This is a genomic window from Vibrio natriegens NBRC 15636 = ATCC 14048 = DSM 759 (assembly GCF_035621455.1).
GTDB classification, from domain to species: Bacteria; Pseudomonadota; Gammaproteobacteria; order Enterobacterales; family Vibrionaceae; genus Vibrio; species Vibrio natriegens.
On the sequence record NZ_CP141823.1, the window covers coordinates 346028 to 403698 of the forward strand.

45 protein-coding genes (2 of these 45 running past the window's edge) are annotated in these 57671 nt (G+C 46.9%); 12 read left to right on the forward strand and 33 right to left on the reverse strand.

Annotated features, from left to right (window positions below; genetic code table 11):
* From VER99_RS16085 to paaZ, 21 genes are all read right to left on the reverse strand, one after another.
* Positions 1 to 341: the 5' portion of an SDR family oxidoreductase gene (locus VER99_RS16085; protein WP_020333736.1), read on the reverse strand. It extends 412 nt beyond the left edge of the window; only the first 341 of its 753 coding nucleotides appear in the window; its start codon is at positions 339 to 341; its stop codon lies beyond the left edge, outside the window.
* Between the two features lie 70 nt (positions 342 to 411).
* Positions 412 to 1041 carry a type B chloramphenicol O-acetyltransferase gene (gene catB, locus VER99_RS16090; RefSeq protein WP_020333735.1) on the reverse strand — a complete coding sequence of 210 codons (630 nt, stop codon included), beginning with the start codon at positions 1039 to 1041 and terminating at the stop codon, positions 412 to 414.
* A 180-nt stretch (positions 1042 to 1221) separates the two neighbouring features.
* Positions 1222 to 1698, reverse strand: a complete 477-nt coding sequence (locus tag VER99_RS16095; RefSeq protein WP_020333734.1) for a PaaI family thioesterase — start codon at positions 1696 to 1698, stop codon at positions 1222 to 1224.
* 268 nt (positions 1699 to 1966) lie between these two features.
* Positions 1967 to 2473, reverse strand: a complete 507-nt coding sequence (locus VER99_RS16100; RefSeq protein WP_020333733.1) for a cytochrome b/b6 domain-containing protein — start codon at positions 2471 to 2473, stop codon at positions 1967 to 1969.
* Positions 2466 to 2750, reverse strand: coding sequence for a PepSY domain-containing protein (locus VER99_RS16105; RefSeq protein ID WP_014233905.1), 285 nt, complete (start codon positions 2748 to 2750; stop codon positions 2466 to 2468). Before VER99_RS16105 ends, VER99_RS16100 begins: the two co-directional genes overlap by 8 nt.
* A 302-nt stretch (positions 2751 to 3052) precedes the next feature.
* On the reverse strand, positions 3053 to 3817 hold the full coding sequence (madM, locus tag VER99_RS16110) for a malonate transporter subunit MadM (protein ID WP_014233904.1): 765 nt from the start codon (positions 3815 to 3817) through the stop codon (positions 3053 to 3055).
* Positions 3818 to 3828: 11 nt separating this feature from the next.
* Complete coding sequence (gene madL / locus VER99_RS16115; RefSeq protein ID WP_014233903.1) at positions 3829 to 4215, reverse strand: malonate transporter subunit MadL; 387 nt, start codon at positions 4213 to 4215, stop codon at positions 3829 to 3831.
* A 474-nt stretch (positions 4216 to 4689) separates the two neighbouring features.
* On the reverse strand, positions 4690 to 5283 hold the full coding sequence (locus tag VER99_RS16120; RefSeq protein ID WP_020333731.1) for a DapH/DapD/GlmU-related protein: 594 nt from the start codon (positions 5281 to 5283) through the stop codon (positions 4690 to 4692).
* A gap of 26 nt (positions 5284 to 5309) precedes the next feature.
* A complete protein-coding gene (locus tag VER99_RS16125) occupies positions 5310 to 6233 on the reverse strand; it encodes a PaaX family transcriptional regulator (protein WP_024372580.1) in 924 nt (307 codons plus the stop codon).
* Positions 6234 to 6373: 140 nt separating this feature from the next.
* Entirely contained in the window at positions 6374 to 7675 is a 1302-nt protein-coding gene (gene paaK, locus VER99_RS16130; RefSeq protein WP_020334282.1) for a phenylacetate--CoA ligase PaaK, read from the reverse strand.
* A gap of 71 nt (positions 7676 to 7746) precedes the next feature.
* Entirely contained in the window at positions 7747 to 8949 is a 1203-nt protein-coding gene (pcaF, locus tag VER99_RS16135; RefSeq protein ID WP_061778630.1) for a 3-oxoadipyl-CoA thiolase, read from the reverse strand.
* Positions 8950 to 9429, reverse strand: coding sequence for a hydroxyphenylacetyl-CoA thioesterase PaaI (gene paaI, locus VER99_RS16140; protein WP_020334277.1), 480 nt, complete (start codon positions 9427 to 9429; stop codon positions 8950 to 8952).
* Positions 9426 to 10934, reverse strand: coding sequence for a 3-hydroxyacyl-CoA dehydrogenase (locus tag VER99_RS16145; protein ID WP_020334276.1), 1509 nt, complete (start codon positions 10932 to 10934; stop codon positions 9426 to 9428). The genes paaI and VER99_RS16145 overlap by 4 nt, the downstream gene beginning before the upstream one ends.
* 3 nt (positions 10935 to 10937) lie before the next feature.
* Positions 10938 to 11726 (reverse strand): 2-(1,2-epoxy-1,2-dihydrophenyl)acetyl-CoA isomerase PaaG, encoded by a 789-nt coding sequence (gene paaG, locus VER99_RS16150; protein ID WP_020334275.1) that lies wholly within the window; start codon positions 11724 to 11726, stop codon positions 10938 to 10940.
* Positions 11727 to 11729: 3 nt separating this feature from the next.
* The gene (locus VER99_RS16155) at positions 11730 to 12518 is read right to left on the reverse strand and encodes an enoyl-CoA hydratase-related protein (protein ID WP_020334274.1); all 789 of its coding nucleotides are present in this window, start codon (positions 12516 to 12518) and stop codon (positions 11730 to 11732) included.
* 8 nt (positions 12519 to 12526) lie between these two features.
* Positions 12527 to 13582 (reverse strand): 1,2-phenylacetyl-CoA epoxidase subunit PaaE, encoded by a 1056-nt coding sequence (gene paaE / locus VER99_RS16160; RefSeq protein WP_020334272.1) that lies wholly within the window; start codon positions 13580 to 13582, stop codon positions 12527 to 12529.
* A 14-nt stretch (positions 13583 to 13596) separates the two neighbouring features.
* Complete coding sequence (paaD, locus tag VER99_RS16165; protein ID WP_020334270.1) at positions 13597 to 14103, reverse strand: 1,2-phenylacetyl-CoA epoxidase subunit PaaD; 507 nt, start codon at positions 14101 to 14103, stop codon at positions 13597 to 13599.
* Positions 14104 to 14112: 9 nt separating this feature from the next.
* Positions 14113 to 14871 (reverse strand): 1,2-phenylacetyl-CoA epoxidase subunit PaaC, encoded by a 759-nt coding sequence (gene paaC, locus VER99_RS16170; RefSeq protein ID WP_020334269.1) that lies wholly within the window; start codon positions 14869 to 14871, stop codon positions 14113 to 14115.
* A gap of 10 nt (positions 14872 to 14881) precedes the next feature.
* Positions 14882 to 15169, reverse strand: a complete 288-nt coding sequence (gene paaB, locus VER99_RS16175; RefSeq protein WP_020334268.1) for a 1,2-phenylacetyl-CoA epoxidase subunit PaaB — start codon at positions 15167 to 15169, stop codon at positions 14882 to 14884.
* Positions 15170 to 15209: 40 nt separating this feature from the next.
* Complete coding sequence (paaA, locus tag VER99_RS16180) at positions 15210 to 16139, reverse strand: 1,2-phenylacetyl-CoA epoxidase subunit PaaA (protein ID WP_020334267.1); 930 nt, start codon at positions 16137 to 16139, stop codon at positions 15210 to 15212.
* Between the two features lie 192 nt (positions 16140 to 16331).
* A complete protein-coding gene (gene paaZ / locus VER99_RS16185; RefSeq protein WP_020334266.1) occupies positions 16332 to 18383 on the reverse strand; it encodes a phenylacetic acid degradation bifunctional protein PaaZ in 2052 nt (683 codons plus the stop codon).
* 273 nt (positions 18384 to 18656) lie between these two features.
* Here paaZ and VER99_RS16190 point away from each other — a divergent pair, with 273 nt between their 5' ends.
* From VER99_RS16190 to VER99_RS16200, 3 genes are read left to right on the forward strand one after another with little or no spacing between them, the layout of a single operon-like run.
* The gene (locus VER99_RS16190; RefSeq protein ID WP_020334265.1) at positions 18657 to 19691 is read left to right on the forward strand and encodes a TRAP transporter substrate-binding protein; all 1035 of its coding nucleotides are present in this window, start codon (positions 18657 to 18659) and stop codon (positions 19689 to 19691) included.
* A 9-nt stretch (positions 19692 to 19700) separates the two neighbouring features.
* Positions 19701 to 20225 carry a TRAP transporter small permease gene (locus tag VER99_RS16195; protein WP_020334264.1) on the forward strand — a complete coding sequence of 175 codons (525 nt, stop codon included), beginning with the start codon at positions 19701 to 19703 and terminating at the stop codon, positions 20223 to 20225.
* 1 nt (position 20226) lies between these two features.
* On the forward strand, positions 20227 to 21522 hold the full coding sequence (locus VER99_RS16200) for a TRAP transporter large permease (protein WP_020334263.1): 1296 nt from the start codon (positions 20227 to 20229) through the stop codon (positions 21520 to 21522).
* A 104-nt stretch (positions 21523 to 21626) separates the two neighbouring features.
* Here VER99_RS16200 and VER99_RS16205 read toward each other — a convergent pair whose 3' ends face one another.
* From VER99_RS16205 to VER99_RS16230, 6 genes are all read right to left on the reverse strand, one after another.
* Positions 21627 to 34421, reverse strand: coding sequence for a VCBS domain-containing protein (locus VER99_RS16205; RefSeq protein ID WP_020334262.1), 12795 nt, complete (start codon positions 34419 to 34421; stop codon positions 21627 to 21629).
* Between the two features lie 12 nt (positions 34422 to 34433).
* Complete coding sequence (locus VER99_RS16210; RefSeq protein ID WP_020334261.1) at positions 34434 to 35759, reverse strand: HlyD family type I secretion periplasmic adaptor subunit; 1326 nt, start codon at positions 35757 to 35759, stop codon at positions 34434 to 34436.
* Positions 35752 to 36438 (reverse strand): ATP-binding cassette domain-containing protein, encoded by a 687-nt coding sequence (locus tag VER99_RS16215; protein ID WP_020334260.1) that lies wholly within the window; start codon positions 36436 to 36438, stop codon positions 35752 to 35754. The genes VER99_RS16210 and VER99_RS16215 overlap by 8 nt, the downstream gene beginning before the upstream one ends.
* A gap of 24 nt (positions 36439 to 36462) precedes the next feature.
* Positions 36463 to 37845 carry an ABC transporter transmembrane domain-containing protein gene (locus tag VER99_RS16220; protein ID WP_020334259.1) on the reverse strand — a complete coding sequence of 461 codons (1383 nt, stop codon included), beginning with the start codon at positions 37843 to 37845 and terminating at the stop codon, positions 36463 to 36465.
* A complete protein-coding gene (locus tag VER99_RS16225) occupies positions 37845 to 39497 on the reverse strand; it encodes an ABC transporter transmembrane domain-containing protein (RefSeq protein WP_020334258.1) in 1653 nt (550 codons plus the stop codon). The genes VER99_RS16220 and VER99_RS16225 overlap by 1 nt, the downstream gene beginning before the upstream one ends.
* 280 nt (positions 39498 to 39777) lie before the next feature.
* A complete protein-coding gene (locus VER99_RS16230) occupies positions 39778 to 40344 on the reverse strand; it encodes an SOS response-associated peptidase (protein ID WP_020334256.1) in 567 nt (188 codons plus the stop codon).
* Positions 40345 to 40740: 396 nt separating this feature from the next.
* Here VER99_RS16230 and VER99_RS16235 point away from each other — a divergent pair, with 396 nt between their 5' ends.
* The 4 genes from VER99_RS16235 to VER99_RS16250 all read left to right on the forward strand — a co-directional run bounded on the left by VER99_RS16235 (position 40741) and on the right by VER99_RS16250 (position 44669).
* Complete coding sequence (locus tag VER99_RS16235; RefSeq protein WP_020334255.1) at positions 40741 to 41766, forward strand: TRAP transporter substrate-binding protein; 1026 nt, start codon at positions 40741 to 40743, stop codon at positions 41764 to 41766.
* A gap of 36 nt (positions 41767 to 41802) precedes the next feature.
* Positions 41803 to 42393: a TRAP transporter small permease gene (locus VER99_RS16240; RefSeq protein WP_020334254.1), complete on the forward strand. Its 591-nt coding sequence runs from the start codon at positions 41803 to 41805 to the stop codon at positions 42391 to 42393.
* The gene (locus tag VER99_RS16245) at positions 42393 to 43679 is read left to right on the forward strand and encodes a TRAP transporter large permease (protein WP_014233895.1); all 1287 of its coding nucleotides are present in this window, start codon (positions 42393 to 42395) and stop codon (positions 43677 to 43679) included. The genes VER99_RS16240 and VER99_RS16245 overlap by 1 nt, the downstream gene beginning before the upstream one ends.
* A 72-nt stretch (positions 43680 to 43751) precedes the next feature.
* Positions 43752 to 44669, forward strand: a complete 918-nt coding sequence (locus tag VER99_RS16250; protein WP_020334253.1) for an MBL fold metallo-hydrolase — start codon at positions 43752 to 43754, stop codon at positions 44667 to 44669.
* 12 nt (positions 44670 to 44681) lie between these two features.
* Here the strand turns inward: VER99_RS16250 and VER99_RS16255 are convergent, their stop codons facing one another.
* Positions 44682 to 45581: a helix-turn-helix domain-containing protein gene (locus tag VER99_RS16255; protein ID WP_020334251.1), complete on the reverse strand. Its 900-nt coding sequence runs from the start codon at positions 45579 to 45581 to the stop codon at positions 44682 to 44684.
* Positions 45582 to 45716: 135 nt separating this feature from the next.
* On the opposite strand from VER99_RS16255, the gene pobA reads away from it, so the two are divergent.
* From pobA to VER99_RS16270, 3 genes are all read left to right on the forward strand, one after another.
* Positions 45717 to 46937, forward strand: a complete 1221-nt coding sequence (pobA, locus tag VER99_RS16260; RefSeq protein ID WP_020334249.1) for a 4-hydroxybenzoate 3-monooxygenase — start codon at positions 45717 to 45719, stop codon at positions 46935 to 46937.
* 345 nt (positions 46938 to 47282) lie between these two features.
* On the forward strand, positions 47283 to 48398 hold the full coding sequence (locus VER99_RS16265; protein WP_020334248.1) for a helix-turn-helix transcriptional regulator: 1116 nt from the start codon (positions 47283 to 47285) through the stop codon (positions 48396 to 48398).
* Positions 48399 to 48757: 359 nt separating this feature from the next.
* Complete coding sequence (locus VER99_RS16270) at positions 48758 to 50287, forward strand: TolB-like translocation protein (protein WP_020334247.1); 1530 nt, start codon at positions 48758 to 48760, stop codon at positions 50285 to 50287.
* A gap of 295 nt (positions 50288 to 50582) precedes the next feature.
* On the opposite strand, the gene VER99_RS16275 is transcribed toward VER99_RS16270, so the two are convergent.
* On the reverse strand, positions 50583 to 51479 hold the full coding sequence (locus VER99_RS16275; RefSeq protein WP_020334246.1) for a LysR family transcriptional regulator: 897 nt from the start codon (positions 51477 to 51479) through the stop codon (positions 50583 to 50585).
* A 161-nt stretch (positions 51480 to 51640) separates the two neighbouring features.
* Here VER99_RS16275 and VER99_RS16280 point away from each other — a divergent pair, with 161 nt between their 5' ends.
* Positions 51641 to 53734: a TonB-dependent receptor domain-containing protein gene (locus tag VER99_RS16280; protein WP_020334245.1), complete on the forward strand. Its 2094-nt coding sequence runs from the start codon at positions 51641 to 51643 to the stop codon at positions 53732 to 53734.
* A 133-nt stretch (positions 53735 to 53867) separates the two neighbouring features.
* A complete protein-coding gene (locus tag VER99_RS16285) occupies positions 53868 to 54824 on the forward strand; it encodes a siderophore ABC transporter substrate-binding protein (RefSeq protein WP_020334244.1) in 957 nt (318 codons plus the stop codon).
* 226 nt (positions 54825 to 55050) lie between these two features.
* Here the strand turns inward: VER99_RS16285 and VER99_RS16290 are convergent, their stop codons facing one another.
* The 4 genes in view from VER99_RS16290 to VER99_RS16305 are tightly spaced (at most 16 nt apart) and all read right to left on the reverse strand, a layout consistent with a single transcriptional unit that may run on beyond the window.
* Complete coding sequence (locus VER99_RS16290) at positions 55051 to 55890, reverse strand: class III extradiol dioxygenase family protein (RefSeq protein ID WP_014233888.1); 840 nt, start codon at positions 55888 to 55890, stop codon at positions 55051 to 55053.
* 2 nt (positions 55891 to 55892) lie between these two features.
* On the reverse strand, positions 55893 to 56246 hold the full coding sequence (locus VER99_RS16295) for a protocatechuate 4,5-dioxygenase subunit alpha (protein WP_014233887.1): 354 nt from the start codon (positions 56244 to 56246) through the stop codon (positions 55893 to 55895).
* A 1-nt stretch (position 56247) separates the two neighbouring features.
* Positions 56248 to 57126, reverse strand: a complete 879-nt coding sequence (locus VER99_RS16300) for an amidohydrolase family protein (RefSeq protein WP_020334243.1) — start codon at positions 57124 to 57126, stop codon at positions 56248 to 56250.
* A gap of 16 nt (positions 57127 to 57142) precedes the next feature.
* Positions 57143 to 57671 carry the end of a 4-oxalomesaconate tautomerase gene (locus tag VER99_RS16305; protein WP_020334242.1) on the reverse strand. It continues 530 nt past the right edge of the window, so 529 of the gene's 1059 nt are visible here — the last part of the coding sequence; its start codon lies beyond the right edge, outside the window; it ends in the stop codon at positions 57143 to 57145.

Here is a 57671-nt window from a genome sequence, read left to right on the forward strand (position 1 = left end):
TTATTGACGAGTATTGCGTTAATTCTGTCTGCCGTCATATCTTCTAAACGCATCTGTGTCTTTAAGATACCGGCATTGTTCACTAGCACAGAAATTTGGCCTAACTCTTGGTCCACGGTAGAAAACAGTCGGGAAACATCCTCTTCTTGAGATACATCGGCCTGAACAGTAATGCATTTGCCGCCGTTACGGGTGATGGTTTCCGCTAACTGGGCTGCCGATTCTGAATTGGATTTATAGTTGATGCATACCGCATATCCATTATTTGCAAAAAGTTGCGCGGTCGCAGCACCAATACCTCGGCCGCCACCCGTTATGATGGCCACTTTTTGTGTCGTCATGAATCCGTCCTGTTATAAAATGATTTTATTGATCACAGCAGCCAACACTTCCTGACGCAGGGCTACTTTTCTACACGCGTATTTCATCAAGCCAATACTGATGAAGGCCTTCTATATCAGCAGAACATAGCAGTTTGATACAACCTTTTAATTGGCTATCTGACCAGTTCCACCACTCCATTTCTAAAAGCATCGCAATTTGCTCAGAAGAGAAGCGGAATTTGATATGTTTCGCGGGGTTAGACCCAACCACTTCATAAGGTGCAACGTCTTTAGTGACAACCGCTCGGCTGGCAATGATTGCACCGTGGCCAATGCTAACACCAGGCATGATCATGGCTTCTGAGCCTATCCATACGTCATTTCCCACCACCGTATTTCCCGCACGTTGAAAACCATCCACTGACTCGGCAAAATCTTCATTGTCTTGGTAGAAAAATGGAAAGGTACTTATCCAGTCGTTTCGGTGTCCCTGATTACCTGCCATCATAAAGACAGCACCTGAACCAATAGAACAGAAGCTGCCGATGATTAGCTTATCAACGTCATCTCTGTCAGGACTCAAATAACGCACGCAGTCATCAAAACTATGACCATGGTAGTAGCCTGAATAGTAACTATGACGTCCAGCGATAATATTAGGGTTAGTGATTTGATCTGTTAAAGGGATACCAGAAAATGGAGATTCAAAATAGTTCATGTTTTTGATTTGCCTTTAAAATACGTAACACCAGATTAAGGCGCTAGAAACGAATCCATTGTGTCACATCTTTACAAACTACTAAATATTGAGATGTTTACGTAGAACAGTCCAACCAGCGCGAATCCCGTACATACAGAAATGCTACGTTCTATAGATAAACCCTGTAAATTTCTTTAATCATTTCCCAGAAAACCAGCTATTAGGTACTTGAACCGCAACAACTTTGGCAGTGCAGCAGAGAACACCATCAGAAAAAAGTTCGCAGTTCACTGTCATCTTATTTCCGTTGATTTCTTCTACGATCGCCACCAACTCAACACCTTTATCAATGGGTACTGGCTTAAGGTAATTAACTTCTAATTTCCCTGTCGCGTACCATACTGCTTCACCTGAGCCAATTTCTCGTCCCTGTAACTGATAACCTTTGGCAATTGCGGTGCAAATACAATGGCAATCAATTACTGTAGAAATGATCCCACCATTTAGGAACTGTGTAGGACCGGCACAGTGATGAGCAGACGGAATAAATGTACAAGCGGATTTATTTTCCCCCACCCAATGACTCTTAATTTGTAAGCCAGACGCATTCTCTGGTCCACAGCCAAAACAGTGGTTATTTGGTATCTGATCTTGAAACGCTTTTCCCTGCTGCATACTTCCTCCTAGAACCGACTCTTATTTATTATCGAAATACTAACTAATCTTTCAGCCAGCATGTCACTTTAACTAAATTTTAACAAGTTTAGCTTCAAAAATTCAAAGGCTTATCAAAAATCAGGCAGGCTCAAATAAAACGGTGGGATCTAACAACAATCTGGTGAGCTGAGTGGAGTAAGGACGTAATCGACTCTAAGAAGAAAAGTACAGAAAGCAACTGAGGAGTGTTGCTTTCTGTGCCTCACTTTAAGACTGGCTATTTTTCTCACTCGCCAGGAAGCATATTTTGTAAGTAGGGGTGGCCAGTAATTCGCGTCATCAAAACCACAGCGCCAACATGAACGCAAACACACACGAAGGTTAAGTTGACTGCGGCCTCGTGAATTTCTTTAACCCAATCTTCTCCCCAGAACCGGTCTGTTTCCATCAGATACCCCGAGATTCCGATAGCTATCAGCCCTATCCACATGCACCAAATCATTATCGCGCCTGCAGGATTGTGACCATGGTGATCATCAACTCGGGTTTGATACACCTCTTTTAAATGCCCTATCGCTTTAGGAACGGAGGGTAAGAAGGAGGTAAGACGCGCTGGAGGTTTGGCGACACATCCCCATAGTAACCTTAAGACAACGGCTCCAACCGCAGAATACCCAACCCACTGGTGTAAAGTGCTACCGTCCTCGGTAATGAAATAGTTTATCAAGAACAAACTAGCCACAAGCCAGTGGGTGAGTTTAACGACCCGATCCCACTGAGTTTTCTTAGTCATCGACTTCCTCTTTTACTATCGTCATATCAACCGGGTTGTAATAGATTTCAACACGCTTACCACTGGTGTCGTAGCCATATAACTCGTAGCATCCTGTATCGGTTTGTTTAAACTTCTTCACTTTATAACCTTGTGACTCAACCATTTTCTGAGCCGCGTCGAATTGCATCCAGTTATCTGGGCTTTCTTCGGTACATGTTGGGTCAGAAGCATAAGCACCAAAAGAAAGTAGTCCTGCTATTACCATTGTTGAAGCTAAAAATGTTTTACGTTCCATATGATTATTCCTGTTAGTGGTAAGAAAGGTTCAAACTCGCCACCAAGATTAATCGCCATAACTTAAGAACCGCTTAAGAATCATTGCATAGAGGAAAAAATTAGCATTCGATTGAAATGGATAACGCTGGCTGGAGACTCACAGAGGATTAAATTATGGGAGGAAAAGTGGAAGGGAAACAAACGTCATCTACAAGGTAACTGCCCCATACCTTATAGATGAAATCCGTCTTTCACAGATGATGGACAAAACAATGGGTTTATTTTGTTGGTATTAGCGAGCGTTTGAATTGTTGCTAGATATTACGCAACGATACTAACGACAGCGAAGTACAATAGTGACGGACCAAGTAGACAGCCTAAAGCCGTATAAAATGCCGCTGTGATACAACCGTACGGCACCAGCTTTTCATCAGTAGCAGCTAACCCTGCGGCGACACCGCTAGACGTACCAATCAGACCGCCAAACACAATCGCAGAGCGAGGTGAATTTAGGCCGATATATGGCGCGATAAAAGGCGTTAGAATCATCACCAGAATTGATTTTACCAAGCCTGCGGCAATAGAGAGCGCCATCACTTCAGAACTTGCGCCAAGAGCAGCACCTGTCACTGGCCCCACAATGTAAGTCACGGCTCCAGCTCCAATCGTCGTAATACTTACCGCATCGGTATATCCGAACGCCATCGCAATGGCAGCACCAGAAACAAAGGACATTACCACACCCAAAATGAGCGCTGTCACGCCAGACATCCCAGATTTCTTTAGTTCATCCAATTTGACGCCAAAGCCAGTAGCAATAATCGCGAAATCACGAAGCATTGCGCCGCCCAATAAACCAATTCCGGATAAGAGTGGGATATCAACAGCTCCTTTTGTTCCCCCACTTATCGCTCCCGATACATAGGCTAACGTGAGGCCTAACATAATCGCTATCGCTGAGCCGTGAATTCTTCCTTTGGTCCACTTTTCAGATACCCAGAAAGAGAACCACATCATTAAACCAATGACCGCAAAGCCTACGATTAGCTCATATTTATTTGATACAGAGATAAGAGATTCAAACATTAGCGCCCCACTTATGCTTGTTGATTGTCTAGTTGGGACACTGAACTGGTTCCCATTTTAGTAATAACCGGTACTAACGCAAACCCAACAGCAACAGCCGCAACGCCCGCAGTAATCGCCATCGGTCCGCCGGTAATGGCACCAATCACATTTTGCTTAGCCGCCATGGCTACAACGATTGGGATGTAAATCGCGCTCCAGAACGCAACCCCTTGTTCCGTTTTGACATCGATCTTTTTATGTTTCTGAAGATAATCACTCGCAACAATTAAGATCACCATTGCGATACCAACACCCCCAACATTTGAAGGTATGCCAAGTAAAAATCCCAAGACTTGCCCTATCGCCAAGCCCGCGAGTGTACAAAGTGAAAGTAGAGCTACTCCGTAAATGATCATTAAGTCACCTCCAATATGTGATACTTTCGTTTCCAACCTCACCAATTGTTATCACATTGTTAACCCCAATCAATTAACGTATTGCCAAAACTGTTAACCTCAGGGTAATTAATTTTCAGAAAAGTAAGGTAACAATTTAATCAATAGAAACTTAATTATTATATATCAATTATTTAAATTAGGATTACGTATTGTTCCATGCTATTTAGTTGGCGAGAGTTAAAGACGTTTAAAACAAGAATTTGTGATCCACAAGAAAGTTTAATTAAACAATTTATTTACATTGGTGACGTTAATGTGTTGATTGGCTTAGACGAGCATAGACGTAATGATTAGAAAGCCCGAGTGGCTCTATGGTCTTATAGATTTTTATGAGGGGTAAATGAAGGTCCCTCTCTCACACCACTCGTAAATAGACAAGCGGTTATTGAGAGGGGCAAGTCAGTAAAGGTACTTCACAGGTATTATACGAATTTAACTAACTTTGGGTTCGTGGTTAACGTCCCAGCTTACTTGAGGCCTGTCCGTTTCAACTTCGGTCAATGGCTCGACAAGTTTGAGCTCATTAAAACAACGTTCAGCTAGGCGATGATACATATATGTGCCATGTTCTTTCCACTTAAGTTCATCATCCGAAACGTCTCTTTTGCGCTCTGCCGGACTACCTAAAATCATACTCCTAGGCTTATAGTCGCTCTTGGCTTTTACAAAGCTGTTCGCACCAATAATGGACTCCTTGCCTATACGTGAGAGATCCATGACAACGGCATTCATGCCTACCAGAGTGTTTTCACCGATATGACAACCGTGGATTATAGCGCCGTGCCCGACATGGACATTTTGTTCGAGAATGGTTTCTTTACCAGGAAAACCGTGCATGACACAGTTGTCTTGCACGTTAGCCCCTTTTTTCACGATAAGGCGACCAAAATCACCACGCAATACCGCCAGAGGGCCGATGTAAACATTTTCTTCGATAATGACGTCACCGATGATTTCAGCGCTCGGATGAACGAACGCCGAAGGGTGAATAACGGGAATAACGTCAGCAAATTGATAGATGGGCATTGTACTTCCTTGTTACAAAGCTCACTCTAGCTCAGACCACCAAAACGGATGTAGTAGTTTGGTGACGGAACAGGCAGCTTTCCGTTTGGTGTTTCGCTGCTATCCATTACGTACTTCATTGCCTTATCGTGAACTTTTCGATAGATATTAATGGTTAACTGTTCGGCCTCTTTTCGTGGCCAGTCTTCCGGTAGCAGCTCCGTTGGTAAGTCCGGATCTTTAACAATGATTCGACGATAAAAGTGAATAACCAGCAGTCTCATTTTAAACGCATCTTCTTCACTAATCGCATCATCCGTCATGGACTCTATTATTTCCCATGCTGGACGAAACAGTTCGATAAACTGCTGGTAGTCCTCTGCAATACGTTCAATATCCCATGACTGCCGAACCATATTTTTCAAGGTTTCTTCGCTTTCAGAATACAATTCAGCCTGCTGGAAAATCTTGGCGCTAGAGATGGTTTTCGTAATCTCTTGCTTAATTTCTGGCGTCAATTGCTGCAGATCAGGCTGAACGAAAAAATCCTTGTCGAACAAACCAAACCCTTTATGTTGCAGGTACCTAACCTTGTCTTTACTACTATTTGTCGGACCAAGTGACGTATGAATAATATTCCAGCGTTTGCTCCACGCTACTTTCTCTGAATGGTAAATCTTCTTGTTGGCGTGGAGCATTTCATTGTATCTAGCAGGTTCCAGATAATAATAACTCTTGCGGCCTACTTTATTGACGGTCAACCACTCATCTTTGTGCAGACGAAATACAGACGAACGCACAACGCGCTGATTCAAGCCCAGAGTTTCCATAGCTTGAATTAGGTTACCCAACCAAATTCCACCACCACACGTCCACAAATAGTCACCAAAATAGGAAACTATCAACGATGTACCGCTGACTGATTGGTGACCGGAAATTTCTTCGAAAAATGAATGTAGATCTTGGTTCAAAATAGCTCCATGTTTGGCTTTAACTCGTTTTAAATATTGAAAGCCAATCCGCTTCCCTAATTAATCTTTGTATTATTCACAATTAGGGCTGTTATACCACTCTCGAATTCAAGCTTTATCAAGAGTGGCATATTTCACGGTTAAGCTTTTGGACGCAAATCTCTCACGCGCACTGCTTTCCCTTCAGATCGAGGGATGCCATTTACCGGAAGTAAATCAATAGTTGTAGAGATGCCAATCATCGACTTGATTTGATGTTGCAAGCGCTTAGTAATTATTTCACTTTGGTCCAGATAAACATTGTCTTTTGCTTCGAGCAATACAACCAAATGATCAAGGTTTCCTTTGCGAATCACTTCGAGTTGGTAATGCGGACTAAGCTGTTCGATTTGCAAGATCTGCTCTTCGATTTGAGATGGGAATACATTTACCCCACGGATGATCAACATGTCATCGCTTCTGCCGGTAATTTTGTCCATACGACGCATCGTGCGAGCAGTACCCGGCAACAAGCGAGTCAGATCACGAGTTCGGTAGCGAATGATCGGCAGTGCTTCTTTGGTCAACGACGTAAATACAAGCTCACCATGTTCACCATCAGGCATCACGTTACCTGTAACAGGGTCAATTATTTCTGGATAGAAGTGGTCTTCCCAGATAGTTGGACCATCTTGGGTTTCTGCACACTCCATCGCAACACCCGGCCCCATTACCTCAGAAAGACCATAGATGTCGAGAGCAACAATACCTAAGCGTCGTTCGATCTCTTTGCGCATCTCATTTGACCATGGCTCCGCACCGAAAATACCTATTTTAAGAGAACAGCCTGATGCGTCACCACCGTAATGCTCTTCCAATTTATCCAGCAAGTTGAGACAGTAAGAAGGTGTCACCATGATGATGGTCGGCTTAAAATCTTCAATCAGTTGAACTTGTTTTTCGGTTTGTCCACCGGACATAGGAATAACCGCAGCACCGAGTCGTTCTGCACCATAGTGCGCGCCTAAACCACCAGTAAATAATCCGTAACCGTAAGAGATATGGATCAAATCTTTCGCGCTACCACCCGCGGCACGAATCGAGCGAGCAACAATATTTGCCCATGTATCAATATCATTTTGCGTATAACCCACAACCGTTGGCTGCCCGGTCGTACCAGAAGAGGCATGGATACGAGCCACGTCTTCCATCGGTACTGCAAAGGAATTAAAAGGATAGTTGTCTCTCAAGTCCTGCTTGGTGGTGTAAGGAAACTTATTAATGTCTTCGAGACATTTAAAGTCTGATGGATGCACCCCTGCTTCATCAAACTTTTTGGTGTACATCGGTGAGTTTTTGTAGGCATGTTCAAGCGTCCACTTCATGCGTCTGAACTGGAGTTCTCTTAACTCCTCTACAGAAGCGGTCTCAATCGCGTCCAGCGTATTTGAATACTTAATCATGTGTCGATCTCCTCGTAAGTCCTTTTGTTTCTTATTGGCTGTAAATCCCGTCTGTTGTATTTGTTTTAATCTCAGACGTTTTCGATGATCATTGCGATCCCTTGCCCTACGCCGACACACATACAGCACAAAGCATATTTCCCATTTCTACGTTTTAGCTCATTGCTCGCAGCCATTACGATACGAGCTCCGCTCATGCCTAATGGATGTCCTAAAGCAATAGCTCCGCCATTCGGATTTACGTGCTCGGCGTCATCGGCGACGCCTAATTCACGTAATACCGCCAGCGCTTGCGATGCGAATGCTTCATTGAGCTCGATAACATCCATATCATTAATTGACAATCCTGTCATTTCTAGTACTTTTTTCGCAGCCGGAGCTGGTCCGACACCCATAATAGCAGGCTCTACGCCAACCGTTGCTGTTGCCAGTATTTTCGCCTTAGGCGTTAGCCCATACTGCTTAACGGCATCGTCACTAGCGATCAGTAAGGCTGCAGCGCCATCATTCACGCCAGAAGAGTTTCCTGCCGTTACCGAACCGTCTTGCGCGAATGGTGTTTTGAGTGCAGAGAGCTGCTCCAGAGTCGTTTGCGGACGAGGGTGTTCGTCTTCAGCAACAACAGATTCACCTTTACGCTGAGGAATCGATACCGGGACAATCTCTTGTGCAAGTACCCCTTTCTCTTTCGCTTGCTGCGTTTTTTGTTGGCTACGCAATGCAAACGCATCTTGATCTTCGCGGCTGATTTGGAAGCGTTCCGCTACGTTTTCTGCGGTCTCAGGCATTGAATCTGTGCCATATTGATTTTGCAATGCCGGGTTAATGAAACGCCAACCAATAGTGGTATCAAACATCTGACCGTTTCTATCGAACGCGGAGGTCGGCTTACTCACCACATATGGAGCGCGAGACATGGATTCGACGCCACCAGCTACCATCAGCTTCGCTTCGCCCGCTTTGATAGTGCGTGCAGCATGGCTAATGGCATCCATACCTGAACCACACAGGCGGTTGATTGTTGTACCGGATACTTCGATAGGCATACCCGCCAGCAATAACGACATACGGGCCACGTCGCGGTTATCTTCGCCCGCTTGGTTGGCACAACCCAAAATCACATCATCAATCGCCGACCAATCTAAATCTGGATGGCGCTCCATTAGTGCTTTCAGAGGGATAGCGCCCAAATCATCCGCTCGAACGCTTGAAAGTGCGCCACCGAATCGACCGATTGGGGTTCTGACGCCGTCACAAATATATGCATTAGTCACTTAACTGTCCTCCTTTACTAGCTTTGTGCCAATTCGATGAGATTTCCCCCGAAACAGCGCTATCAACTTTTGGTCCTGATTAACGATTTCTATGTCATACGTACCGGTTACTTTTCCTTGAGATTTCACATTCGCAAAGGCCGTTAACCGATCATTTTCAAAAGCCGGGCGAATGTATTCAATGCTGCATCCAGATGCCACCGCAGCTAAGTTTTCACTATTACAAGCACAAGCAAATGCGGTATCAGCCAGAGTAAATAACATGCCTCCATGGCAACTGCTGTGGCCATTAAGCATCGATTTAGTCACTCGCATCGTGACTTTTGCCATCCCTTTGGCCACTTCCACGACATCCATTCCCATCGATTTTGTGCAGGTGTCATTCTCTAACATCGCTGCAACGGCCTTCTCAGCCACCGCTTTTTCATGCGCTGCTTCGTTCAAGTGTTCTGAAAGTTGCTTTGGATTGACAACTATCATGCTGTACCTCCCTTTGCTTTGATTGTGAATTGGCGAAGTAGTGGCGATGGACGATATCTTTCTTCGCAATAGAAGGATTGCAAGTGAGTGAGAGTGTCCAGTACTCGTTGCCAGCCAAGGCGTTCACCTTGCTCGATTGGACCAAGTGGATAGTTAACACCACTCTTCATTGCAACATCGACATCTGCCAGAGAAGCACCTTGCTGATTAACTAAATCAAGCGCTTCATTAATTAGCATTACCCAAGTACGCCATAGGATCAGGCCAGGGTAATCATCCAGCACTAATACCTGTTTGCCTTTTGATTGGAAGTAAGCAATCACAGCTTCAGTTTGATTCGCATTATTCTGCAGAGCAGGAGCAATCGCGATAATGTCACTAGCGCCGTAATCTTGGCAGTAATCAAAGACAACCACAGGGCTCTGCAACTGTTCAGATAACTCTGACGCTGTCACACCTTGAGTTGGCGTAACAATGATGTCGTTTACACACAGGTGTGGAGCACCTTCGTTGCTGTAACTGTTAGGGAGCTGAGTCAATTCAACAAAGCTTGGCACGCCACTCCAGTCACCAAGTAACGACACTGACAAGCGTTCTGGCAAAACACATTTTTGCGCCAAATTAACACTAGGTTTGTCAGTTGAACCGTCATAGCAATAAAATCCACGACCCGATTTACGCCCTAAGAAACCTGCCTCAACAAGTTCTTTCTGAGTCAGTGACGGAGTAAAACGTTTGTCCTGGTAATAGGCATCGTAAACACTCTTGGTAACGGCGTAGTTAACATCATGGCCAATCAGGTCCATAAGCTCGAAAGGCCCCATGTTGAACTGACCTGCTTGAGTGATGATCTGGTCGATATCCTGAACATCAGCCACGCCGCACTCCAACGCACGCAAACCTTCTGCGTAAAACGGTCTTGCAACTCGGTTTACAATAAAGCCTGGAAGCGAACGAGTGATCACCGCGTGTTTACCACATGACTCAGACCACGCTTTTGCTGCCTCAGTGGCGGTAGGAGAAGTCGCGATTCCTCGTACTACTTCGACTAACTTCATCAACGGTGCCGGATTAAAGAAATGTAGCCCAACGAAACGTTCCGGCTTCGCTAGTGCACTAGCAATCGATGTCACCGAAATAGACGATGTATTCGTGGAAAGCAGGCAATCTTCTCGACAAATCGACTCAAGATCTCTGAATAGACTTTGTTTGATCGCAAGATCTTCGACAATCGCTTCAATAACCAGATCCGCGCCCGCGACATCTTGCAAAGCGTCCGAGCAATACATGGCATCTAACAACGTATCTTTAGCGATTAGTGACATTTTTCCGTTCGCAACACGCTTTTCTAAACGCTCAGCGATTATCGATTTGGCCAGCTCTGCTTTGCCTTTCTCAAGATCGAACAGAACGACTTGGTATCCAGATTGAGCCGCTACTTGTGCAATACCGGCCCCCATGGTGCCTGCACCTATAACCGCGACGGTTTTAATCACAAACTCCATGATTTACTTCCCTTTAAACTCAGGTGCGCGCTTATCGAAAAATGCAGCGATACCTTCGCGGTAATCGTCCGTTCTTCCCGCCAGTCGTTGAAGATCTTTTTCTAAGTCCAGCTGAACTTCTAAGCTGTTTTCACTAGAGTGATTCAGTGCATGTTTAATAAGACCCAACCCTTTCGTTGGCTGCGTAGCCAAATGGTTTGCTACTGACATCGCCTTTTCGATAAGTTCTTCATCTTCAACACATTGCCAGATCATGCCCCACTCTTGTGCCTGACTCGCGCTTACTTTGTCACCGAGTAACATCAGTGCTTTCGCTCGTGCCGATCCCACTAAACGTGGCAGTGTCCAGGTACCACCTGAATCTGGTACCAGACCAATCTTGCAAAATGCCTGAATAAAGCTTGCTGACTTAGCCGCAAATACGATGTCACACGCAAATGCGATATTGGCACCCGCGCCCGCAGCCACACCATTGACTGCTGCAATAACTGGCTTTGGCATTGATGAAATTTGTTTGATTAAAGGGTTGTAGTATTTCTCAATGCTCACGCCAAGATCCGGCATTTCTGCACCGCTATTTACATTGCGATCGTTAAGGTCTTGCCCTGCACAAAACCCTCTGCCAGTGCCGGTCAGCAGCACTGCGCGCACTGAATCATCAGTTTCCGCCTGCTTTAACGCTCGCTTAAGCGCCTTATGCATATCCGGGTTAAAGCTATTCAGTTGCTTTGGTCGATTAAGCGTAATGACAGCAACACCAGCTTCTACCTGAAATAAAATTGACTCTTCCATTGATTACTTCCCTTTAAATGTCGCCTTTCTTTTATCAAGAAAAGCTTGGATTCCTTCCGCTCTGTCTCGGGTTTCCGCAAGCAGGCTGAATAACTGTCTTTCCATCATCAGTCCTTGGGCCAAAGTGCCATTTGATACTGATTTTAATGACGTTTTAGCAGCGCGAACGGCTAAAGGCGCATGCTGGGCAATAGCTGTCGCTATCTCTTGAGCTTTATTGAGCGTGTTTTGTGACACCGTGATTTCACTGATTAAGCCAGCGTTAAGCGCCCTTTGAGCCGAGATTGGTTTTCCGGTCAGCACCATTTGGTTCGCAAGTGATTTACCGACAGTACGAGCCAGTCGTTGCGTGCCGCCTGCCCCTGGCATTAAGCCCAAAGTGATTTCTGGCAAACCAAACAGGGTGCCTTCTCCTGCGACAACGACATCACAAAGCAGGACCAGTTCTAACCCGGCCCCCAGCGCATAACCATTGACAGCAGCAACCATAGGTTTTTCAAACTGGTCTATACGTTGCCAAAGTTTCGGTCTTGGATTTAGCCAAGTCTCTATCGACTGTTGGCTCGACATCTCATGTAAATCAGCCCCTGCAGCAAATATCGTTTCGCCGCCGTAGAGCACTACCGACTTAATGGAAGTGTCCAGAGACGCCTCTTCCAGTAACTCCGCTAAGTGTTTCAGTACGTCATTGCTTAATGCGTTGCGCTTCTGGGGACGATTCAACGTAATCGTTAACACCCCCTGATTGGAGATGTCACCGATCAGGTTCTGATAATCGGTCTGTAATGTCATGCTAGCCTCTACACATCAAAGTCGATTTCGATTTCGCTGGTTGTCGGAACGGCCTGACAACTTAAAACGTAGCCGTCTTCAACCTGATCAGCTTCCAGACTGTAGTTTGTGCCCATTTCAACCTGACCGGATTTGACTTTACAGATACACGTGGCACACACACCGCCTTTACACGCATATGGAAGATCCACGCCCTGACGAAGTGCTGCATCCAGCAAGCTGTCATCTTGTGAGGTCATGTCAATCTTCATGATGCGGCCGTCACGCTTGAGCGTAACTTGGGTATTTTCGGACTGGTTAGCTGGCTTCGCTTTAGACTTGGTTGCGGTGTTAAAACGCTCTACATGGTAATTGTCTTCGCTTAATCCACCTTCTACCAACGCGGTGTAACAAGATTCCAAAATCTCTTCCGGACCACAAACGTAACACGCGTCAAAGTCGCTCCAGTTAAACAGGTTGCTACCGAGTTCGCGTAGTTTGTCGCCGTCCAAGCGACCATTCCATAGCTCGACTTCATTGGCTTCACGCGAGAAGAAGTAACTCACGTGTAAACGATCCGGATAGCGGTTCTTCAAGCCCAGCAATTGATTGCGAAACATCATGCTATTTATGTTACGGTTGCCATACAGCAAAGTGAAAGTGCTGTTGTCTTCCTGTTCTAACGCTGACTTAAGCATGGATAGAATTGGAGTAATGCCTGAACCTACTGCAATGCCTAAGTAGTTCACTTTACGCTCAGGGCTTGGAGAAAAGCCAAAATGCCCCTGCGGTGTCATCACCTCAAATTCATCGCCTGGCTGAATTTCGTTGACGGCAAAGTTTGAAAAGCGACCTTCTGAAATGGCCTTGATACCAACTTGCAGGCTATTTTCACTCGGGGCAGAGCAAATCGAATAACAGCGTCTCAGATCCTCACCGTTGATGTTCGATTTAATAGTTAGGTGCTGACCAGGGTGAAAACGAAACTGATCGGCAAGGTCTTGCGGTACATTAAAATGCAGAACCACAGAATCTGGCGTTTCCTTGTCTGCACGAGCGACTTTCAATGGGTAAAAATCTGTCATAATAATCCCTTACTTTATATGCACTTGAAGTAATCAAATGGTTCCAAACACGCATTACATCGAAAGTGTGCTTTGCAAGCTGTGGAACCAAATTCACTCACCATTTTTGTATCTACACTGCCACAATGTGGGCATTCGGGCTGTGCGTTGATGGCGGTGTGCATACACGCTTTTCTGTCTGGTGGCGCGATTCCGTATTCACGTAACTTTTGTTTGCTCGACTCATGAATCCAGTCTGTTGTCCAAGCAGGATCAAGTTGTACTTCAACCCTCACATCCTCGTACCCTTCGGTGTTCAGGGTTTCTCGGATATCATTCATCAGCATTTCTGTCGCTGGACAACCGGAGTATGTCGGAGTGAACTTCACTATCCAGGCATCGCCGACTTTGGCAATATGACGAACCATGCCCAGTTCACCAATCGAAATAACTGGAATCTCAGGGTCTGGAATCGAGTTAACCAACTGCCATACGCGGTGCGTTTCTGGATCAGAAAGCGAATCGAGTGTTTGCTTAATCATCAGTACGCCCTACCACTGTTGGTTTGGATAAGTCCGTTGCATGTACTGAAGTTCCGCCAAAATGAAACCTAGGTGTTCACTGTGCTTACCGGATTTACCGCCTTGCAAAAAGTACTTAGACTCAGGCATCGATAGCGTCGCTTTCTCTAGCGTTGCATTGACATTGCGTTGCCACTGAGCTTTTAGTTCAGAGACATCAACAATAATATTCTGCTCTGCGAGCGCGATTTCTTCTTCACTTGGCTCAAACATCTCGTCGGTATAACGCCATAAGTCGTTCAATGCTGTTTGAACTTTTTTATGGCTTAATTCGGTGCCGCCACCTAAACGTTCAATCCAACCTGAGCTATATCTCAGGTGGTAAGCCACCTCTTTCAGGGATTTCTTAGCGATAGCCGCCAACTGTTCGTCAGCGCTTTTTGCTAGCTCTTGAAGAAGCAGCGCATGGTAATTGTCGTAAAGAAACTGGCGCACAATCGAAATATCAAAGCCTTCATTCGGACGTTCAGCAAGCAGAAGGTTTTTGTATTCGCGCTCTTCACGCAAATAAGCGTAGTCATCTTCGGTTTTCTGACTCCCTTCAAGCTCTGCAGCGTATTGGTAAAGGTTACGCGCTTCGCCAAGCAGGTCTAAGCCAATATTCGCTAACGCGATGTCAATCTCTAGTTCCGGTGCGATACCACACCACTCAGATAAACGATGGCTGAGAATAAGGTTGGTATCTGCCAGTTGAAGTAAGTAGTTTACTTTGGTTTGTTGCTCACTCATGACTCACTCCCTACATATGCTTGATGTCAGCAGGAATGGTGTAATGACTAGCGTGGCGATAAACTTTATCTTCAGCAGGGTCAAAAAACGGGCCTTGCTCGCTCGATTGAGATGCAGTGATTTGGTTTGACTCAACCACCCAAATAGAACAGCCCTCACTACGACGAGTGTAAAGATCGCGAGCGGCTTCAAGCGCCATTTGGCCATCAGAAGCACGAACACTGCCTACATGCTTGTGGTCCAAACCTTGTTTGCTTCGAACAAATACTTCGTACAGCGGCCAGTTAAATGAACTCATCTTGATTCTCCTTAATCTGTTTCGATTCTTGTTGGCGCGACTAGGCTGCGCTTTCCATCTGTTTTTTTGCGTAAGCGACAGCAGCTTCACGAACCCAAGCACCCGCTTCCCAGGCATCACGTTTGTCTTTCAAACGCTCGTGGTTACAAATGCCGTGTCCATGGATCACTTGGTTAAACTCTTCCCAGTTGATCTCGCCAAACTCATAGTGACCCGTTTCTTCGTTCCACTTCAGGTCTGGATCCGGAATCGTCATGCCCAGCGAATGAACTTGGTGAACCGTGTTATCAACGAACTTCTGACGTAGATCATCGTTACTGACACGTTTGATTTTCCAAGACATGCTTTTTGCTGAGTTTGGAGATTCACTGTCGTTCGGACCAAACATCATCAACGCAGGCCACCACCAGCGGTTGATAGAGTCTTGAAGCATGGCTTTCTGTTCATCACTGCCATCAGCCAGCACTCGGCATGCCTCGTATCCCTGACGTTGGTGGAAACTCTCTTCTTTACAGATTCTCACCATGGCTCGTGCATAAGGTCCGTAAGAGGTACGGCACAATGCCACCTGGTTAACGATTGCCGCACCGTCAACAAGCCAACCAACCACACCAACATCAGCCCAGCTCAAGGTTGGGTAGTTGAAGATGGATGAGTACTTCATCTCACCAGTCAGCATTTTTTCGTACAGGTCGTGACGCTCGCCACCTAAGGTTTCTGCCGCGCTGTATAGGTACAGGCCATGACCTGCTTCGTCTTGAATTTTGGCAAGCAATACCGCTTTGCGGCGCAGAGACGGTGCTCGTGTTAACCAGTTGGCTTCTGGCAACATTCCTACAACCTCTGAATGAGCATGCTGACCTATCTGACGTACCAGTGTCTTACGGTATCCGTCAGGCATCCAATCTTTAGGCTCGACTGCAATCTCTTGTTCGATTTTTCGCTCGAATGACGTTTTCTCAGAAGACATCCTCTCCTCCACTTGATACACATTAAATATCTTTTACAATTTTAATGTATCACGTAAAAATACATTCGCAACATAATAATTACAAAAAAGCAAAATGCGGTGCATTTAATTGTTAAATTTGTGATAAAAAAACAGGGCCTGATGGCCCTGTTGAGTAAGGTTTGCAGAAATTTTTAGCGAATGTCTGACCCGTTAAAAGTCACCTTGCTGTCTCGCGACTAAAGTAAGGATCGTATAAAGGGCAACCGGCTTTCCGTCCTGATTACACACTTCTACATCCCAGGCCACCACACCCTGCGCCTGTTCTTCAGCAGATCGCTGGCGCTTCTTAATTTTCTTCTTACACGTCAAATGAACTTGAATGGTATCGCCGATTTTAACCGGTTCAATAAACCTCAGTCCTTCCATTCCATAGTTGGCGAGGACAGGCCCTGGTGCGGCTTCCACAAACAGCCCTGCAGCGGCTGAAATGACGAAGTATCCGTGCGCAACCCTTTCACCAAACATGGAGTCTTTTGCCGCAATCTTATCCATATGTGCATAGAAGTGATCACCGCTCAAACAACCAAAGTTAACGATATCCGCTTCTGTTATCGTTCTTCTTGCTGTCGTAAGGGTTTCGCCGATTTGCAAATCTTCGAAGTACTTTTTGAACGGATGTATAGGATCAGAGACTGTTTCAGCCCCGCGAACCCACTCTCGACCTATTTTAGCCAGCATGGTTGGTGAGCCTTGAATCGCGGTGCGCTGCATATAGTGTTTTACTCCACGCAACCCACCCATTTCTTCACCTCCACCAGCACGTCCCGGACCACCATGAACAAGCATTGGTAACGGAGAGCCGTGACCGGTGGATTCCTTGGATGATTCTTCATTCAAGATATGTAAACGACCATGAGATGACCCAATTGCAAGTGTCAGCTGAGCAGCCACATTCCCGGATGCGGTAACGATACTGCCTACTAAGCTGCCCTGACCTTTTTTGGCTAACACTGCTGCATCGCTGAGGTCGCTGTATGGCATAAGTGTACATACCGGGCCAAATGCCTCGACAGAATGGACCTCCTCTACCTCATGAGGGTTGTTGCAGCGAAGCAGAGTTGGCGGATAGAAAGCGCCCTCACTTGGGCCCTGAACACTCATATCTGACGTATTTCCACCCGTCAGTACATCGCAATAATTGGATAACGTTGTGACTTTTTCTTTGACGTCGTCTAGTTGGCTTTTACTCACCAACGCGCCCATCTTGACGCCTTCAATTGCAGGGTCACCGACGACAACTTTCTCAAGTTTTGACGTTAGTGCTGTGGCGACTTCATCAATCAAATGCTCAGGTACGATGGCGCGGCGAATCGCAGTACATTTTTGTCCTGCTTTCACTGTCATCTCACGAGTAACTTCACGCACAAACAGCGCGAACTCCGGCATATCAGGCGTAACATCAGCACCTAAAATGGCACAGTTCAATGAGTCAGCTTCCATCGTGAATGGAATGGATTTCTGCGTAATCGAAGGGTGAGAGCGCAGCATTTGGCCTGTTTGCGCTGAACCGGTGAATGTTACGACATCTTGATACTCGAGGTGCTCAAACATGTCGCCAACAGAGCCACAGATAACCTGAATAGCACCTTCCGGTACGATACCGCTGTCTTGCATCGCTTTAACCATTGCTTGCGTCAGATATGCGGTTTCCGTTGCCGGTTTAACGATCGCCGCCACACCGCCTAACCAGGTCGGAGCGAGCTTTTCTAACATCCCCCAGCAAGGAAAGTTGTACGCATTAATGTGAAGAGCAACACCGGCCTTGCTGGTCAGAAAGTGTCGAGCCGCGAAGCCGCCTTCCTTAGAAAGAGGCAGCAATTCATCTTCCGGCCAAATGGTGTCGTTCGGTAGCTCGCGGTTTGCAAGACCAGAGTAATTGAACAAGGTACTGACACCCCCTTCAATATCAATCCAAGAATCCATTCTTGTTGCGCCAGTGTGTTGTGAAAGCGCGTAAAATTCTTCCTTTCGGGAAAGCAGGTACTTAGCCAAATCTTTGATCATATTGGCCCGTTCTAAGAACGTCATTTGGGAAAGCGCTTTAGTGCCTCGCTCTCTTCCGTATTCCAGGACCTTAGAAGAATCCATGCCATCCGCATTGACCTGATACAACGCTTCACCAGTAATTGCACTTGAAACCACTCGTGGCTTCCCGTTTCCAAAATACCATTCTCCGGCTACGTAACTGGTTAATTGTTCCATTTCTATACCTCGTTAATCCTTAATGCTGTAGCAATTGCCTCACTAGAGTTTTCCACCAAATGACATGCTGAATTCGGCGTTAGCACATCACTTATGAAATGGCTGTGTTGTTCATCTTCAAAACAAGCTCTGATTCACAAAATCACAATTCATTAACAATCATGATACACAACCATCATTTTAAATGATACGTTTAAATTATCATTTGACCTAATTATGTGTCATTTGGTGAGGAGATTAATTTATTTTAATGGGACTTACAAAGGAATCAGTATGTTTAAATCAACCGTAGCTAAAGGCCTGGCAGGATTGCTCGCTTCCACCCTATTGGTGAGTCACAGTGCTCAAGCACAAACGCACGAACTAAAAATCGCAACATGGCTCAGTCCAATGCAGACAATGAATGCTGATGTACTGCCAACTTGGGGGAAATGGATAGAAGAAGCCACTGATGGACGTGTCACGATTAAACTGGAATACGACTTGGCTCACCCCAAAAGTCTTGTTGAATTAGTCGAAGATGGCGCGGTTGATGCCGCTTGGACATTTCATGGTTATCTCCCAGGACGTTTTCGCTTAACTCAAATTGCTGAGCTTCCAGGCAACAAGGCCAGTGGTGAAGCCGCTTCTGTCGCTCACTGGCGCGTTAACGAGAAGTACTTTAAAAGCTCATTTGAATACAACGGCGTCGAACTGGCCGGGGTATTTGTTCATGGGCCTGGTCAAGTCCATATGCGCGAGCCGATCGAATCTCTTAAAGATCTGAAAGGCAAAAAAATGCGTGTAGGTGGTGGTATCTCCACCGAAGTAGGTAATCTTCTGGAAGTGTCGGGCGTAAGCGCACCTGCAACAAAAGCGTATGAGATGCTATCGCAAGGTGTAGCAGATGGTCTGTTCATGCAAATGGACATGATGAAAGCTGCTCGCTTTAAAGATGTCGCACCATACAGCTACAAGCTACCAACTGGTTTATATCTCGGCTCATTTGGCATTTTCATCAGTCCTCAATTTATGGAAAAACTCTCTGAAGAAGATCGTCAGGCAATCAGAAGCGTATCTGGCGAAAAGCTCTCCGCACTGGCAGGCCGTTACTGGTCCAAAGCCGATGAAATTGGTGAGGCTGATATTATCGCGTCAGGCAGCAAAGTAGAGAACTTGTCTGATGAAGATGTTCAATATTATGAGCGACTTACTCAAGGTCTTGACGATAAATGGGTGAAATCAGTTAAGTCGCGTAAAGTCGACGCCCAAGCGGCATTAACCGAGTTCAGAAAAATCGTTAATGGCTACGAGCCAATCGAGCTTTAGGAATCAATGATGAACAACTCATTAATTTGGTTTACCAAAAGTTGGGAGTCTACTGCCCAACTTTTGGATAAGTTTCTGAAGCTGTGTGCGTGTCTGATATTACTCTCGATGATGCTGCTTACCTGTATCGATGTAATAGGACGCTACCTGTTTGAAAAGCCAGTAACCGGAAGTGTAGAACTCACAGAGTTACTTTTAGGTGCACTCATTTTCTCTACGATGCCATTGGTGACATGGCGTAAAGAGCATATCAGTGTTGACCTGACCGATAGCATTATTCCCAGAAAGGTAAAAAACATACGCGATATGGGCTTTGATGCCGTAGTTTCGCTTTGTCTCTCAGTAATGGGATTCAAAGTATGGGAACTGGGGGACCGAGCACTAATGTACGGAGAGATGACCGAATATCTCGAAATCCCAACCTATTATTTTGTCTATTTTCTGGCTATTTCATGCTGGCTAACCGCAATCACTTCTCTTGTTTTAGTGATTACGCGAATCTTTAACAAAGAGTATTTGAATCAGAGGGATTGATATGACTATTGCCTTAATTGGTTTCGCAGTACTGATGATGCTAATACTGTTAAGAATGCCGATCGCGTTTGCAATGGGTGTGGTGGGGTTCGTAGGCTATGCCGCTCTGGGGGACTGGAACTTTAACGGTGCGCTAACCGTCAGTGCTAAACGACTGATCGACACTGCGCAGGATTATGGCTTGTCGGTCATCCCTATGTTTATTCTGATGGGGAACTTAATCACTCGCGCGGGTATGTCTCAAGAACTGTACAGAGCTTGTTATGCGTTCTTGGGCCACTATCGCGGCGGATTAGCAATGGCAACTGTAGCGGCATGTGGTGGTTTCTCAGCCATTTCAGGCTCTAGCCTGGCGACGTCAGCAACCATGGCTAAGGTTGCCATGCCTTCTATGAGAAAGTATGGCTATTCAGATGGTTTAGCCGCAGCATCCATAGCGGCAGGCGGGACGCTAGGGATTTTGATTCCACCGAGTGTCATCCTAATTATCTATGGAGTACTCACCGAACAGAGCATTCGAGATCTTTTCGCAGCAGGCTTTATCCCGGGCATACTTGGTATCTTCATGTATCTTTTAGCCACAAAATACGTTGTATGGCGTAACCCAAATGCGGGTCCTAAAGGTGAAAAGATGTCTAAGGAAGATAAAAAGGCCGCGCTGAAGTCTGTCTCGGGTATTCTTGGGTTGTTCGCACTAGTAATGGGCGGAATATATCTGGGTGCCTTTACGCCAACTGAAGCGGCAGGTATTGGGGCCGGTGGTGCCTTTGCTATTGCACTCTATCGCCGTTCTCTGACCATCAGTGTGCTTAAAGAGATCCTGATTGATACCGCGAGAACCTCTACCATGCTGTTTGGGGTCATTATCGGGGCACTTATTTACTCAAACTTTGTCAACCGCACTGGGTTGCCTCATGAGCTCGTCACCTGGATGGAATCTTTCGGCGCAGAGCCAATCTATGTGATTCTGGCGATCATGGGGATTTACATCCTACTCGGCACTGTGTTTGAAAGCCTTTCGATGCTTCTGCTGACAGTACCAGTATTCTACCCATTGGTTGCAAGCTTAGGCTTTGATCTGGTCTGGTTTGGTATTGTGGTCGTGGTTGTCACTGAGATAAGTCTTATTACCCCGCCGGTAGGATTGAACATTTTTGTGCTCAGCAGTGTCGTCAAAGACATCAAAACCAGCACGATATTCAAAGGTGTCACTCCTTATTGGTGCGCAGATATCGTTCGATTACTGTTGTTACTACTGATTCCGCCATTGTCCCTATGGCTACCAAGTATTATGTAACAAATGTGCGAGCGCTACTTATATAAACACCGTAAGCATGTTAATAACTTAAATATAAAAAGAGCCGCATATCGCGGCTCTTTTAGTTTCAAGCAGACTTCTTTCTAGATTTGATTGTGCATGTCATTGAGCCCTGAATTTAACAGGTCATCATCACTATGATGATCATGATTATCTGGCGTTTCTTCTAAACCCTTATCATGGGCTTTCGCCAAATTTTTATCATGGTCATGCACTAACGCGTCGGAAAGGTCGGCATCATGATTTGGTACTGGATTTACATCAGATAAGTCATCGACTAACTGAGTACTGCTGTGCAGATAATGATCAAGTTTAGTTTCTGCTGCAGGGGCCACTTCACTCGGTGACAATCCAACCATATTGAGATAATGATCGACAGGACGTGTTTGATCATCGGCTGGTAAAGACTTGTGCAATGAACTATCCGATTGACTAGTGTAATCAGCTCCTGTCACATCATCCGACAGCAAAACGGTAAATTCAGCCACCGGTTCGATATCTGTCCCTACCTCATCATGCTGAGATGCTGGGGGCGCAGGACTAACACCGGATGCAGAGGTCACGGTCATATCAACCAGATGGGTCGATTCCTGATTGTGACCACTATGCCCATGCACGTAGGTAACATCTAAATTGACCTTTACGTCCACATTCGAAGCATGAACATCATGATACACAATCTGGAAGAGGTCATGATGTTCTTCAGAAGAGGTTTGCCCGGCCCAATGTGTACCGCCTGCCGTTTTATCGCCGGGGACTGGCGCGTCACTATAGATATACTCGACATGTCCAGTATCCGGGTCTATCGTCAGTGTTCCGTACTGGCCTTTTAGGCTTGTCATCGTATGGCCTTGACCATCAGATATTGCCCAGCCTCCTCCTTGCTGTGTTGGCATTAACTGCTGTAACAATGGGGGGACAACTAAATCGCCCGATATATGGGAACCGATGCCTCCCCCACCTGTTGGAGTTGGTGGTGTTAGGAATGACATCGAAGGTACAGGGTTTGTTGTATCCGGTATAAATAATGGACTCGTCGAGGAAGCTGAATTACCAGCATGATCAACCACGGTTGCAATAACGCTATTCAACCCACCGGGAAGAGCACTAATATCTGTCGCATCGACAGTCGTACTCCATTGCTGATTTACAACTGTGGCCTGATAGTCTTGTCCGCCCAATGATATGTTAACGATTTGTCCATCTTCGACACCATTTACTGTGCCCGAAACAACAAGATCCTCGTGATGTTCAGTGGGATCCAACATGTTATCTCCACTGATAAGGTCTATATCTATGGAAGCTGAATCATCAACGCTATATTGATGCGTATCACTTACCGTGGATTTATTGCCAGCGACATCTTCAGCTGAGACACTGGCGACAATTTCACTATTTGCTCCTAATACTCCTCCCGGAACATCAACGGCAAAACGGTGATTTGTATCGACCACAGCATTGTAGCTAGAGCCTCCAATATCTAATGTCACGACAGAACCGGGAGAGACTTCACTCCCTACTGAACCACCGACAGAGACAACACTACTCAGCTCACTATGATTAAGTACATCATCTGAAGTAATCGGATCAAGCGTGATGGATACCGGAGGGGGCGTCGTGTCGATTTCAATATCCAGAACGCTTGACTGTCCGGTACCACTACCCGAAGGATCAACCGCTGAAGCGACCAAGTGATGAGTCGATTCATGAAGCTGTGGCAATGTAACCTGATAGTGACCACTGCCATCTGACAGTGCATTCGCCACTACAACACCATTTTCAGAAATTGTGACTGTAGAGAACGGTATCGAGGTAGTACCCACAATGGTTGGCGTGTCATCATTTGTGATATGGTCCTGATCAGACACGCCACTATCGCTGGTTACGTCAAGCTGTAGTGTGACGGCATTAGTCAGTGACGGTGTAACAACGTGAGAGTTCGCCACCGTAGTGGTTAGGACTGGCGGTGCGAGTACCTGTGTCTGAATCGTTGGCTGTGTTGTGCCTGCGACTGGAGCAGAAAGCGTACCACTAACATCAAAGGTAAGATATTTAGTCTCAGTACCGCCGTGGTTATCTGAAACTTGAACTTCGAACGTATCTTGACCGCTGTATGTCTGACTGGAGGCTTGGTAAGTCATACCCGTGACTGTTGAATGTTGTGTATATACATACGCACCAGTCTGAGGATTTAGTGTTAGGTCACCAAATAAACCAGAAGGTTGGCTGACGCCAAACGTATGAGTATCCGAGCTGTCTACATCGTTCTCAACGAGTGTTCCCGTAGTCATGCCTTGCGTATGAACAGTCAGTGTCGGGACGTCATTTGTCCCAGTTACTATAATAGTCAAATCTTGTGTATCAGTAGCACCCGCACTGTCGGTCACAGTGACCGGAATGGTCAGCGTCTGACTTTGCCCTGCTGGCAACGATTGATAGGCGGCATCCGTTGGGTCAAACACCCAGCTACCGTCAGAGTTGAACGTCAGACCAGACACCGGATTGGCAATTGAATAGCTCAGTGTATCGCCCACATCCGGGTCGGTAGCGATAAGTTGACCGGACGCTTTCTGGCCGTCCTCGTCGACGGAAACCGACGCTATCGGGGTCATCACCGGTGCATCGTTGGTGTTATTGACGGTGAGGTTAAATTGCGTGGTGACACTCGCCCCTTGCGAGTCCGTGGCAGTCACGCTAATCGGGACGCTGCCCACATCGCTATTAGTCGGTGTACCGCTGAATGTGCCCGTCGAGGCATCAAAGTGCAACCACGTCGGTAAACTACCGGTGGAGAGCGTCAAGGTATCGCCATGGTCAATATCGCCGAACGTATCTGATGGCACAGTAAAACTGAACGCGCTATCTTCATTGATTTGCTGATTTACTACGCTGTGCGCCACGATTGGGGCGTCGTTCGTCCCCTCTATCGTCACGCTGATGGTGTGCGGGGTGCCATCGACACTGGTGACAGTGATGGAATCCGTTAATGGCTCACCCGCCGCCAGTTGTTGGATATCGGGCTGATTATTATCAGCGTGATACTGCCACTGCCCGTCAGCACTAAGTGAGAAATGACCATAACCCGAATCACTGATGACATCCGTGATCGGTGTGAATGCAGCTTCACCGCTGTCTACATCCTGAACCGTCAGTTGCCCACTGGCTTCCAGATCACCCAATGTTGAGACCGCCGAGTCTTCTTTCAGCTGCGCTCCTGCACCAGATATGACTGCGCCATCATTGGTACCATTTACTGTAATGACTAAGTTCTGAACATCCGTCGCACCTGCTGCGTCCGTCACCGTGACCGGGATGGTCAGTGTCTGGCTTTGTGCTGCTGGCAACGATTGATAGGCGGCATCCGTTGGGTCAAACACCCAACTGCCATCCGGCTTGAACGTCAGGCCGGATACCGGATTGGCAATCGAATAGCTCAGCGTATCACCTGTATCCGGGTCGGTGGCGATAAGTTGACCGGACGCTTTCTGGCCGTCTTCATCGACAGAAACAGACGCTATCGGGGTCATCACCGGTGCATCGTTGGTGTTATTGACAGTGAGGTTAAATTGCGTGGTGACACTCGCCCCTTGCGAGTCCGTGGCAGTCACGCTAATCGGCACACTGCCCACATCACTGTTGGTTGGCGTGCCGCTAAACGTTCCGGTGGATGCATCAAAATGCAGCCACGTCGGTAAGCTACCTGTGGAGAGCGTCAAGTTATCGCCATGGTCAATATCACCAAAGGTGTCACTTGGCAGCGTGAACTGTAACGCGCTGTCTTCATCTATTTGCTGATTTACTACGCTGTGCGCCACGATTGGGGCGTCGTTCGTCCCCTCTATCGTCACGCTGATGGTATGCGGGGTGCCATCCACACTGGTGACAATGATGGAGTCTGTTAATGGCTCACCCGCTGCCAGTTGTTGGATTGCGGGCTGATTATTATCAGCGTGATACTGCCACTGCCCGTCGGCACTGAGTGAGAAATGACCATAACCCGAGTCACTGGTGACATCCGTGATCGGCGTGAATGCGGCTTCACCGCTGTCTACATCCTGAACCGTTAACTGCCCGTTAGCTTCCAGCTCTCCCGACGCTGAGACCGCCGAGTCTTCTTTCAGCTGCGCTCCAGCGCCAGATATGACTGCGCCATCATTGGTACCATTCACGGTAATGACTAAATTCTGCACATCTGTTGCGCCTGCGGCGTCCGTCACCGTGACAGGGATAGTAAGAGTCTGACTTTGCCCTGCTGGCAACGATTGATAGGCTGCATCCGTTGGATCAAACACCCAGCTACCGTCAGGATTGAACGTCAGACCGGACACCGGACTGGCAATCGAATAGCTCAACGTATCACCCACATCCGGGTCGGTCGCAATGAGTTGACCAGATGCTTGCTGGCCGTCCTCGTCGACAGAAACTGACGCGATCGGAGTCAGCGTTGGCGCATCATTGACATTGTTGACGGTTAAATCAAAGGTGGTCGATATCTGAGCACCGTGATCGTCGGTCGCCGTCACCGTGACTGGTGTGCTGCCCACATCGCTGTTGGTTGGCGTGCCGCTAAAGGTGCCAGTCGCTGCATCAAAGTGCAGCCAGGTTGGTAAGCTACCAGTGGAGAGCGTCAAGGTATCGCCATGGTCAATATCACCAAAGGTGTCAGTTGGCAGCGTGAACTGGAACGCGCTGTCTTCATCGATTTGTTGAGACGCAACGCTGTGCGCCACGATTGGCGCATCGTTCGTCCCCTCTATCGTCACGCTGATGGTGTGCGTGGTGCCATCCACACTGGTGACGGTGATGGAATCTGTTAATGGCTCACCCGCCGCCAGTTGTTGGATATAGGGCTGATTATTATCAGCGTGATACTGCCACTGCCCGTCAGCACTGAGTGAGAAATGACCATAACCCGAATCACTGATGACATCCGTGATCGGCGTGAATGCGGCTTCACCGCTGTCTACGTCCTGAACCGTTAACTGCCCGTTCGCTTCCAGCTCTCCCGACGCTGAGACCGCCGAGTCTTCTTTCAGCTGCGCTCCAGCGCCAGATATGACTGCGCCATCATTAGTGCCATTCACGGTAATGACCAAGTTCTGCACATCGGTCGCACCGGCGACGTCCGTCACCGTGACCGGAATGGTCAGCGTCTGACTTTGCCCTGCTGGCAACGATTGATAGGCGGCATCCGTTGGATCAAACACCCAGCTGCCATCCGGATTGAACGTCAGACCGGACACCGGATTGGCAATCGAATAGCTCAGCGTATCTCCTGCATCCGGGTCGGTAGCAATAAGTTGACCAGACCCTTTCTGGCTGTCCTCGTCGACAGACACCGACGCTATCGGGGTCAGCGTTGGCGCATCATTGACATTGTTGACGGTCAAATCAAAGGTAGTCGACACCTGAGCACCGTGATTGTCTGTCGCCGTCACCGTGACTGGCGTGCTGCCCACATCGCTGTTGGTTGGTGTGCCACTGAACGTTCCCGTCGAGGCATCAAAGTGCAGCCACGTTGGTAATGTGCCTGTTGACAGTGTCATCGTGTCGCCGATGTCGATATCGGTGAACGTGTCTGAAGGTACAGTAAAACTGAAGACCGTGTCTTCGTCAGCAACCGCACCACTAATGGCATGGTTAACCACCGGACCATCGTTCGTGCCCATAATGCGTACCACTACATCACGGCTGGCACTGCCATCCGCTGAGCTGACCGTGAAACGCTCAACAATTTCCCCCTGACCGTTCTGGCCCAATGCTTGTATCGCTGGATTGTTGTTGTCTGCGCTGTAGCTCCAATGGCCCTGCTCATCAATACTGAAACGGCCATACTGACCCGTCACGCTTTGCGCAGTAATATGTGATTCGCCACTGTCTATATCCAGCACGGCCAGGCGACCATTGGCTATCAGCTCTCCATGGTTGACATCTAGATCTTCTGAAACCATGTGCTGCGACAACCCTCCCATCCGGGCGCCATCATTGGTGCCATTCACAGTAATGACTAAGTTCTGAACATCGGTCGCACCTGCGGCGTCCGTCACCGTGATCGGAATGGTCAATGTCTGACTTTGTCCTGCTGGCAACGATTGATAGGCAGCATCCGTTGGATCAAACACCCAGCTACCGTCAGGATTGAACGTCAGTCCGGATACTGGATTGGCAATCGAATAGCTCAACGTATCACCCACATCCGGGTCGGTCGCAATGAGTTGACCAGACGCTTGCTGGCCGTCCTCGTCGACAGACACCGACGCGATCGGGGTTAGCGTTGGCGCATCATTGACATTGTTGACGGTTAAATCAAAGGTGGTCGACACCTGTGCGCCGTGATTGTCTGTCGCCGTCACCGTGACTTGTGTGCTGCCCACATCGCTATTGCTTGGCGTGCCGCTGAAAGTGCCCGTCGAGGCATCAAAATGCAGCCAGGTTGGCAACATGCCTGTTGACAGGGTAATCGTGTCGCCGATATCGATATCGGTGAACGTGTCTGAAGGTACAGTAAAACTGAAGCCGGTATCTTCATCTATTTGCTGACTGGTGATGGTGTGCGCCACGACTGGGGCGTCATTCGTCCCCTCTATCGTCACGCTGATGGTGTGCGGGGTGCCATCGACACTGGTGACAGTGATGGAGTCTGTTAATGGCTCACCCGCCGCCAGTTGTTGGATAGCGGGCTGATTATTATCAGCGTGATACTGCCACTGCCCGTCAGTACTAAGTGAGAAATGACCATAACCCGAATCACTGGTGACATCCGTGATCGGCGTGAATGAAGCTTCACCGCTATCCACATCCTGAACCGTTAACTGCCCGTTCGCTTCCAGCTCTCCCGACGCTGAGACCGCCGAGTCTTCTTTCAGCTGCGCTCCAGCGCCAGATATGACTGCGCCATCATTGGTACCATTCACGGTAATGACCAAGTCCTGAACATCGGTCGCACCTGCCGTATCCGTCACCGTGACCGGGATGGTCAATGTCTGACTTTGCCCTGCAGGCAACGATTGATAGGCGGCATCCGTTGGGTCAAACACCCAACTACCGTCAGGATTGAACGTCAGACCGGACACCGGATTGGCAATTGAATAGCTCAGTGTATCGCCCACATCCGGGTCGGTAGCGATAAATTGACCGGACGCTTTCTGGCCATCCTCGTCGACAGACACCGACGCGATCGGGGTTAGCGTTGGCGCATCATTGACATTATTGACGGTTAAATCAAAGGTGGTCGACACCTGTGCGCCATGATCGTCTGTCGCCGTGACCGTGACTGACGTGCTGCCCACATCGCTGTTGGTTGGTGTGCCACTGAACGTTCCAGTTGATGCATCAAAATGCAGCCACGTCGGTAAGCTACCGGTGGAGAGGGTCAAGGTATCGCCATGGTCAATATCACCAAAGGTGTCAGTTGGCAGCGTGAACTGCAACGCGCTGTCTTCATCGATTTGCTGGCTAGCGATAGAGTGCGCCACGATTGGGGCGTCGTTCGTCCCTTCAATCGTCACGCTAATGGTGTGCGGGGTGCCATCGACACTGGTGACAGTGATGGAGTCTGTTAATGGCTCACCCGCCGCCAGTTGTTGGATTGCGGGCTGATTATTATCAGCGTGATACTGCCACTGCCCGTCGGCACTGAGTGAGAAATGACCATAACCCGAATCACTGGTGACATCAGTAATCGGCGTGAATGAAGCTTCACCGCTATCCACATCCTGAACCGTGAATTGTCCACTGGCTTGCAGCTCACCCGATGCTGAAAGCGCCATGTCTTCTTTAAGCTGTGCTCCAGCGCCAGATATGACTGCGCCGTCATTGGTACCTGTCACAGTGATTGTTAGGTTTTGTGTATCAGTCGCGCCCGCATTATCTGTCACTGCGACCGGAATGGTCAGCGTCTGACTTTGTCCTGCTGGCAACGATTGATAGGCTGCATCCGTTGGGTCAAACACCCAGCTGCCGTCAGGATTGAACGTCAGACCGGACACCGGATTGGCAATTGAATAGCTCAGTGTATCGCCCACATCCGGGTCGGTAGCAATAAGTTGGCCGGACGCTTTCTGGCCGTCCTCGTCGACAGACACCGACGCTATCGGGGTCAGCGTCGGCGTATCATTGACATTGTTCACGGTTAAATCAAAGGTGGTCGACACCTGAGCACCGTGATCGTCTGTCGCGGTGACCGTGACTGGCGTGCTGCCCACATCGCTGTTGGTTGGCGTACCGCTAAAGGTGCCAGTCGCTGCATCAAAGTGCAGCCACGCCGGTAAGCTACCAGTGGACAGGGTCAGCGTATCGCCGATGTCGATATCGGTGAACGTATCTGATGGCACAGTAAAACTGAACGCGCTGTCTTCATCGACTTGCTGGCTAGCCATAGAGTGCGCCACGATTGGGGCGTCATTCGTCCCTTCAATCGTCACTCTGATGGTGTGCGGGGTACCATCCACACTGGTGACGGTGATGGAGTCTGTTAGTGGCTCACCCGCCGCCAGTTGTTGGATAACTGGCTGATTATTATCAGCGTGATACTGCCACTGCCCGTCGGCACTGAGTGAGAAATGACCATAACCCGAATCACTGGTGACATCCGTGATCGGCGTAAATGCAGCTTCACCGCTGTCCACATCTTGAATCGTCAGTTGTCCACTGGCTTGCAGATCACCCGACGCTGAGACCGCAGAGTCTTCTTTCAGCTGCGCTCCAGCGCCAGATATGACTGCACCATCATTGGTGCCATTCACGGTAATCACTAAGTTCTGAACATCCGTCGCACCTGCCGCATCCGTCACCGTGACCGGAATGGTCAGTATCTGGCTTTGTCCTGCTGGCAACGATTGATAGGCGGCATCCGTTGGATCAAACACCCAGCTACCGTCAGGATTGAACGTCAGACCGGACACCGGATTGGCAATTGAATAGCTCAGCGTATCGCCCACATCCGGGTCGGTAGCAATAAGTTGGCCGGACGCTTTCTGGCCGTCTTCATCGACAGAAACCGACGCGATCGGGGTCAACGTTGGCGCATCATTGACATTGTTGACGGTCAAATCAAAGGTGGTCGATACCTGAGCGCCGTGATCGTCGGTCGCCGTCACCGTGACTGGCGTGCTGCCCACATCGCTGTTGGTTGGCGTGCCGCTGAAGGTACCTGTCGCCGCATCAAAATGCAGCCAGGCTGGCAATGTACCTGTTGACAGGGTCATAGTATCGCCGATGTCGATATCGGTGAACGTGTCACTCGGCACAGTAAAACTGAATGCCGTGTCTTCGTCAGCAACCGCACCACTAATGGCATGGTTAACCACCGGACCATCGTTCGTGCCCATGATGCGGACCACTACATCACGGCTGGCACTGCCATCCGCTGAGCTGACCGTGAAACGCTCAACAATTTCCCCCTGACCGTTCTGGCCTAACGCCTGAATCGCTGGGTTGCTGTTGTCTGCGCTGTAAGTCCAATGCCCCTGCTCATCAATACTGAAACGGCCATACTGACCCGTCACGCTTTGCGCGGTTACATGCGACTCACCACTGTCTACATCCAGCACGACCAGGTGACCATTGGCAGTCAGATCGCCATGGATTGCATCTTGGTCTTCTGCCAGCACGTACTGCAAATTTCCCCCCATCCGAGCGCCATCATTGGTGCCATTCACAGTAATCACTAAGTTCTGAACATCGGTCGCACCAGCCGCATCCGTCACCGTGACTGGGATGGTCAGGGTCTGACTTTGTCCCACTGGCAACGATTGATACGCCGCATCCGTTGGGTCAAACACCCAACTACCGTCAGGGTTGAACGTCAGACCGGACACCGGATTGGCAATTGAATAGCTCAGCGTATCGCCTGCATCTGGATCGGTAGCGATAAGTTGACCAGACGCTTTCTGGCCGTCCTCGTCGACGGAAACCGACGCGATCGGGGTCAGCGTCGGTGCATCATTGACATTGTTGACGGTCAAATCAAAGGTGGTCGATACCTGAGCACCGTGAACGTCTGTCGCCGTCACCGTGACTTGATTACTGCCCACATCACTGTTGGTTGGTGTGCCGCTAAACGTTCCGGTGGATGCATCAAAATGCAGCCACGTCGGTAAGCTACCTGTGGAGAGCGTCAAGGTATCGCCATGGTCAATATCACCAAAGGTGTCACTTGGCAGCGTGAACTGTAACGCGCTGTCTTCATCTATTTGCTGATTTACTACGCTGTGCGCCACGATGGGGGCGTCATTCGTCCCTTCAATCGTCACGCTGATGGTGTGCGTGGTCCCGTCCACACTGGTGACGGTGATGGAGTCCGTTAATGGCTCACCCGCCGCCAATTGTTGGATCGCGGGCTGATTGTTATCAGCGTGATACTGCCACTGCCCGTCGATACTAAGTGAGAAATGGCCATATCCGGCATTCCCCATCACATTTGAGAGCGGTTTGAACGCGGCTTCCCCGCTGTCCACATCCTGAATCGTCAGTTGTCCACTGGCTTGCAGATCACCCGACGCTGAGACCGCCGAGTCTTCTTTCAGCTGCGCTCCAGCGCCAGATATGACGGCGCCATCATTGGTCCCTGTCACAGTGATTGTTAGGTTTTGTGTATCAGTCGCGCCCGCATTATCGGTGACCGTCACGGGAATGGTCAGTGTCTCAGTTTGCCCCTGATCCAGGTGCTGATACGCGCTGTGGCTTGGGTCGAATGACCAACTGCCATCCGCATTGAGGGTAAAGCCATCCACTTGTCCGGCTGAGAAATGCAATTGGTCTCCGGTATCAGCATCACTGGCGTGAATTTGCCCTTGAGCGATTTTGCCATCCTCATCTACATCGACAGTAGAAGTTGAGGAAATGATCGGAGCATGGTTGACGCTACTGTCCGGTTGATGAGGAACATTGGAACCGTGTGCGAATGTTGGCGTTACCGTGTTCGGTGCTTGGGTCGTTGGATTTCCTCCACCTACTTGTTGTGTAGTAGTGGTATGTGAACTCGATGAAGTTTCGTCGGTGCCTTGGATATTGACCTGTATTTCGCGGCTAGTTCCATCCAACGTTTTAACCGTAAAGGTTTCTGTTAACTGTTGGCCTTCGTTCAACCCCTGAACTTTCGAATCTTGATTATTGAGTGTGTAATGCCACAAGCCATCACTATCAATAGTGAATACACCGTACTGGCCTTGTGTGTTTGGCTGCTCGACAAACCCAGATTGCCCGGCATCTGTATCAATAACATCTAATTTACCTTGATAGTCAGTGATAACATCTTCTTTCAGTGTGCCGGTCGTTACGCCACTGATCACCGCTTTGTCATTGGTTCCAGACACCGTGATGGAAATAGCTTGTGAAGTTCCATCAATCGTATGAACGTATAAAACTTCTTTGAGCTGCTCTCCACCCTTTAAACTTTGTATCGTGGCGTTGTTATTATCAGCGGTATAAACCCAATGTCCGTGAGCATCAATATCAATTTGACCATACTTACCCGTTAGTATTTCAGGGGTAAATGCATTCTCACCAGAGTCAGGATCGATAACAGATAACTGCCCCTGAGCCTCTAAATGTCCGGAAGGTGATACAAGATCTTCTGTAACCGACCCAGTAAAAATACCTGATACTGTCGCACTCTGATTCGTTCCATGTACCGATATCGTCACTATTTGCTCCACAGGTACACCGGAAGAGTCTGTCGCCGTGACTAAAAAGGTTTCTGTCGCTACTTGCCTATCAGTAAGCGCCGCTGTTGAAGGAGCCTGATTATCAAGCTGATAACGCCATTCACCACTACTTGCATCAATATACAGTTCACCGAAGCTGCCCTTTGGTTGAACGACACCCCACGTCACTTTGTCACCATGGTCAGGATCAACGGCTATCAATTGACCGACAGCTTCATCTATCACGCCATGCTCATTTACGCTGCCACTATGAACCCCAGAGATCACTGGTCGGTCATTACTGCCATCTACTTCGACGCTAATTACCGTTGAAAGTGTTTTGCCACGGTTATCTGTTGCGACAACAACAAACTGTTCCGTCTTATGCTCACCTTCTGCAAGCGCATTGGTTGAAGCCAGTTGGTTATCAAGGTGGTAAACCCACTCTCCACTGTGGCTATCCAGTGTTAATTCACCATAATGGCCGCCCTTGTTTTCCACTGACCAGATAACAGACTGACTACCATCACCACTTGTTGTTAAATGTCCAGCAACTTGATCCTGACTGGTGTCTTCTTTTACCACAGCGTGGCGCATCGAAGAGACTATGTGTAAGGGATGAGAAGTGCTTTCAATTTGTTCCGAATGATTTTGCGAAGAAGTGGTGGTTGTGGGGTGTGAGAGTGCGTCAATATCGTTCGTATGGTGCTCTGCTAAATGTTTAAACACGGGTAAAAGAGCAGGAGCAATTATTTTGGACACACCCGATATATTTGACAATGGCGTGTAGGTACCCGAATCAGTATGAGAAGAGGCTGCCACCAAATGATGGCCACCTCGGTGATCTTGCGTGCTTTGGGATTTCTCATTCTCGCCCGTGTCATCGCTCACTTCGGCGCGAGTTTTCGCTACTTTTTCAGAGGGTGACACTAAAGTTTGAGAAGGCTCAGTGTCAGAGACTGGAAGGACTTCTGACTCTTTGTCCCCTTCTCCTTGCTGATGCTCCGTATGAGCTAAACCACTCGCGGTATGCCATGATTTATCTGCAACCAAATCTTTATTGAAACCACGCTCTGAGCCAGAACGACGAAACTCTTTAGCGCGGAGTTTAGATACCTGATTATCTTGTTCCTGAGCTCTCTTTTTCGCTTTGGCTTCACGCTTTTTCTGCTCTTCGCTCTTAGACTCCGATTTGGTGTCTTGCGAAGGGGGTGTTTTCTTGTCCTTACTCATAACTCACCTCTATTAGCGTTCGCCAAAAGCTTCTCTCATGTTGGTAAATACGGGCTTCCATAAATATTGGAAGATGGTTTTTTCTCCGGTGACGATGTCAGCTTCCCCAGTCATACCTGGTAATAAGTTTAGCTTTCCTGGCTCTGCACCAAAGTATGGCTTCTCAATCGCAATCCGGACTTTGTAGTAAACCCCACCTTTTTCATCGGCGTCAGTGGTCGGCGAAATCCGTTCAACAACCCCATCTATTGCGCCATAGCGGCTGTAGTCAAACGCATCGATTTTGATTTTGGCTGGTTGCCCTACCGTCACAAAGCCAATATCTCGAGGTGACAACTTAGCTTCCAGTAAGGCAGTTGGAGTCGTCGGCACCACCACGGCTACTGTACCTCCCGGCTGGATTACACTCCCAGATGACGTATTCGGTATCGACTGAATAATGCCATCAACCGGAGACATTACCGTATCTTGCTGGATTTGCAGATCGGAAGATTTCAATCTCGCAGTCACACCAATTAACTCTGAATGTGCATCAGCACGCTTTTCACCCACTTCTTTAAACAGCGTCGCTTCCCGTTGTTCAAATTGACGGCGCTGGTTGTCAATGTTCCTCTCCAGCACCGTTCTCCTACCTTCGAGACTTTTTAACTCACGTAAATACGCATCCAATTTCTGCTGGGTTTCCGAGATGGTCAATTTCGATACAGCCTGAACGCCTCTCGGTGAGTTCATTAAACGCAATGATTCACGGGATGAGTTGATCTGGTCTTGAAGCGGAGGGATTTCCAAATCGATGCTCGACAGTTCTGCGTTCGATTTCGCAATCTCGGACTCAGATAACTGCATAATCGCTTCACGCTCTTTGTTCATCCTCGCCAGACTTTTCTGGTGTTGCTCGACTAATGCAGGGTACGTCAATTCATAAGAGGAAAAATCCGCTGGTCGCCCTTCGATAAATGCGTTATACCGTTCGATTCGTAACTGAAGGTTAGCTTGTTGACCGAGTAGCTCTTCTTCTACTGCTTGGCTGTCGACCGACACAAAACTCGCGATCACATCGCCCTTGCTGACCAAGTCGCCTTCAGTAACTAAAACCGATGCCAATGTTCCTCCTGACTGGCTTTGAATGACCTGCTTGTGACCCAAAGGAACAACTTGTCCTTTTGCCTTGGCGATTTCTTCTATGTCGGCAAACAATGACCAAAGCAAGACTAAAAATACCGAACCAACAACAAACCACATCACCTGTTTAATCAGGCGTTTTTCCAATGGTGCCTCGATGGCTTCTGTAAATTCATGTTCTGGTAAGTAACGATTCGACAGTTGCTTATCATCCATGCTGTGCTACCCCTGCGTTTGCTTGTTCTGGTTGTTCTGATTGTTGTGACGGTTCAGCTTGCTTAATAATTGGTCCGCAATACACCAAACTGCCTTTGTCTAAAATGATCACTTTGTCTGCGAGTTCGATCAGTTCTTTGTCATGACTGCTAAACAAAATTGTTGCGTGTCCTCGACGCTTCATCAATGTCTGTTTAAACGCTCTTTTTGCATACGGGTTTCGATTGGCAATAGGTTCATCCAACACTAAAAAAGGTGAATTTTTCAGCAGTGCAACGGCAAGCCCGACGTAGGAGCTTTCAACCGCAGAAAAGACATTTTCACCACGATGGAATACCTCGGTATCAATATCATCTCCGATAGCTTGCAAGAGCGAGGTCGCCCCTGCGGCATGTAAGGCGTCTCGAATTTCGTCATCAGATGCGTCTGGATTCGCGACCCTGAGGTTTTGGGCTAAAGAACCGGGGATAATATCTGCGTGAGTTGGGCTATATGCAGCCCAACGACGAAGCGCTTCTGGGTCATACTGTTTGGTGTTTTTGCCGTTGATAGACACATAACCCACCTGACCTTCCAGAACACCGAGTGCCGATAGTAAGAGAGAAGTTTTACCGCAACCATTCGGGCCGATGACGGCCACCAGCTCACCAGGTTCTACATCGAATGTTACCCCTGACAATGCGGGTTCACTTTCTGCACCGTATCACAAAGTCACATGCTTAAATGAAACAGAAGGAGGCTGATGTGTTTCCGGAGACTCAAGCCTCAACGAATGAAACTCTGTTGGAACCTCCATCAAACGATCAAACTGTGCGATAGTGCCTTTGACCATGGCAAACTTCTGGCGCGAGGCAAACGCCAACTGAGCAGGTCCGGTAACCCGCCAAATCAGCATAGTGGTCGCGATCAAAGCACCTGGCGACATCTGCTGATTCAGCACCAGAAAAATGCCTGAAAATACAGAGACCAATACGGTAGTTAGCCCCATCCCATGCGCTACGGCGCTATTTAATCCGTTACGTTTAGAGTAGAGAAAGTTTTGCTGGCTGTTCTCTTTGGCTCTACGCATGAAATGCTGATACCAACCTTGGGATTCGCCCGCTATTTTCAGATTAAGAATACACTGTGATATTTCGTTGAAGCTACCTTGATAATCACTGCTAATCGTTGGCGAGGCTGCTTTTACATACCGCTCTAACCCTTTTAAAATAAAATAGAAAATCATCAACATCGCGATAGGAACAAGCACTAACCAACCGCTTAATAATGTGATGGCTAGCAGTGGTATCAACGTGAACGGTAAATCCACCAGACCTGATCCAGAAGGGCCAGAAATAACCTTACGCACATTTTCTGAATTCCGAATACGGCTGATGTGACTGGCCAACCCTACTCTGCTCAATACCGCCAGTGGCATGCTTAATAATCGGTTAAAAGTTAACGCAGATAAATCTCTTGCAAACCGATTACTCACCCCTGCGATCAATCGAGCACGGAAAAATCGGCTGCCGACCATAATGATCAGCGCCAACACCGCACCAAAAGCAATGTTGGGTAGAATCTGCGGTGCATGACCACCAATAACGCGATCATAAACAGCCATAGTAAATAGAGGAATGGCTAAACCCGTTATCCCAGACAAAAGACTTAACCAGAAAATAGGACGATACCATTTCACCTTCTTACGAAAATGAGCCAGAAAACGCTGAGTTTTGTTTCCTTCCATCGGTAACGCATTAACGATAAATACAAAGCCACTTTCCGGCTCTCCATCCAGATTGTGCCATTGCTTATTTTCTCCAAGCTTTTGCCACTGATTTTGACGCCAGCGAACAATCTCAGCACTGCCCGAGTCATTTACCCAAATAAAGGGGTAAATCGAGTCTTTTAATTTTGTCGCAATGCAAGAGTGAACGGTGACATCCAGTTGGTGCTTTTTGAATAGAACGTAGGTATCTAAATAGCTAAGATCATTGGCCACATGACCTTTTTGTATGCTCCTGGCTTGCGCGTGCAGTCCAAGTTGATCAAAAAACGTTGCCATCACCGGCTTCATTCCAATTATTGAACGATCTTCTATCGACATTAGCTCTCTCCCGTAACTTGCTTTGACGACAACCGACCTTCAATCGATAGACTAATTTGACTGTCGCTGAGCGCTATCACTTCATCAAAATAGGACGCAATGATGATCGTCATGTCTCCTCGCTTTTCATTGAGTAATGACAACAATCTTGACTGTGAATCAGCATCAATCGATACCATTGGTTCATCCAGTAAGAGAATAGAAGGATTCTGAGACAGTGCCCGAATCAAAGAAATAAGCTTAATCGCCCCTTTATTCAGGCTAGCGTTATCATGCCGCCCTACTGGCGTTTGAAAGCCGTAAGGAAGTTGGCTGATAGTGTCAGACAGTCCCAACCGATCGGCCAACTCCATCGCATACGGTTCACTTTCATGACGAAAGAAAGTCATGTTCTCCAACACGGTCCCATGAAACAGCGTTCCCCATGGCGCGACATAGCTAACTGACTGACGAAATTCGAACTCATCGTGCTCGTACAGTGGTACACCTGCGATCGCTATAGTTCCTTGCTCTGGCTGATGGTAAGCGCCCAGTGAGCTTAACAACAAACTGGCATAACTCATGGGGTTAGAATTAACAACGGTGATGGAGCCTGAAGGGATACTCAAGTTAATGTCGGAAAGTGACGCGCCAACTTTACTCACACTTACGTTAGTAAATGATATTGGCCCCGATGGCAGTTTGCTCTGATATACGGTTTGCGCAGTAAATTGCTCTTGAGGTGCATTAATTAAATCTTCAATGTCCTGACTGGCTGCGCGTGCCGTCACTAATTTAGCGCGCAGACTACCCAAAGCACTGAGCGGTGCGACCGATCTCCCAGCCAAGATCGAGCATGCCGCCAAACCACCAGTGGTCATTTGGCCATCCAATACCGCCAAACACCCGACAATAACAAGCGCTAACGTTGTGCCTAACGAGGCACCTTGAATTAGCTCTTGAAGTTTCGCCGCTTGCCAGTCAACCTCGTTTTGTTTTTTCAGATTCTCGTGGTTAACGTCTTTATATCGGTATGTCATTCGTGCTTCTAACGCGAGCGCTTTTACCGTTGCCACGCCTGACAGGACCAAAACGAGAATGCGCGTGCGTTCACTTTCCGTGACTGCGAGTTCCTGAGTCACCTCCAATAACTTGTTACTTACTCGCCAAACCCATAGCCCAGCGATACACCACACCACGACAGGAACCAAAACCACCCAGCCACCAATATAAGCAATCAATGCCAAAAATAGTAAGGTGAAGGGAATATCCATAAAGGCTATCGCAGCCTGCCCTGAATAGAGGTCACGCACGCTAGAGACACTTTTTAAGCCGCTTAATATTTTTCCAGAACCCAACGACTGCAAATACTGGTAATCGGCTTTTAACAATCGCGTTATCAGTTTTGCAGTGACATCAAACTCGTAGTTGGCAGCCGCAGAAGCAAGAAACCAACTTCTGACATAGCGCAATATCACCTCTAGAAGAATCGCAACCGCAACACCCAACAACAACACATTTGCTGTACCATACGCTTCATTCGGTAAGATCCTGTCGTAGATTTGCAGCATGCTGAAAGGCAACGCAAGAGACAGCAGGTTAATAAAGATTGAAGAAAAAAGTAATTCGTTGAAGTTCTTATTCTTTGTCAAAGACTGAATCTGTGCTCGCATCAACTAAGCCCCGGCTTCCATATATTTAAGTCATTATTTTCATCCTTTGATATTAGACAACGATGAAAGTCACTGCATATATTCTGAGATTCTTTTTGCCAAATGCGACATTGCCAGCACAAACTTACGCGAATTTGTCTTTGGTGGTGCAAAAGGGTCGAGTTTTACTCCAAAGATCATCACATCATCGCGCTTGGAATAACCAACAGCACAACAAGTCAATTTTATTAAATTCAACAACGGTAAATGCCAAGCGTTTGGCATCACCTCTTAAACAAAACTAGTCCGCATTTTTGATCGTCAACGTTTCATTAAATTGATTATCTAGCAGCTTATATACGCTTTTGCCTTCTCCGCTTATCCAGTTCAAGACTTCATTATCTGGAATTAACAAAGGCATGCGGTGATGAAATTCGCTGCATTGTTTATTTGGCTCTGTGGTTAATGTGACCAGATCTTTAGCCTCATTCAAGGCGATGCCAGCCATGTATAAAACATCACTCTCGCCTGGACTGAACAGATATTTGACCTTTTTCCCATTTTCTTCTTGCCACTCATACCAACCGGAACACGGAACCACCACTCGGTTAAACTCGAATGCATGAGCAAATGTGGCCTTAACCGCCACCGTTTCAGCTTTGGCGTTTATGATCAGGTTATTCGCCCAGTCGGGTTGTATTCCCCAAGGTAAATCGAGCTGTTGAAGTTCTCCGTGTACAGCGCCAACCGTAGAAACAATCTGGGTCGGTCTTAGGTCTTTATTGGTCTCCGTTTTAAAACTAATGCCGAGCTGCGCGGAAACAATTCGACAAAGCGGTTCGTTGATCACATTTAACCTGCCACACATATCACACTCCTAAGAAACACCTATGTAACACAAATTATAGTTACTTTCTGACTCAAGTATTTTTCATGTATTAACATAACCGATACTCAGGAGTTAATACCTAAAACATGACTATGAAACATGAATTATATCAATCATCTGACCCCTATAATTTTTAGTTTCTAGCCCGAGAATTCCCTCTAATTAAAGTCACAGAATTTCAAAAATTGAATAGCCTTTTCCTTTTTCTAACTAACGTCATGGCGAATCAAGTGTTAACTTAACCTTAACATCTTACATAAGGTAAAAACCGCTGACGGGTAAAAGTTGACGATTTTATTCAGCCCCAAGAAAAAGAATAGCCTGACTAAAAGAGCGCTTTACGAAAACACTCTACTAACAATTGGACGTTTAAGTATGAATACGATTATTAAAAAGACTGCTGCCACTGCATTGTCATCACTTCTGCTAGCTTCACCTGCTTTCGCCGCAGATGTTACATTGCGATTCGGACACTTTTGGCCTTCAGTATCTGATATTCATAAAGAGATTTATCAAAAGTGGGCTGACACCGTTGAAGCGGATTCTAATGGCCGTATCAACGTAGAGTTATACCCGTCTTCTACTCTCGCCAAGCCACCAGCACAATATGATGCCGTTAAACACCGTATCTTAGATATGACTGCAACGGTGCAAGGTTACTCAGCAAACCGCTTTCCTCTGACTCAAATCGTTGAGCTACCAGGGGTGGTACAAAACGCAACTCAAGGCTCTTGTGTGATTCAAAAGCTATACGAAGAAGGTGCGTTTGCAAATGAATACAAGGATTCAAAACCACTGTTCCTATTTACCCACGGTGCGGGCTTACTGCACGTAAAAGGAAAAAATATTGAGCAGCCTAGCGACTTAGAAGGCCTTCGCATTCGTCGTCCAACTGCCGTCATCGGTGGCTTACTAGAAGAGCTTGGTGCACTACCTGTCGGTATGCCTGCGCCGCAATCTTATCAATCGCTTCAACGTGGTGTGATTGATGGTGTTGCTCTACCTTGGGAAGGAGTGAAGAGCTTCAGAATTAACGAGCTGGCAGAAAACCACACTGAAGTGGGTGGGTTGTACTCGCTAGCCTTCATCGTGACGATGAATAGCGATGTCTACAACTCTCTTGATGATGAACTTAAAGCGGTTATCGACAAAAACTCAGGTGCCGCTTGGTCGAACATTGCGGCACAAGTATTTGATGATCTAGATAGCAAAGGCTTTGAAGAAGCGAAAGCAGCGGGTCACACAATCAACCGTATTGATGCATCAAACAACCAAACAACCTGGCAACCAATCTTCGACAAAGTGATCGAAAACTACTTGTCGGACTTGGAATCGAAAGGCCTAGCCGCACGTGATGTTTACAAGCGAGCAATGGAACTGTCGCAAGACTGTAGTAACTAACCGCTGCCTTTCAGCCTGAATTAAGGGAATGAGACTATGAAAACACTCATCAACCTAGTCAATCGCGCAGCACATATCGCTCACTTGGGCGCAGGTTTTATCTTAGTGTCGATGATGTTCATCACGCTTGCTGACGTTATCACTCGTGCGGTTTTTAATTTTACGGACGGTAGCATTGACCTGACGTTTGTCGGTGGCATAGAGCTGATTAAGTTTGGTTTGCTGTTTGCCATTTTGCTGACTATGCCTCACTCGGTAGCCAAATCTCAGGTCATTGTTGACCTGTTTACTGAGAAAATGAATCATCGTGTGAAGATATATCTTGAAGCCTTCTACAACCTAGGTTTTGCACTACTGGGCGCGGGTATGTCAGTGCGTTTCTTTGACGCGATTGAATCAGCCGCGCTTACCGGAGAAACCACTCAGGACTTACAAATCCCGCTGGAATACATCTATATGGGAGTCGTTGTCGCCACAGCGCTACTTGCAATCCGCGCATTGATCATCGCCGGTGAGCTTATTTTTCACTGCCATACCCCAGCGACAAAAAATGGCGGTAATGAACCAGCAAAGTCAAGCGACAAAAAAAGTAACGTGCAACAACGAAACAAAGAGGAGTTAGTCTAATGGATGCTTCAACGATTGGTCTAATTTGTATTGCGTTAATGTTAGTAATGATGGCATTCAGAGCTCCTATCGCGTTATCCATGGCGGTAACCGGGTTTGTTGGGTTCGGATCTATTGTTGCTTTTCCTTCAGCGATGGCAATTTTGGACAGCGGCCCATTTGAGACCCTGTCTAACTACAGCTTTAGCCCGATTCCTATGTTTATCCTCATGGGTGTCTTTGCCTCTAAAGCGCAGATGTCTCAAGAGCTGTTTCATGGTGCGAGAACACTATTTGGTCGCTGGCGCGGCGGTATGGCACTGGCAGCAGTAACCTCTTGTGGTGTTTTCTCGGCTATCTCTGGCTCTTCTCTGGCGACCGCAGCAAGTATGTCTCGCGTTGCTCTGCCAGAAATGGAAAAGAATGGCTACGCGATGTCATTGGCAACCGGTACGCTTGCGGCAGGTGGTACTCTAGGCATCATGATCCCACCGTCTATCGCGCTTCTGCTTTACGCCTTGATCACAGAGCAGTCTGTGGGTGACATGTTTATCGCTGGCCTAATCCCTGGGTTACTTGGCCTGTTCTTATACTGTGCGACTATTGCTATCACAGTTTGGCTAAAACCAGAGCTAGCAACGCCAGGTGAACAAACGTCATTTGCAGAGAAGATCAAAGGGCTTAAAGGCTTAGTTCCTTTCACCGGCATCTTCGCTTTCATCATCTGCGGTATCTACTTTGGCCTGTTTACACCAACCGAAGCAGCAGCTATTGGCGCGGCAGGTACATTAGTCATCGCCTTGTTCCGAGGAATGAAATGGAAACAATTCGTTGAAGCGGTAGAGGAAACACTGGCTCTCTCGTCCATGATCTTCTTCATGATCATTGGTGCAGAAATTTTTGGCTACTTCCTTTCAGTTTCAAGAATCTCTTACACCTTGGTGGAAGTGGTCGATAGCCTGCAGCTTTCTCCTTACATGGTTCTGTTTGCGGTGCTGTTGCTGTTCATCCTATTAGGTTGTGTCATGGACAGTATTGCTATGTTGCTACTGACAGTGCCGGTGGTTTACCCACTCATCGAAGCGGCAGGCTTTGACCCAATCTGGTTCGGTATCGTTGCTGTAATTACCGTAGAACTGGGGCTGATTACACCGCCAGTAGGGATGAACGTATTTGTCATCAAGTCGTTAGCACCGGACGTATCCATTAAGGACATGTACAAAGGCGTGTTCCCATTCGTTATGTCAGACGTCACTCGCCTGCTATTAATCATCGGCTTCCCATCACTCGCCCTGGGACTTCTATAATAATTCCTATAACCCTCACCACACGGACTGTGGTGAGGGCTCTTTCCCCTACTCAACTTTCCGGAGAATCTAATGAAAATTTTTAGATCAGGTATTTGTGTACCTGCGATAACTTGTGCCCTAGGTTTACTGTTATCCGTCAGTGCATCAGCCAAAACCGATGTAATCTTGTTAGGAACGGGAACGCCAGTCCCTGATGCTGACCGCTCTGGCCCATCAACCGCCGTAGTGTATAACGATACGGCATTCATCTTTGATGCGGGTGGCGGCATGGTTCAAAAGGCCATTGAAGCAGCACAAAAGAAAGGCATCAAAGCCCTATACCCAACCAACATCAAACACGTTTTCATCACACACCTTCACAGTGACCATATTCTGGACATCTCGGAATTGGCAGCAACCTATTGGTGGCGACGTGACGACAAAGTATCGCTTTATGGCCCTGTTGGTACGGAAAAATTTGTAACGGGCTACTATGACATGTTGTCGGTTGATATTGGTTTACGCACAAGTGGTAAGCAGCCGTTAAAAGATCCAACCAACTACCAGATGAACGTGACCGAATACACCGAAAGCAACACCGTTTATGATCAAGATGGTGTTAAAATCGAGGCATTTACCGTTCCTCATGGTGATATCCGTCCTGCCTTTGGCTACAAAGTGACAACGCCAGACAAGGTTGTGGTTATCAGTGGCGATACCGCCTACTCAGACAAGATGATCGAAATCGCGAAAGGCGCTGATGTCTTGGTGCATGAAGTGATCAGTGAACAAGGGCTGTCGAAGCTTTCTGAATTTTGGCAAAAATACCACTCCACAAGTCACACCAGAACCAGTGAGCTAGCGAAGATAGCCTCTGAAGCAAAACCTAAATTGCTGGTGCTTAGCCACATTCTCCATTACAGCGCGCCTATCGAATCCGTATTGGAAGAAATTCAGGCGAGCTACGACGGAGAAGTCGTGCTCGGTAATGACCTGGATATTTTTTAATCCAAGCGTTTTCTAATATTCCGTGTCGAATGGGTTGAGTTGTCTGAAAGATGTCGGGCTCAACCCAGATTTATTCTTAAAGAAGCGAGAGAAATACGCAGGGTCTTCAAATCCCAGATTGTAGGCAATTTGGTCAACATGCAATTGGGTATACAGAAGGCTGCGCTTCGCTTCCACAAACAGTCGCTCTGCAATAATCGATTTTGCCGCCACACCTTTTGATTTGCGACATACGCGATTTAACGTCGAAACAGACGTTTGCAGCTCTTGCGCATATTGAGCGACAGTCCAATGACTACGATAGTTATTCTCGAGTAGTTTTTGGAATTGATAGTAGTGACTATTTATTGAGCTACCAACGTTAGTCTCTTCGTCTTGTTGCTTTATTGCTCGGAATAGAGTCAATAAGATCATCTTTGCTAACCATTCAGAAGCTTGTCTCATTCCCACATCGTGTGCATTCAGTTCAGATGACAATAAATTACAATAATTATGCAGTTGAGTAAGAACCTTATCCTCAGTTGAAAATGAGAGCACTCTTGGTTTATCCAGCACGGTCTCAAATACACTCTCAGCGTACGATAACGCCGAATGTTGAATCATCGGTTCCGCGATACTGACAACATATCCCTCCGTATTCGGTGAAAAAACAAAGCCATGAACCACCCCAGTAGGAATTGCAATCACGCTGGCATCGTTAACATGTATCTTTTTATTATCTAAAGAAATTTCTGCATTCCCACTATCCAAAACTAAGATTTGGAATAGCTTTCCATGTCGATGTGGCTTAATACGCCACCCTCTGGTTTCGCTGCGAGCAGCAATGGTCTCCACGTGAACAAACTCGGAATTATTGCTGTCACTCTCTTCTCCATATAAGAAGAACCTTGGCACATCAGATATCGAACTCATCACTCACCCAACCGATCAAAAAAATATCCATATATGACTTAAAAGTACAAGGAATTGCCCTGTATGTGAATGGAGAGAATCACACTTTATTAACAAAATAGAAACACAAGGAATCAAACAAGCGGAGTGCTTAAAATGGAAGTTATCAAAACACAAGTTGCAATTATTGGCTCTGGCCCTTCAGGTCTTTTACTTGGCCAACTGCTTGCGAAACAGGGCATTGATAATGTCATCGTAGAACGTTCAACTGCTGATCATGTCCTGTCCAGAATACGTGCCGGCATCCTTGAGCAAGGTTTTGTTGACCTCATCAAAGAAGCAGGCTGTAACGCTCGTATGGATAAAGAAGGACACATCCATGACGGCTTTCAAATCAGTGTCGACGGCGAAAGTACAAGAATAGATCTCAAAGAACGCACTGGTGGCAAAGTCGTGACTTGTTACGGACAAACCGAAATCACCCGCGATTTAATGGAAGCGAGAAGTGCTGCCGGCCTACCAAGCTTTTACGATGCGCCAGTAACAGAAATTGTCGCGCCTGACTCTACTTCCCCAGCGGTCAGATTTGAGCACGAAGGTACCCTTTATGAGTTGCAATGTGACTTTATCGCTGGTTGTGATGGGTTCCATGGTGTATCACGACCAACGATTCCAGATACCATCCGTAAAGAATATGAGCGAGTCTACCCATTCGGGTGGCTTGGGCTGCTAAGCGATACCCCACCTGTTGATGATGAACTGATTTACTGCAAACACCCACGAGGTTTCGCCCTGGCAAGCCAACGTTCATCCACTCGTTCACGCTATTACTTACAGGTTCCCGCAACGGATAAAGTTGAAGATTGGAGCGACGATAAGTTTTGGGACGAACTGAAAAAACGATTACCAGCTGAAGCAAGCAAAAACTTACAAACCGGTCCTAGTATCGAAAAAAGTATCGCGCCACTGCGTTCATTTGTGTGTGAACCGATGCAATACGGTCGATTGTTTCTAGTGGGTGACTCTGCACACATTGTACCGCCAACAGGTGCCAAAGGGCTTAACCTGGCTGCCTCTGACGTGGCGACGTTGTACAAGATCATGACTCAAGTGTACAAAAATGACGACATGGAATGCATCAAGCAATATTCAGATATCTGCTTACGCCGAGTATGGCACGGCGAGCGTTTCTCGTGGTGGATGACCAACATGCTGCACGACTTTGACGAACTAAGCGTGAACAACACGGATGGCGCTATATTCAGTCACCTCATGACCTCTGAACTGGATTACTGCCTACATAGCGAATCAGGTAAAACGATGATTGCCGAGCAATACGTAGGCTTACCATATGAAGATCCAAAGCCGACGAAATAATACCCTCTGACATGCAGTCCCCCAGCCAAGTAAGGATGCCAGCGCATTCTTACTTGGAACATTCTAGCTTGGGATAGTCTGGGCCTCACTTTTCAATTCAGATAGTCATCAGCTCAGAAAAGTTGCTCTGACTCATCTCTGCTCCAACACGGTTTAGATAAATGACGTCTTTATTAGTTTAACTCGTCGTCCAAAATTCGCTCTCAGAGCTAGCGACTTAACGAATCACAGCGGAGGCGAAAATATGCCTTCCTTTCTTATTTATGTGATACGCAACCACATAGAAATCAATCTACTATTAACCCAACCCACTATTAATTAAACTATCAATTATAGCGTCATTTTATGAAACCAGAGGATTTATCGCGCATCATTGACAAAATCTACGCAGCCTCCCTTAATTCACACTCTTGGGAGGAAGTATCCCTTGAAATTCAAAAAAGTATTGGGGGGCACTCGGTTAATTTTGTCATCGAAGAATTAGATCTCAATAAATTTCGCTATGTGTTCAGTAACGGCGCGACAGAAAGCGATGTTGCTTTTTACCTCGATCATATTGTTCAAGATGATGAACTGACAGCGCTGCTTGAAAAGTTACCTATCGGGAAGGCTTTTTTATCTCAAAATTTTTTGCCACTTCGCCAGTTAGAAAGGGTCTCTGCCTATGACCGATTCTATCGCCACATCGGTCAAACCTATTTTAATGCCGCAAACTTCTACCGTTATCAAAATGTTAGGGCATTTATTTCAATAGCGCGCTCTCATAGGGACATACCTTTTAGCCCATGCGACCAACAGAATTTGCAGCTTGTTATTCCTCATTTATCGCGAGCACTGATGATCAACAATACGCTTGAAGATCAACAAATAACAATAGACGCGCTTGGGAGTTCATTTGAACATTTACCCTTCGCATTCTTAACTCTGGACGAACATGGCAACGTTATAATTTGCAACATCCGCGCAAGACAATTTATTACCAGCCTCAAACAGTTACGTTCTAACTATTTAATTCGACTTCCCAGCTCAAACGCCACTCAAAGACTACACATGCTTATTGATTCTACTTTACACGGTTCAAACAGCGTACGAAGAGGAAGTGTCACCTTTCTTTATCAAGGGGAAAGATATGTAGCCCATTGTTTTCCTTGGTGTGAGCGCTTTAATCATATCAATTGGTTGGATAACCGAACCCGATGCATTATTTTTATCGCATCAGCGGCGTACTTATCTGGCTCCCACTTACATTGGCAAGAAGCTTTTGGCTTTTCTCAAGCAGAATCGAACATTGCGAATGGGCTAATTTGTGGCAAATCGGCTAAAGATCTTGCCGAGCAACTGTTTGTTTCCGAATCAACCGTACGATTTCATGTAAAAAATATCCTCAAAAAAACAGAGACCAAAAGCCAAATCGCCGCCGTTAGCCTGATGCTAAAAAGTTTGATGATCGCACTAAGATAAATACGTTAGGTGTTCGGGAGGTGATTGTCTCCATCACGCAGACATCATACCCACTGATTTATTCTATCTATTCCTAAAAACTATCAATTTTAGTAGTTCACTTGCCAGGGTTCTCGCTTAACCTTGTTTGAAGAAGGTCATACAAACTGATTCTAGGTTGGCCTTTGCAGTGTTCGAACAAACACTGGAAAACGTAACTATGAAATTAGGTTCAATTTCAAAGACCGTAATCAGCTAACTATTTGGTTAAAAATAAAAAACCACCTATTCCTGTTCAATTATTATTTGCGGAAAAGTCGAGCAGCGTCTGCGCAAACCTCATAGTCTTTCTCAATTTACAGTTTAGGAGGAGAGCCAATATGAGCATGCAATCTATGATGAATCGTCTAGTGCGTAAGGCGGTTCTAAGCGCATTTCTAGCAACATTGTTCGCGTCTCCACAGACATTATCTGGCACGCCGGGATCTGTAGTGCGGATTAGTTGGAATGAGAGTGGTTTCCCTGGAAGGCAGTATACATATCCATTTAGGGCTGGTGTGAATCACTTTAGTTCAGACAACCGATATGTGGTTTTTTCATCTGATGCTTCCAACCTTGTGGACGATGAAAATGGAGGCGTGTCAGATATCTTTGTCTACGACGTGTTCTTGGATAAGATTGAGATAATTAGTCGTGCCAATGCCAAGGAAGGAGTGCTTGGTGAGCAGGGAAATGGTGCGAGTTATTTCCCTTCTATTAGTGCCGATGGCCGCTTTGTAGCGTTTCAGTCGTACGCAACGAATTTTGCCGATGGTGATTCGGATACTCTGGCCGATATTTTTGTTTATGATCGCCAGATGAACTCCATTGAGTTGGTGAGTCGCTCCAATATTTTTAACGGCGTGCTTGGGCAAAAAGCGAACAAGATGAGCGCTATGCCCGTCATCAGTGCCAATGGTCGTTATGTGGCTTTTCAATCCTACGCGAATAATCTTGTCGCAAGTGACACTGACAATAACTGGGACATTTACGTTTATGACCGCCAAACCAAACTAATTGAATTGGTAAGTAAATCTGGCCACCTAGATGAGCGCTCTGTAACTAAAGGCAATAAATTTAGCACAGGGGCTGCCATCAGCGGTGATGGGCGATACATTGCGTTTCAGTCTGCCGCTGACAATCTCGTTGACGATGTTCCTGATGGAAAAACGCATATTTACGTTTTCGATCGTATGACTGACACTATTGAGCTGATTAGTCGATCAAGCAGCACGCTTGGTGAGGATGGGGAAAAAGCCAATGATTCTAGTGCTGCAGTAAGTATCAGCAATGATGGTCGTTATATAGCATTTCGCTCGAGTGCATCTAACCTCGTTAATGGTCTCATGGATGGATATCAACAAATTTTTGTTTATGACCGACAACAAAAACAAACTGAGTTGATAAGTCGGGCTAGCAGTATGAATGGGGAACTTGGGGAGTTAGCTGTGGGGCATAATTACGAGCCAAGCATCAGTGCCAATGGAAGATATGTTTCATTTCGCTCCCATGCGTCTAACTTAATCCAAGGGGAAAACAGCGTGTATGGACATGTTTTTGTCTATGACCGACAGACCGCAATGATTACATTGGCTAGTGCCAGTCCAGAAGGTACCCATGCTGACAGCGGAAGTCTGTATTCCTCAATTAATTCGGATGGTAACTTAGTTATGTTCAGCTCTTATGCCCAGAATCTTGCAGGACCGCAGCCATATCGTCAGGTATTTATTAAGCAACTGCTCCTCAGCGATTTTTCTAAGTCAAGTACGGATAGAACGCAGGTTGTTGACGCTCCCCACAATACAGATTCCGATGCTATCTCAGATGATAATAAGTCGAGCGATGAAAATAAAGACGTGCCGTACAGCTGACTAGGAAATTTTATTTCCTTAGCAAGCATACGGCAAAAAGATGGTTAGATTTCATGATGTAAGTCTATATCTACAATGTTGTATATTGTAGAGCTCATTAATCGTCATCATGCTGGCTCTTAGGCTGTATGTTATAAAAAATTGTGTGTTCGACCCTTATTAGACGGTATTTGAAGATGGATCTCACAAAGGTAAGGCTCGCTGAGTCAGCGTAGCATTCGCTGACTCATTTCTTGCTTTATACGCTGTTAGGGTGCCAGTCCTGGTATTTTTTCGAATCACTTGCGTCCAAGTTTCATTTCCACTCAGCAGGACGCGTTTCACGTAAAACATCAATAAACAGCTTTAATCTCAATGGATGGCGACCCATTGGGTAAAAACAATTCACCGAAGCAGGATCTGATAACCAGCCTTCGAGACACGGTACCAGGCTACCGGGGTGAGCTCTTTCAAAACCATTTGCCAACCAAGTCGGTAATAGCCCTATTCCCCTACCTTTCGCTATCGCGTCAGCTTGCATCGTTAAGTTGTCACTTTGTAAGCGACTTTCTAAAGCGGGCAGCTCGAAGTTCCCATAGACTGGATGATGCAATGAGAAAGCATCTTGTCGAGCCGCAATAAAATCAATCCAAGCATGGTTGGTCAATTCTTTCGGGTGACTCAGAACCGTGTGTTGAGATAGATACTCTGGTGAGGCATAAGCAGCATAGTGCCAAAGTCCGAGTTGTTCCTTGTGGTAGCCCATTGGCGTAATTTCACCTACCCAGACAATGAGATCCGCATCTATCGTATATTCTCCGTGATGGAACTGACTATGTATTCGGACTTTAATGTCTGGGTGATTCTTCATAAAGATATCAAGTACGCGACTCATCCACCCACGTGTGAGGTTAGGGTGAACGATAAGAGTTATCTCTCCGCTTACTTGATTATTCAGCTCATGAAGCGCTTCTTTCCCTCTCCCCGCGAGATCTAATAACTGTTCAGAGTAAACTGAAAACACTTCACCCGCTTTAGTGAGAGTCAGGCGATTACCTTGTTTAGCAACCAACGCTTGGCCAAGATCTTCTTCAAGTTGAGAGAGCCGTCTACTGAGTGTGGATTTAGGTTGCCCCAATGATTTAGCCGCAGCAGTTAAACTCTTATGCTGGCACAGGGCATGAAACGCACGTACAGCGCTAAGATCTTGCATATACAGCTCCTTATGCATTTAACGGATTTATTGTGAGAATGAGAATTGTTCCATTAATGGTTCGAAGTGTCTCACATATTGATCTATTTCAGAAATAAATTTTGTGAATAATGCCCATATCCAAGTTGATATTGAGAATTATTCACAAGTAGGAGTTATAGATGTTCAGTTGGTCCCACTCTCAAGTTGCAATAGCAGTTTCACTAGGGCTAATTAGCCAGAGTGCAGCTTGGGCCGAAGAAGCTCAAAATAAAGCAGATGAAACTATTGTTGTGACTGCATCAGGTTTCGAACAAACGCTGCAGCGTGCCCCTGCAACCATGTCGGTTATTTCTGCTGAAGATATTGAGAAGAGAGCCTATACCGATATTACCGATGTATTAAAAAATATGTCGGGTGTTCAGGTTATGGGAGGCGGGGTCGAGCAATCCATAATGATTCGTGGCATGGCTTCTAGCTACACTTTATTCCTCATTGATGGTCGACCTGTACAAGGCAATGACGCGTTTGGTCTTAATGGTGCTCAAGCAGGCACTCCGATCAACTTTTTGCCTCCTGTCTCAGAGATAGAACGTATCGAAGTGATTCGTGGCCCCGCGTCAGCACTTTATGGCTCGGATGCGATGGGTGGTGTAATCAACGTTATCACGAAAAAAGTACGTAATGAGTGGGGCGGAAGCGTTTCTACCGAGTACACCAAAGCGGACAGCGCAAACAAAGTGAATGAAGATGCGATGCAAACCAACTTTGTCCTTAATGCGCCCTTGGTGGACGACAAACTATCTCTGCAATTGAGCGGCTCTTTTTTGAATCAGGACGAAAGCCACTTCATTGGCGGCGATGATAGCTATGCATCTGACCCGGAATATAAACGCAAAAACTTTTCATCAAAACTTAACTGGGTGGTTGATGATCAAAACTCAATTGCAGCAGGTTATAGCCGATATGTGCAAGAGCGAACGCACACGCCGGGTATAAGCATTTCTGAAACCGTGACCAACCGTGATGGCAGCGTCAGTGATGCGGAATTGAGTTATAACAAGTCGGTTCGTGATACTTACTTCATTGAGCATGAAGGCCATTACGACGATATGCGCTGGAAATCGTACGTCAATTATGATGACTCTGATAACTCAACCCGTACCAACGAAGTGACGGGTAATGGCATCCAGTTTGACGTACTAACCATCAACTCTCAGCTTAACTGGTTTTGGGATAGCAACACGTTGACCGTCGGTGCAACCTATAAAAATGAGCGTTTAGAAGATGGTGCAACGAACGGCTTGCAACCTCCTGTTATTCCCGTCGCCAATGCCGTGAATAAAATGGAGCGTTACCAGTACTCACTATTTGCAGAAAACGAATGGGCACCGATTGATGACCTTTCCATTGTTCTTAGTGGTCGATTTGACGACAACCAAGATTTCGGCAGCCACTTTAGTCCGAAAGTGTACACCGTATATGGCGTAACCGATGAAGTCGTCATCAAAGGTGGGGTAACATCTGGCTACAAGGCGCCTAGCTTACGTCAAAGTGCGAATGATTTTGGCGCTACGTCTCGCGGCGGAGTGATCATTGGTAACCCTGAGTTAAAACCGGAAACAAGCTTAAACTACGAGATTGGTATTGGTTATGACGATCTTTATGGGTCTGGTTTATCAACGACACTGACGGCTTACATTTCTGAATTTAAAGACAAAATCAATCGTACTGGCCGCGTCTGTGAAGCGAACGTAGAGTGTTATTACAACGGCACATATTACCCTGCCCATCAGTATGGTTACACCGCGTACGAAAACATCGCAGAAGCAGAAATGTCTGGAATTGAGTTCACCCTTGATTACCAATTTACTCAAAACCTGATGTATCGCCACTCATACACTTACACCAAAACTGAGCAGAAAACGGGCGAATATGCGGGCGAACCACTAAACGAAGTCGCCAAACACATGTTCAATGCCTCTTTAGAGTGGCAAGCGACCGATCAACTGCTGCTATGGACGCAAGGAAATTACCGAGGTGAGACCTCTGGTCGCTGGCAAACAGGTACTAGTGGTAGTTCGACGAATGGCCTAACCATCCCAGATTACACCTTCTACGATTTAGGTCTTGTATACAAACCAAAACGCGAACTTAGCCTAAAGGCTGGGGTATACAACGTCTTCAACGAAGAAGTAAACCCAGAAGAAGATGCGGATTATCGATACATCCTGGACGGGCGTAAGTATCACGTATCTGTAGCTTACAGCTTCTGATCTGGAATGTTCGTTCGTGGGGGCACATGTCCCCATGATGGCTTCCCTATTGATACTTTCCCTGAAGAATACCTTTCCCTAACAAATAACTGCGCTGACGCTTCGGATGCGAACTTCAGCCAAGAGATTGATTATGATGAAAATAAAAATAGTGTTGATGGCACTCATCGCCAGTATTTCTCAAGTAACACTGGCATGGGCGTACCCGCTTGATATCGAGCATGCACAAGGTGTCACCAAAATAGAAAAGCAGCCATCGCGAGTCGTCGTCTTTGACCTCGCTTCTTTAGATACCATGGATGCATTAGGAGTCTCCGCAGTTGGAGTACCTGATACGCTCTTCCCGAGTTATTTAAGTCGCTATACCGATAAGCAATTTGCCAAGGTTGGAACGCTTTTTAAACCGGACTTTGCAGCAATAAAAGCGATCAATCCTGATCTTATTATTGTTGCTGCGAGGTCGCGCTCTGCATACCCGGATCTTTCTCAGATAGCACCAACCATTGATTTGAGCATTGACCCGTCCAATTTCGAGGCAGGGGTTAAGCAAAACCTAACAACGTTAGGCGCTATCTTCAACAAAGAGCAACAAGCGAATAAATTGTCCACGGACTTAACTCAATCGCTCAAGTTACTCAAATCCCAAGGCTCTGAGCAAGGCAGCAGTTTAGTACTCTTTACGATAAAAGATAACGTTATGCTTCACGCTCCAGGTGACCGATTCGGAATGTTGTATGACTTGACCGGTCTGTCTGCCGTTGTTGAACCTTCATCAGAACAAAAACTTAAATCGAGACCAAAACCGGGGTCTGAGGAAGCGAAAGCAGCTAAGTTACTGAGAGAGCAAAAACTGAAACAAGCTTTGGAAAACAATCCTGAATGGCTTATTGTCCTTGATCGCGGCGCTGCAACAGGTGGAGAAGGCCAAGCTGAGCAGACGCTAGCGGCACGAGAAGCGATTACACAGACTTCGGCCTGGAAATCTGGCCAGACATACTATTTGAATCCAACCAACTGGTACATCGCGACAGGAGGCTACCAAAGTGTGAGTCTGACTTTAGCAGAGCTGAAATCCCGTTTTACTGAGTAAATTTCCAAGCTAAAGACCTAGCAATTTATTTTAAAAGCCGAGTGTAGTGAATACTCGGCTTTTTTGTTGGTTTTTTGAAGCAGAAAAACGGGAATACAGGCTCCTAGCCTCCTCATTAAAGGCTCTCCGCAACCCGAACGGTGAAGCGAAATATAAAGACTGTAGATAAAAAAAGCGGCCCATCTGGACCGCTTAACAAGGAGAGAATGAACAGGTTTTTTAACGACTATTTTGACTCGATTAACATCGTACCGGAGCCGGTATTTGAGATCGGTGCGTGGTAGCTGCTTTGTAGCACATTCAGCTCACCTTGCAGTGTTCCACGCATGCCAAGCCACATGTTCAGTTCAGGGCCTTGAGCACCACCCTCTTTGATAAGATCAAGGACAGAAAGTTTAGTCAGGCACTCAGGCTCTGCAACTAACTTATCCATACAGTAAAGATCGAACTCTTTATTGATAAACCCTGCTCGCTCGCCGTCCAACTGGTGTGAAAGACCGCCAGTACCAAGCACAACCACTTTAAGATCCTGATCGAAGCTTTCAACTGCCGCAGCAATCTGTTTACCCAAATCGTAACAACGCTTTGGAGAAGGCATTGGATGCTGCTCACAGTTGATACAAACAGGAATAACCTGAACATTGTCGTACGAGTAATTTGGCCATAAAAGCTGCATAGGAACCGTCAGACCGTGGTCGACTTTCATTTCCTGACAAATCGTGATGTCGAATTCATTTTCAACCAAGTGGTTAGAAATATGCCACGCTAAGTCTGGAGACCCCTTCACATCTGGAATCGTTTGAATGCCCCAACCTTCGTCGGCGTTTTCATAACGGTCTGCCACGCCAATCGCGAACGTTGGCTTTTTGTCGATAAAGAATTCAAGACCATGGTCGTTGTAAAACAGAATCGCAACGTCTGGTTTTTCTTCCCCTAACCATTTAAGAATCGGAGGATACGCATCAAACAACGGCTTCCAGTACGGTTCCTGCTGTTGATTGTTCTCTATCGCTTTGCCGATAGCAGGGATATGTGAAGTACCGATACCACCTATAATTTTTGCCATGATTATTTCCCCGCGTCGACTAACATTTGCTTAAATTCTTCAACCGTTTTGCCGGTTTGAATCGCACCAATATCTTGCATATTCAGACCAAGCATTCCAGCAAACTTAGCCAAATAGTAAATACTTCCACCTAGCTTCAGTAAGCCAAGCACATCACGATTTTGAATCGCGACTTTCTGCTCTTCCGTCAGGCCAAACTTGTCGCAGTAAGCCATTTCATCACGCTGAAACTCTTCGCGAGCCGCAGCCGTGTTGAGAGAAAAGCACATCTTATTCAGACCGTAACCTTTACGAGCCATTTCACCGTCAAACAGAACGGTGCCTTCAATTGAGGACTTGTTATCAAGATAAGACATTTTAAACTTCCTCCGGCCAGTACAGTTTCATCGGGTTAGTCACAAGCAGAGCTTGTTGCAACTCTTCCGATGGTGCGATTTTTGGAATCACATCAACAAGATGACCGTCATCTGGTGTGTGTGATTTCATGTTTGGGTGCGGCCAGTCAGTACCCCACAACACACGCTCAGGGAAGCGCTCAACGAGCTCACGAGCGAAAGGAACTACGTCTGAATAGTCTGGTGGAGTAAGTGTCAAACGCTCTGGACAGCTCACTTTCGTCCAGATCTGCGGGTTACTCTCCATCATGTTAATGAACTTCTCGAACTCTTCGCTGTAGACGCCTTTAGAAACATCAGGACGACCCATGTGGTCGATGACAACAGTCATATCAAGTTCCTTCAGGAATGGCGCAACCTCGTCAATATCCTGCGCTTCAAAGTAGACAACGACATGCCAGCCCAGTGGGCGAATTTTTTCTGCAATCTGCTTTAGCGTTTCTTTTGGTGCGGTATCAACAAGACGTTTCACGAAGTTAAAACGTACACCACGAACGCCGGCTTTATCCATCAGTTGCAGCTCTTCGTCAGTGACGGTTTCATCGACAAAAGCAATGCCGCGAGCTAAATCACCAGCGGTGTTGAGCGCATCTACCAAAGCAGCGTTGTCTGTACCATGGCAAGACGCCTGAACAATAACGTTGCGGCTGAAGCCGAGGTAATCTCTTAGTGCGAATAACTGCTCTTTAGAGGCATCACACGGCGTGTACTTACGTTTTGGCGAGTAAGGGAATTTACTTGCTGGGCCAAATACGTGGCAATGGCTATCCACAGCACCTTCCGGCACCTTAAACTCGGGTTTGCTTGGATTAGGGTGAAAAGGTAGATAATCCTTGTCCATGGTCAGTCCTTATATTCTATCTATTTGTATACACGATTCCGTCAAACAACTTACGGGCGGTACGCAAAATTGCTGCAGCTTGGACTTGGTTCTCTTTTACATCCAACACTACGCTCATTTTGCCTATCGGGTGTTCAACGTCTACCGCTAAAGTTTCACTTTGCTCGATTGATGCCAATTTTTGTGCCGGCGAACCCACTAAAATGCACGCACTCGCAACACTTACGGCTCCCAGTACACCTATCGAGGCATGGCAGCGATGAGGGATAAAGGTACGAGTAGAAATAGCGCCGCCATACTGGGCTTTGCTAACCAATGACATTTTAGGTACCGATAATTGGGAAACATCACCGAGGTTCATTAACGGTCCAGCTTGTAGCCGTATTGATTCCAGCTTTTGTTTCAGTTCCGCGTTATTGTCGAGTTGATCTCGGCTTTCATCGCCCGAAATACCGAGATCTTCCGCATTGATGACGACAACAGGCATGCCATTATCAATTAACGTTACTTCAACACCGTCAATCACATCCACGACATTGCCGCTC

Excerpts from the sequence above, each read along its gene's own strand:
- catB (WP_020333735.1), bottom strand. The coding sequence starts at position 1,041 with ATGAACTATTTTGAATCTCCATTTTCTGGTATCCCTTTAACAGATCAA.
- VER99_RS16095 (WP_020333734.1), bottom strand. The coding sequence starts at position 1,698 with ATGCAGCAGGGAAAAGCGTTTCAAGATCAGATACCAAATAACCACTGT.
- VER99_RS16100 (WP_020333733.1), bottom strand. The coding sequence starts at position 2,473 with ATGACTAAGAAAACTCAGTGGGATCGGGTCGTTAAACTCACCCACTGG.
- VER99_RS16105 (WP_014233905.1), bottom strand. The coding sequence starts at position 2,750 with ATGGAACGTAAAACATTTTTAGCTTCAACAATGGTAATAGCAGGACTA.
- madM (WP_014233904.1), bottom strand. The coding sequence starts at position 3,817 with ATGTTTGAATCTCTTATCTCTGTATCAAATAAATATGAGCTAATCGTA.
- madL (WP_014233903.1), bottom strand. The coding sequence starts at position 4,215 with ATGATCATTTACGGAGTAGCTCTACTTTCACTTTGTACACTCGCGGGC.
- VER99_RS16120 (WP_020333731.1), bottom strand. The coding sequence starts at position 5,283 with ATGCCCATCTATCAATTTGCTGACGTTATTCCCGTTATTCACCCTTCG.
- paaK (WP_020334282.1), bottom strand. The coding sequence starts at position 7,675 with ATGATTAAGTATTCAAATACGCTGGACGCGATTGAGACCGCTTCTGTA.
- paaI (WP_020334277.1), bottom strand. The coding sequence starts at position 9,429 with ATGATAGTTGTCAATCCAAAGCAACTTTCAGAACACTTGAACGAAGCA.
- VER99_RS16145 (WP_020334276.1), bottom strand. The coding sequence starts at position 10,934 with ATGGAGTTTGTGATTAAAACCGTCGCGGTTATAGGTGCAGGCACCATG.
- paaG (WP_020334275.1), bottom strand. The coding sequence starts at position 11,726 with ATGGAAGAGTCAATTTTATTTCAGGTAGAAGCTGGTGTTGCTGTCATT.
- VER99_RS16155 (WP_020334274.1), bottom strand. The coding sequence starts at position 12,518 with ATGACATTACAGACCGATTATCAGAACCTGATCGGTGACATCTCCAAT.
- paaE (WP_020334272.1), bottom strand. The coding sequence starts at position 13,582 with ATGACAGATTTTTACCCATTGAAAGTCGCTCGTGCAGACAAGGAAACG.
- paaD (WP_020334270.1), bottom strand. The coding sequence starts at position 14,103 with ATGATTAAGCAAACACTCGATTCGCTTTCTGATCCAGAAACGCACCGC.
- paaC (WP_020334269.1), bottom strand. The coding sequence starts at position 14,871 with ATGAGTGAGCAACAAACCAAAGTAAACTACTTACTTCAACTGGCAGAT.
- paaB (WP_020334268.1), bottom strand. The coding sequence starts at position 15,169 with ATGAGTTCATTTAACTGGCCGCTGTACGAAGTATTTGTTCGAAGCAAA.
- paaA (WP_020334267.1), bottom strand. The coding sequence starts at position 16,139 with ATGTCTTCTGAGAAAACGTCATTCGAGCGAAAAATCGAACAAGAGATT.
- paaZ (WP_020334266.1), bottom strand. The coding sequence starts at position 18,383 with ATGGAACAATTAACCAGTTACGTAGCCGGAGAATGGTATTTTGGAAAC.
- VER99_RS16190 (WP_020334265.1), top strand. The coding sequence starts at position 18,657 with ATGTTTAAATCAACCGTAGCTAAAGGCCTGGCAGGATTGCTCGCTTCC.
- VER99_RS16195 (WP_020334264.1), top strand. The coding sequence starts at position 19,701 with ATGAACAACTCATTAATTTGGTTTACCAAAAGTTGGGAGTCTACTGCC.
- VER99_RS16200 (WP_020334263.1), top strand. The coding sequence starts at position 20,227 with ATGACTATTGCCTTAATTGGTTTCGCAGTACTGATGATGCTAATACTG.
- VER99_RS16205 (WP_020334262.1), bottom strand. The coding sequence starts at position 34,421 with ATGAGTAAGGACAAGAAAACACCCCCTTCGCAAGACACCAAATCGGAG.
- VER99_RS16210 (WP_020334261.1), bottom strand. The coding sequence starts at position 35,759 with ATGGATGATAAGCAACTGTCGAATCGTTACTTACCAGAACATGAATTT.
- VER99_RS16220 (WP_020334259.1), bottom strand. The coding sequence starts at position 37,845 with ATGTCGATAGAAGATCGTTCAATAATTGGAATGAAGCCGGTGATGGCA.
- VER99_RS16225 (WP_020334258.1), bottom strand. The coding sequence starts at position 39,497 with ATGCGAGCACAGATTCAGTCTTTGACAAAGAATAAGAACTTCAACGAA.
- VER99_RS16230 (WP_020334256.1), bottom strand. The coding sequence starts at position 40,344 with ATGTGTGGCAGGTTAAATGTGATCAACGAACCGCTTTGTCGAATTGTT.
- VER99_RS16235 (WP_020334255.1), top strand. The coding sequence starts at position 40,741 with ATGAATACGATTATTAAAAAGACTGCTGCCACTGCATTGTCATCACTT.
- VER99_RS16240 (WP_020334254.1), top strand. The coding sequence starts at position 41,803 with ATGAAAACACTCATCAACCTAGTCAATCGCGCAGCACATATCGCTCAC.
- VER99_RS16245 (WP_014233895.1), top strand. The coding sequence starts at position 42,393 with ATGGATGCTTCAACGATTGGTCTAATTTGTATTGCGTTAATGTTAGTA.
- VER99_RS16250 (WP_020334253.1), top strand. The coding sequence starts at position 43,752 with ATGAAAATTTTTAGATCAGGTATTTGTGTACCTGCGATAACTTGTGCC.
- VER99_RS16255 (WP_020334251.1), bottom strand. The coding sequence starts at position 45,581 with ATGAGTTCGATATCTGATGTGCCAAGGTTCTTCTTATATGGAGAAGAG.
- pobA (WP_020334249.1), top strand. The coding sequence starts at position 45,717 with ATGGAAGTTATCAAAACACAAGTTGCAATTATTGGCTCTGGCCCTTCA.
- VER99_RS16265 (WP_020334248.1), top strand. The coding sequence starts at position 47,283 with ATGAAACCAGAGGATTTATCGCGCATCATTGACAAAATCTACGCAGCC.
- VER99_RS16270 (WP_020334247.1), top strand. The coding sequence starts at position 48,758 with ATGAGCATGCAATCTATGATGAATCGTCTAGTGCGTAAGGCGGTTCTA.
- VER99_RS16275 (WP_020334246.1), bottom strand. The coding sequence starts at position 51,479 with ATGCAAGATCTTAGCGCTGTACGTGCGTTTCATGCCCTGTGCCAGCAT.
- VER99_RS16280 (WP_020334245.1), top strand. The coding sequence starts at position 51,641 with ATGTTCAGTTGGTCCCACTCTCAAGTTGCAATAGCAGTTTCACTAGGG.
- VER99_RS16285 (WP_020334244.1), top strand. The coding sequence starts at position 53,868 with ATGATGAAAATAAAAATAGTGTTGATGGCACTCATCGCCAGTATTTCT.
- VER99_RS16290 (WP_014233888.1), bottom strand. The coding sequence starts at position 55,890 with ATGGCAAAAATTATAGGTGGTATCGGTACTTCACATATCCCTGCTATC.
- VER99_RS16295 (WP_014233887.1), bottom strand. The coding sequence starts at position 56,246 with ATGTCTTATCTTGATAACAAGTCCTCAATTGAAGGCACCGTTCTGTTT.
- VER99_RS16300 (WP_020334243.1), bottom strand. The coding sequence starts at position 57,126 with ATGGACAAGGATTATCTACCTTTTCACCCTAATCCAAGCAAACCCGAG.